The following is a 48531-nucleotide window of genomic DNA, read 5'->3' on the forward strand; positions in this document are numbered from 1 at the left end:
TCGGTGCCCCGGAAGGCGGGGGCGACCAGCGCCCTGCGCACGGCGTGCTCCCGGCCGCTGAGCTGAAGGATCGTTTTGCCCGCGCGGGGGTCCGCCCACCGAGTCGTGCCCGGGGCACGGGGCCGCCGCCCGTCCTCGCTGGGGAGTCTCTGCCGGGGCACGCGAGCCCGGCACGATCCGGAAGAGGTGTATCAGTCCCTGGTGCGCCGGCGGTGGCTGGTGTCGCACCAGGGGTAGCTGCGGCTGCGGCGGCAGGTGCACAGGGCCACACAGAACCGGTCGGACGAGACGGTGGTGCCGTCCTCCAGGACGACCTCGACGGGTCCCTCGACGAGCAGCGGCCCGCCGTCCCGGACACTGATCCGCCGCACTTCGGCTCCCTCACCGGGCATGGGCGCCCACCGCCTCCCCGTGCGCGGTGCGCAGTGCGGTGGTGTGGCCCCGCCAGGCGGTGAGGAAGTGGTGGCCGAGGCGGTCCTCTAGGTGGCAGGTGGTGTCGATGCCGAAGGCGATATCGGCCTCCAGATGGGGTTCGGTCTCCAGCAGGCCGCCGATGACGTCCCGGCGGACGATCTGCTCGTGGACGGCGTCCGCTTCGATGTGCTCGGCGTAGAAGTGCTCGGCGGCCGGGCCGGCCCCGGTGCGGGCCATGGCGCGGGCCAGCCTGCGGGAGGCGGGCGACGAGGTGATCTCGACGGTCGCGAAGTGGCCGACGAGAGCGCCGCGCAGGGAGCGGTGGAGGCCGAAGAGGGACATCTGGTTGACGACGGCCAGCATCGGCGCCCCGGCGACCTCCAGATAGTGGCCGTAGGCGGTGTGGAGGCCGAGGTCCGCCATGAGGTCGGCGAAGAGCCGGGCGTGCACCCGCTCCGCGCGCCCCGCGCCGTACTCGTCGTACTCCACGGCGGCCATCCCCGCCTTGGCGCGGCCCCACAGCCTGGGCAGCACCCAGGCATGCGGGTCGGCCTCCTTGAGGTGGTAGAGCGAGCGCTGGGCGGCGTACTCCCGCAGGTGCCACAGCTCCCCCTCGTTCTGGAGGAAGTGCGAGACACCGGTGCCGTCCACCGGCTCAACGAGGAGCGGGGCGAGCGCGTCGGCGACCGAGGTGTGGCGGGTGGCGTCCGTGCGCAGCGCGCCGAGGAACCTCGCCTCCAGGGCGGCGCGGAACCGCAGCACATCGGGGTCCCACTCCTTGGTGTCGGGGACACCGGCGAAGCCCCGGTAGTGCAGTTCGTAACCGAGGTAGAGCGCGAGCTGGAGATCGTCGCCGTAGGGGTCGGCGGCCTGGGCGGCGGTGCCGCCCGGCAGTGGGGCGTCCTCGGAGAGGGCGGCGACGAGGGCGGCCGACAGGTCACCGCGCGGCGAGGGCAGACGAGGGTTCCGCTGTTCGGTGGCCATGTCTCACCCGTACCCCGAACAGCTCATCGCACCGGGGAGAGTCGCCGATCCGGGGCGGGGGGAGGGGCCGGTGGGTGCCCGGTCCGGCGCGGGCCTGTGCGCCCGGATCACCACGATCTCCTCCCGGTCCTGCCCCGGCCGGAGCAGACCGCGGCCGGTGAGCCAGCGGTTGCGGGACCGCAGCACGGGTCCGAAGGCGATCCGGCGGCGGCCGGCCACGGAGGCTTCGAGCCCCGCGTCCTCCAGTTGCGCGCGGGTGGCACGCTCCGAGCTGAGCGCGGAGTGGACGAGGAGCAGGACACCACCGGGGGTGAGCAGGGCGGGGGCGTCGTGGCAGATCCGGTCGAGGACGAGCCTGCCGTCCCGGCCGGCGTCCCAGGCGCGGGCCGCGCGGTGCCGGGGCGCGGTGTCACCGGGGGCGGGGACATAGGGCGGGTTGGCCAGGATCAGATCGAAGGTGCGGCCGGTCACCGGGGTGAGGAGATCGCCGTGGAGGACCTGGAGCGGAAGGCGGGCGAGCCGGGCGTTGAGCCGGGCGGTGGCCACCGCCCGGCGGGAGCTGTCGACCGCCGTCACCCGGGCGCCCCGCCCGGCCGCGAGAAGGGCGAGTGCGCCGGTCCCGGTGCAGATGTCGAGGACCGCGGCCTCGGGTGGCAGGTGCTCCTCGTGGAGTGCGCCCGCCAGCAGGGCCGTGTCGTCTTGCGGGGCGTACACGCCCGGCAGCGCGATGAGTGTCACAGGGGCCTCGTGTCCGAATCTACCCCGGTGAGCGGATTTCCTCTCACCGGGGAGGTCCGGCCCGGTCCGGTCATGGGCGGCGGGGGTCGGTGGGGGTGTCGGGGTGCTGCCAGGAGTCGGAGCGGGGCTGGGGGCCCTGCGGCGGTTTCGGTTTGCGGGCGGCGCGGCGGCTGCCGACCCAGAAGGCGGCGAGGAGGCCGCCGGCGATGATGACGCCGACGATGACCAGGAGGAGGGAGGAGGAGCCCGGGGCGGCGAGGGGGAGGGAGGCGGTGGGATCGTGTGGGGTCATGTGCGGCGTCTACCTCGTGCGGAGCGATCCACACCCGCCCCCGGCCCGCGATCCGCTGTGCCCGGGGCACGGCGGCGGGCGCCCGTGGTGCGGGGTCCGTCCTCAGGCGCCGGGCGGGCCGGGTGGGTCAACCGCACCGGAGACGCGGGCGAACCCGGTCCGGCCGGCGAGGGGGGCGCGGGGGGGGCGAACGGGGTCGCGCCGGGCGGCGGAACCGTCACGCGGGGGGACATGTGAGGGGTGGGGTGAGTGGGGCGGGTGTTTCGGCATCGCGCGTGCGGGGGATGCCTTGCATCAGGGGGACTCTCCGTCATCGGAGGCACCATGATCATCCTCGGAGTCATTCTGCTGATCATCGGCCTGCTGGCCGGTATCGGCGTCCTCTGGACCATCGGCATCATCCTGGTCGCGATCGGCATCGTGCTGTGGGTCCTGGGAGCCCTGGGTCACGCCGTGGGCGGCCGGCGGCATTACTGGTGACGGCACACCCGTAGCCGGCGCTCGCCCCCCGGCACCCCTCACCCCGGCAGGGAGTCGAGCCACCCGGTCAGCAGCCGGTTGACCTCATCGGGCCGCTCCTGCTGGGTCCAGTGGCCGCAGCCTTCGAGGAGATGGGCCGCGCTCAGCCCGGGCAGAGTGGCGGGGAAGGCCGCGATCGCGTCGGCCAGCCACGTCGTGGAGGCGTCCAGCGCACCACCGATGAACAGGGACGGCTGACCGATGGCGGCCCCCGTGAATCCCGCGGCGGCGAGGTCGGCCCAGTCCCGGTCCATGTTGCGGTAGCGGTTGAGCGCCCCGGTCATACCGGTGCGCTCGAACTCCCCGGCGAAGACGTCGAGGTCCTCCTCGCTGAGCCAGCCCGGCAGGCGCCCGGCGGGAAAGCGCTCCCTGAGCGTTCCGGTGCGGCTCGCGAAGTGCGGGGCCGGGGCGGAGGGCCCGGGCATGGTGTCACCGGAGAAGGCCGCGTAGAAGCCGGCGAGCCAGCCCCGGACATCGGGCTCCACCTCGGCCTCGGCCCGGCCGGGCTCCTGGAACCGGGAGATGTAGAACTCGTCGTCCCCGCCCATCCGCGCGAACACATCGGAGGGGCGCGGCCCGCCCGGCGCCTCGTAGGGGACGCTCAGCATGCCCACGGCGCTGAAGACGTCCGGCCGGATGAGGGCGGACCTCGCGGCGATGGTGGAACCCCAGTCGTGCCCGACGATCACGGCCGTCCGCTCACCGAGCGCCCGCACCACGGCGACGCTGTCCTCGACGAGGTCGAGCATCCGGTAGGCGTCCGTGGCGACGGGCCTGGAGGAGCGCCCGTAACCGCGCACGTCGACGGCGGCGGCACGGTATCCGGCCGCCGCCAGCGCCGGCAGCTGGTGGCGCCAGGAGTACCAGGACTCCGGGAAGCCGTGGACGAGCAGGACCAGGGGTCCCGTGCCCTGCTCCACGAGATGCACACGGCCGGCGGGGGCGGGGACCAGGCGGTGGATGGGGTGCGGCATGGGTCCTCCTGTGGGGCTCCGGGGGGGGCGGGCTCGGGCTGCGCCCCAGGGCTGATCATGCGGGAGGATGCCCGGGGCGGCGAGGTTGCTTGCCGGTTCGGCAAGGGGGCGGGGGCGGGCTCGCCGTGGGGGCTGGGCCGGGGGTCCGGGCTCCCGGGCTGGACGGAAGCGTCGGTTTCCGGCCCGGCTGGGGTGCCTCCCGGAGGCAGCTCCGTGAGGTTCGGGGACGAACCCCGCACGGTACGGGCTCCCAGCCCGTCCGGCGCCAGAGGACGGACCCTGGCCCACAGGCACCCGCACCCCGCGACCTCCCAGCCCGTCCGGCGCTTGAGGACGGACCCTGGCCCACAGGCACCCGCACCCCGCGGGCCACGGTCGGGGGCCGGTCCCCGAACCCCCGCGCCTCAAACGCCGGCGAGGCCGGGTTCGCTCCCGCACCGCGGAAGCACGCGGCCGGGCGACGCGGGCCGGTGTGCGCCCGGACGGAGCAGTACGGGGATGTCGTGGCGCGGCTGCGCGAAAGGGGCCGGGCGCTGAAGTACCGTACCGGCCGGGTGGCGGGCCGGGCATGGCCGAGGGTGCCGCGGGTGCGCCGCCGGTCAGAAGCGGCCGCGCCGGGGCACCGCCTTCGGGAGGTGGCGTGGTGGAGCGGCCGAACCCGCCCGCGCGGGGCGCCGTACCCGCGTCCGGGCCCACCGGCCGGAGGCCCCTCTCCAGCAGTGCGACCATCGGAGCCTTTGCCGTGAGTTACTTCCTTGCCCCAGGCGCCGCCCGCTCGGCGGCCCGGGCACTGGCGCTCTCCTACCCGCACATCCGGCTCTCCGAGGAGCCCCTCTTCCTGCGGACGGCCGCCCGCGCCCCCGGGCGCGAGGTCTGTCTCGTGGCCGGCGGCGGCTCCGGGCACGAGCCGCTCGACACCGGGCTGCTCGGCCCGGGCGGCCTGGACGCCGTCGTCCCCGGGGAGATCTCCGCCGCCCCGACCGCGCGCCAGATCGCCTCGGCCTCCCGGGCCGCCGCCTCCGCCTCCGCCTCACGGGCGGTGCTGCACATCGTCAAGAACTACACCGGCGACCGGCTCGCCTTCGCCGGCGCGGGGGAGCTGCTGCGCGCCGAGGGCTACCGGGTGGCCCAGGTCGTGGTCGACGACGACGTGGCCACCGGCGCCTCCCGGGTCGGGCGGCGGGGCACCGCGGCCACCGTGGTGGTCGAGAAGATCCTCGGCGCGGCGGCGGACCGGGGCACGGGGCTGGAGCGGCTGGCCGCCCTGGGCTCCCGGGTGGCGGCCGGCTCCCGCACCATCGGCGTCGCCGCCCGCGCGCACACGGTGCCCGGCACCGGCCGCCCGGCCTTCGACCTGCCGGACGGCCGGTACGAGTACGGGATCGGCATCCACGGCGAGCGCGGCGCCGCCACCGTCTCCGCCCGGAGCTGCGCCGAGCTGGTCCACCGCATGGTCGACGATCTGCTGGCGGAGACGGGGAGCGCCGACGGCCGGGAGGTGCTGCTGCTCGTCAACGGTCTCGGCGGCACCGGGGAGTTGGAGCTGCGCTCCATCGGCGAGCTGGCCCGGGCGCGGCTGGCCGGCCGGGGCGTCGCCGTCGCCGCGCTCGCCGCCGGCACCTATGTCTCCGCCCTGGACACCTCCGGATTCAGTCTCACCCTCACCGCGCTGGCGCCCGGCTGGCTCGATCTGTGGTGCGCCCCGACGCGGACACCGCTCCGGCTGCCGGGAGCGTCGGCGCCGGAGGCCGTCGCCGATCCGGTGCCGCCGGGCGCGGAGGCTCCGGCCCTGGTGCGGGGCAGCCGGGTGGTCGTGGAGCGGCTCGCCGAGGTCTGCGCGCTGCTGCATCCGGAGCTGACCCGGCTGGACACCCTGAGCGGTGACGGGGACTTCGGCGACAACTTCACCGGTGGTGTCGCCCGGGCCCTGGAGCGGGCGAGGGCCGACGGCACGGCCGGCACCACCGCTCTCGCCCATGAGTTCCTGGACGGGGTGGGCGGTACGAGCGGGCCGCTCTTCGGGCTGCTGTTCCAGCGGGTGGCGCCCGTCCTCGTGAACGAGGAGAAGTGCGATCTGCCGGCCTTCACGGAGGCGGTGGCCGCCGCCCGCGACGCCATCTGCCGGGCGGGAGGCGCCGCCGTCGGCGACCGCACGCTGGTCGACGCGCTCTCGCCCGCCGTGGACACCCTCGCCGGCGCCGGAGCCGACACGGTCGCGGCCCCTCTCACCGAGGCCGCCCTCGCCGCCGTCGACGGGGCCCGCCGGACGGCCGGGCTCCGGGGCCGGCTGGGGCGCTCCAGCTATGTGGGGGCCCACAGCGACGGGGTCCTCGACCCCGGTGCCGTCGCGGTCGCCGTCGTCTTCACCACCCTCGCCGCCGTGTACGAGCCCGCCCACGCGCACCGGCTGCCCTCGCCCGGCGGGATCGTCGATCCGGTGCGCCCGCGCGTGCCGTGACCGGGCGCGGGCCCGGGCGGAGCCGCCGGCCCGGACAGGGGCAGGGGCAGGGCGGGCGGCTCAGCCGCCGGTGTTCCCGTTCTCCTTGCCCTGGCGGCGCAGCCGGAAGGGGAGCACGTACCAGCACAGGGCGAACCAGAGCATCACCACCGCGGCGATGGCGGTGGCGAGCGGCCCGGTGAGGACGACATTGAGGATCAGGAGCAGGGTGCACCCGATGGTGAGGGCGAGCAGGACCATCCCGCAGACCACCAGCCGGCCGGCCGTGCGCACGACCTCGTCCTTCATCTGCTGCCCGGAGAGGAAGCGGTGGATCGAGACGGGCGCGATGAGGGAGGCGGTGGCGGACGCGCCGAGTGCCACGGTGAGCACGTAGAGGGCGCGGCCGGGGGTCTCCAGCTCACGGAAGCTGGCGGTGAAGGCGATGCTCAGCAGGAATCCGAAGAGGATCTGGACGCCCGTCTGGGCGACGCGGGTCTCCTGGAGTATCTCGTTCCAGCGGCGGTTCACCCGTTCCTGGGGGCTCTCCTCGCCGTCGTCGGCCCCAGCGCTGTCCGGGCCGCGGTGGCTCCCGTGGCCGCACCGGTGGTCGCCGGCGGCCGGGGCCGGTCTGTCCGTCAAGGTCATCGATGTCCCTCCCTGTTCCAGCGGCCCGGCTACCCGCTCCGGGCGTGTACATGCCGCGCCGAGGGTCCGGGGAGGGAATCGGGCGGCGGGTCAGGCCAGGGAGAGGAAGAGCTTCTCCAGCTGCTCCTCGTTGAGCTTGGGCTCCTCGCCGTCCTCGCGGGTGGTCATGCACTCACGCATCCGGGTGGCGATGATCTTGAATCCGGCGCGGTCCAGCGCGCGGCTGACGGCGGCGAGCTGGGTGACGACATCCCGGCAGTCGCGCCCCTCCTCGACCATGGTGATGACCGCCGAGAGCTGCCCCTGCGCGCGGCGCAGCCGGTTGAGCACGGCGCGGGCGGCGGCTTCCTCGTCGGCGGTCATGGCCGGGGGCGCGGTCGTGGCCGGGGTCCCGGTCGAGGCCGGGGCGGGTTCCTGCGCGGGCGCGTTCATCCGTCGGGCTCCTTGGTGAGGGCGGTGGGAGGGCTGTCCGGTCTGCGGCGAATCACCCCCCACTATACCCCCGGGGGTAATCTGTTACGGTCGAATCAATACCCCGGGGGGTACCTACTGAGGATGTGAGCGGGACGTGTTCTTCGTCGACACCATCGAGATCGAGGGCCTGGGCAACCGGCACTATCTGGCCGGAGGCGCCCGGGCGGCCGTGGCGGTGGACCCGCCGCGCGACATCGACCGGGTGATCGGGGCGGCCGCCCGCCGCGGGGTGCGCATCACCCATGTCGTGGAGACACACATCCACAACGACTACGTGACCGGCGGTCTGGAGCTGGCCCGGGTGACCGGCGCCACCTATCTGGTGCCGGCCGCGGCCCAGGTCTCCTTCGCCCGCGTCCCGGTCCACGACGGCGATGTGGCCGAGATCGACGAGGGCCTCTCCGTGCGGGCCCTGGCCACCCCCGGCCACACCCCGCACCACACGGCGTACGTCCTGGAGGAGCACGGCACCCCGGTGGCGGCGTTCACCGGCGGCTCCCTGCTCATCGGCACCGTGGGCCGCCCCGATCTGGTCGAGCCCCGGCTCACCGACCGGCTCGCCCGGGCCCAGCACGCCTCCGCGCACCGGCTCGCCGCCGAGCTGCCGGAGTCCACCTCCGTCCTCCCCACCCACGGGTTCGGCAGCTTCTGCTCGTCCGGGCGGGCGGCGGGCGACACCAGCACCATCGGCCGGGAGAAGACGGTCAACGCCGCCCTGCTCCAGGACGTGGACGCCTTCGTCGCCGGGCTGCTGGCGGAGCTGGAGGACGTACCCGCGTACTACGCCCATATGGGCCCGGCGAACGCGGCGGGGCCCGAGCCGGTCGATCTGACCGCTCCGGCACCCGCGGACGCCGAGTCCATAGCCGCCCGGCTCGCGGCGGGCGAGTGGGTCGTCGACCTGCGCAACCGGGTCGCGTTCGCCGCCGGACACGTCACGGGATCGTTCAACTTCGAGGCCGACGGCAAGCTCGCCACCTATCTCGCGTGGATGATCCCGTGGGGCAGGCCCGTGACGCTGCTCGCCGAGTCGCCCGGGCAGCTGGCCGACGCGCAGCGCGAGCTGGTACGGGTGGGCATCGACCGGCCAGCCGCGGCGGCCACCGGCGGCCCCGCCGACTGGCTGCGGCCCGGTGAGGCCCCGGCGTCGTTCCGCCGGGCGGTCTTCGCCGAGCTCGCCGGGGAGATCCGCGGGGGCGCGGAGCCGGTGGTGCTGGACGTCCGGCGGGACTCCGAGCGCGCGGGCGGATACATCGAGGGGTCGGTCCACCTCCCCGTGCACACCGTGCACCGGCGGATCGACGAGGTGCCCGCCGGGACGGTCTGGGTGCACTGCGCCGGGGGGATGCGGGCCGGGATCGCGGCCTCGCTGCTCGCGGCGGCGGGGCGGGACGTGGTCGCCGTCGATGACGGCTTCGACCGGGCCGCCGAGGCGGGCCTGGCCATCCGTACCAGCGGCTGAGCCGCACCCACCCCTCCCTCTTCCCGGCACCGGAAGGAGCCCCGCCGTGCCCCGCTGCCCCCATGACGCCGCACGCGCCCCCGCGGTCCTCGCGACCCACGACACTGCCGACACCCGGGATACCTCCGACACCCGGGATACCTCCGACGCTTCCGGCGGCCCCGGCGCGCGGGCCGGGCACTCCCCCGGCACCCCGCGCCCGGCGCCGGGCCGGACCCCGGGCGCGCTCATATGAGTGTGCTCGTCGTGGCCCTGGTGGCCGGAGCGGTGGTCGGCCTGGCGCTGGGCGGGCTCGGTGGCGGCGGGAGCGTACTGGCCGTCCCCGCGCTGATCTACGCGCTCGGCTTCAGCCCCGCCGCCGCCGCCACCGCGGCCCTGATCATCGTCACGGTGACCTCGCTCACCGCCCTGGTCGGACACGCCCGGGACGGCCATGTCCGCTGGCGGGCCGGGCTGCTGTTCGCCGCGGCGGGCATCGGCCCCGCCATGCTCGGCGGCCTCGCGGCGAGCCGGCTCCCCGGCCCGGTCCTGACCGCCGCGTTCTCGGTGATCGCGGCGCTGGCGGCCCTGCGGATGCTCCGCCCCGCCCCGCCGGCCGAGGAGCGGCCCGTGCGGCCGGCCCGTGCGGTGGGCGCCGGTGCCGGGCTGGGCGCGCTCACCGGCACCCTGGGCGTGGGCGGGGGGTTTCTCGCCGTGCCCGCCCTGACAGGGGTGCTCGGCCTGCGGATGCGGGCCGCCGTCGGCACCGGACTGCTGGTCGTCGCGGTGAACTCGATCGCCGCGCTCACCACCCGCGCCGGGACCGCCGGCGGTCTCGACTGGGCCGTCGTCGCCCCTTTCACCGGAGCGGCGATCCTCGGCGCCTGGGACGGCAGACGGCTCGCGGCGAAGGTCCCGGGACCGCGTCTCCAGCGGGTCTTCGCCCAGGTCCTGCTGGCGGTGGCCGCCCTCATGTTCCTCGACAGCGTCGTCTGACCGGCCCCGCCGGCCCCGACCCCCTCCCGTACCCGTACCGACCCCGACCCGTACCGACCCCGACCCGTACCGAGCCGAGAAGGAACCGCGCCATGGACACCACCCTCACCGCCGACCTCGCCCGCGAGCGTCTGCACACCCTCACCGTCATCGATGTACGCACCCCCGGCGAGTACGCCGGCGGACACATACCCACCGCCCTCAACATCCCCCTCGACTCCCTCGACCGGGCCCTGCCCGCCCTGCGCGAGGCAGCGGGCCGGGGCGGGCTCCTCCTGGTCTGCGCCTCCGGGGCGCGCTCGCGGAACGCCTGCGCGCTGCTGGCCCGGGAGGGCGTCACGGCGGCGACTCTGGAAGGCGGCACGGCGGCCTGGTCCGCCACCGGCGGCGAACTGCACCGCCCCGCCCAGGCGCGGGCCGGCTGGGCGATGGACCGCCAGGTCCGCCTCACCGCCGGTTCCCTCGTCCTGCTGGGCCTGCTGCTCGGACTCCTGGTCCACCCCGCCTTCCAGCTGTTCTCCGCGGGAATCGCCGCCGGGCTCGTCTACTCCGCCCTCTCCAACACCTGTGCCCTGGCCGCCCTCCTCGGGAAGCTCCCCTGGAACCGGCCGGACCGCACCGGCCTGGAGACCACCCTCGCGGCCCTGCGGACCCCGGCGTCCCCCTGAACGGACGGCCCGGGGCCGCACCTTGCTCCCCAACCTCCCCGGGCACCCCGGTTGAAACCAATCAGCTAAGCGGATTAGCCTTACGGTGCCTTCGAACAGTCGGCCACCCGGCAGGGTGGCCGCGGAGGTTCATCGCCGCATCCGTGCCCCCGGGGGCGGAGCCGGGGCAGCAGGGTGCTCCTCGTTGGCGGCCGAGGAAGAAGGAGCGCGCCCCCGTGGCCTCCCACCGTCGTCACCGCCGTCCCAAGCAGGCCGGCTCCGCGTACACCGCCGCTCTCACGGCGACGGCCGCCGCGGCCGTCGCGATGTCGACCCAGTCGGCCTCGGCCGACCCGCTCCCGGACCCCCGGAAGAAGGGCGTCCAGGCGCAGATCGACCGGCTGTACGAGGAGGCCACCCAGGCCACCGAGAAGTACAACGGGGCCAAGGAGGCGGCGGGCAAGCTGGAGAAGCAGGTCAAGACCCTCCAGGAGACCGCCGCCCGCAAGCAGGACGACCTCAACGGGCTGCGCGACCGGCTCGGTTCGATCGCCGGCGCCCAGTACCGCAGTGGCGGAATCGACCCCTCCATGGAGCTGCTGCTCTCCTCCGACCCCGATCGGTATCTGGAGAAGGCGTCCGCCCTCGACCGGCTCGGCGACCGGCAGGCGATCGAGCTGGAGCAGTTCCAGACGCAGCAGCGCGATCTCCAGCAGCAGCGCCGGCAGGCGTCCGAGAAGCTGGCGGACCTGGGCGACACCCGTACGGAGCTGCGGGAGAAGAAGAACGAGATCCAGGGGAAGCTCGCCGAGGCGCAGCGGCTCCTCAACACCCTCTCCGCCAAGGAGCGGGCCAGGATCGCCGAGAAGGAGGAGCGGGCCGACCGGGCCAGCGAGCGGACGGAACTGGGCAACGAGGCCAGTGGGTCCCAGCGCGCGGCATCGGCCTTCGACGCGGCCAAGAGCAGGGTCGGCATGCCCTATGTGTGGGGGGCGACCGGGCCGGGCTCCTTCGACTGCAGCGGGCTGACGTCCTGGGCGTTCAAGCAGACGAATGTGTCGATTCCCCGCACCTCGCAGGCGCAGGCCCAGATCGGCACCCGGATCAACTCCCTCTCCGACCTCAAGCCCGGCGACCTCATCATCATGCGCACCGACCTCAGCCATGTGGGGTTCTACGCCGGCAACGGCCAGATCCTCCACTCCCCCAAGCCCGGGGCGAACGTGCGCTACGAGTCCATCGCGCGCAGCGGTATGCCGTTCATGTGGGGTGTGCGGGTCTGACCGGTTGACCGGGGGTCCGGCCGTCCGCGCGGCGCGCCGGCGTCAGCGGCCGTCCCCGCGCGGGGCGGCCGGCGCCCTCTCGGAAGCCGGAGCCGGAGCCGGAGCAGCCGGAACGGCGGGCGCAGCGGCGGCCGGTACCGGGCAGGCGTCCGCGGTGCGCAGACGCCGTACGAGGGCATGGCCGAGGAGCGCGAGCGAGGCGACGGCCAGCACCGGCTGCGCGGGGGCCCAGTAGGACATCGCCCCGCTCATCCCGAGCGCGAGCACCACGAGTTTGTTGCAGACGGGGCAGCCGACCGCGAGGGCCGAGAGCGCCGCCGCCGCCAGCGCGCGCCCGCCGTGGGGCCTCTCGCCGGCCCGGGGCCGCGCCCCACCGGCGTAGGTGCCCGCGAGCAGGCCCGTGAGGACGGAGCCGGCCGCCCAGACCGGGTAGTTCCACCAGAGGACGGGGGTCATCCGCCCGAAGAGTCCGGTGGGGACGACACCGGTCGGTACTCCGATCGCCACCGCCGCGAGGGCGGCCACCACGATCGCCACTCCCCACTGTCGCGGCATCCAGGTGCGCATGCCCGTTCCGCCCTTCGTTGTGGATGCCAAGGAGCTTAGTGGACGCGGCCACGGGGGTGCCGGGCACCTCGGCCGGGGCCGGCGCACCGGACAGCGTGATGTCATTCGATTACCCAGTGATACCTGTCACCAGAGCGTGCGCCGCACGGTCCCATCACCCTTGATTCTGTGCCCCTTTGTCGCGCCATCGACCACTGGAACTCCCCATTCCGGTCACTTTCCGTGAACACATCGAAAGACGGGGCAGAACCAACTCCGTTTACCAGTGATCACCATGTGCCTAAGGTCGGTGCCGACCATGGGGGAGGCCCTCGGGCAGCTCCGCAGTCCAGCAGGGAAAAGGAGATCCGTGATGACACCATTCACCCGCACAGCTGTGGTGGGCGCGGCCATGGCCCTGGCGTTCGCCGGCACCGCTTCGACGGCCCAGGCCACCGAGGCCGGGCCCCTCGTCAGCAACAAGGTGATTTCGCTCCCGGGCGGCCAGGGCAAGATGACCTTCATCGACAACGGTGACATGTTCGAGGTCTGTGACACCAAGGCGGACGGCCACGGCGTTTCCGGCCGCCTGATCGACAACAACTACAATGAGAAGCTTTACATCGAGGACGGTGGCGACGCCGGCTGTGGAAAGAAGGGCTACAACGTCGGCCAGCTCGGCTCCTACCAGATGCAGCTCTCGTGGAACGGTGGCGGTCCGGACGTGAAGTCCGAGTGGTTCAACGAATAAGCCTGAATTCAGCGGGATTCCCGCCCGCGTCGCGCGAATGAGAAGCACCGTGACCGCCTCCGGGTGAGCCGGTCGCGCGTCTCGCGCCGCGTTTCTCGCACATGCGCACACGCGCCCATGGCCGCGACCTCGTGAGGTGAGGCCGGCGGCACCGGGGGCGGGGCCGCCACCAGCCCGACGGCGGTGGGGACCCCGCCCCGCGGATTCGCGAGCCCCCTGCCGCGCCGGCGCACCGGCCGTCCCGGACAGGGTCGTGGAGACACGGCCGGCCATCCGCGAGCCCTGTCCTCTCCCGTGGAGGTACCGCCATGACACAGGAACAGCCCGCCCGGAGGACGGTCGCGGACACCGCACCGGGGGCAGGGGCGTCCGGTGGCGCCGAGCGGAACCCCCGTCCACGCCGGCGCCGAGGGGTCCGGGCCACCGCGGTGGCCGGCGCCGTCGCGGTGGCCGTCGCCCTGGGCATCGTGGTGTCGCAGACCATCAGCGGTGGCAGCGGCAACGGCGGCGACCGCGGGCACGGGCGGGCGCCGGGCGGACTCCCGGCCACGGATGTGCTGGCGCACCCGGACCAATCGCCCCCGCGTGACCTCATCGCCGCGGGCAGGACCGCCGTCTCGGCGTACTTCACCGGGAGGACCGTGCGGCGCGCGAACGGGGACGGCGCCGTCACCTACGCGTGGAGTCTCCTCGACACGACCAGCGGCCGGTACAGGCCGACCGCGTGGGCCTGGCTCGACGTGGCCCCCGGGATGCGGACCGCCGCCGTGCTGGAGCGCGGTCTGCCCGTCAACCGCATCGGACTGCTGAACCTGGCCACACACGAGGTGGAGCGCTGGATCACGGTGGACCGGGGCGTCGGCGGGGTGCGGTTCTCGCCCGACGGGACGCGCCTGGTGGCCACCGCGTACCGCCTCGACCCGGACGGTCTGTTCAAGGACGCGTCGCGCCGGGTGAACGACAGGACGGTGCCGGGGCCCAGGCCGAGCCGCACCGGCTTCCATGTCATCGATGTCGCCTCCGGGCGGGCGGACTTCACCGAGCGCCCGCCCCGGAGCCAGGGCCGCGGGTTCGCCGGTGGCGGCGGGCGCCAGGATCTCCACTGGAGCCGTGACGGCGCCCTGCTGTGGGAACCCTGGGACAGCGCGGCGGGCAAGGTGTTCTACACCGTGGACGGCACGGAGGTGCCCGCCCCGGAGCGGCAGGCGGCCCTGCGCCGTCCGGGCGCGGCCCTCTCCCCCGACGGCAAGCACGTCACGGGGAAGTTCGCGGGCGACGGCGGCAGGATCGTGTCCGAGGTGCTGGACGCGGGCAGCGGCGAGCGTGCCGCGCTCGTGCCCGGTCAGCAGCTGCTCGCCTGGGCCGACGACGACGCGCTCATCGCCTGGAGCTGCGACCCCGAGCGGTGCGACCCCGGCAGGGGCGAGTTCCGCAACCGGCTGGTCCTGGCGGGCATGGACGGAGGCAGCCCCACGCCGCTGTCCGGCTTCCGCGAGGGCGACCTCCGTCACAGCGGTCGCTGGACCCCGGTTTTCTCCCGGCGCTGACATCCCGCCCCGGGCACCGGGACCGCTCCGCCGGGCCGTGGGCGCCGGTGCCGCCGCTCGCCGGTCCCGCGCCCGCCGGCCGCACCGCCCGCCGTCGCCGGTCCCCTCGGTCCGAGGCCGCGCGCTTCTCCCGGGCGCGCAGAACCGCCCAGAGGGCGAACTCGGCGGGGAGGGCGGCCCACACCAGGACCAGGGCGGGGTCCCACCAGCCGGACGCCGGTCCGAGGAGAGCCTCGGTCGCGGCGGCGAGCATCGCCAGGGCGAGTCCGGCGCACAGGGCGCGGCCGGCCCTGGTCGCGGAAGTTTCGGGGAGTGTGCGGGGTGGGTGCATGCCGTGCCGTGGTCCTTCATCGGTGGGGCAGGGGGCCGTTCCCGGCCTGATCCGTTGTCCTCGATGGTGGTGTGGCGGCCGGGTGCGCACGAGCCGTAACCGGCCGCGGGCAAAAGCCGTGTACCCCCGGGAAGCACCTGGCATACGGCGCTTATCCGGCCGTTCTCATGGTCTACACCTGTCTGGATCTCATGCCCATCACCGCGGATACCGTGGTCATCACGGTGATCCCGCGCTGATCACCCGTCGATACCCCCGGCCGTGGGTACCCGCGCCGGGGCCGGTGTTCGCACGGGACGGACCGGATGCTCAGGACCCGGCGCCGGCGGCCCCGCGCCCGGAAGCCGGGGTGGTGGCTGCGGCGGTGGCTGTAGCTGTGGCGGTGTCCGGGTGGCAGACGAAGACACGGTCCAGACCGATGATGCTCAGGACGCGGCGCATATTGGCGGGCACGGCGGCCAGCGCGATGCCGGCCCCGGCCACCGTCGCGGTGTGGCGGGCGGCCAGCAGTACGGTGATGCCGCTGGAGTCGCAGAAGTCCAGCCCGCCCAGGTCCAGGACCAGCAGCCGCCCGGGGGCGAGTGCGAGCCGTTCCACGGACCCGCGCAGCAGATCGGCGCTCTCGTGGTCGAGGTCGCCGGTGATCTCCAGGACGGGACCGGTGGCGGCGTCTCGGGCGGTGATCGTCAGCGGTTTCATCTCAGTTCGTCACCCGGGGGCTGGTCGGGACGGGGGCGGGGACACCGAGCGCCAGGAGCGCGGTGTCGTCGTCGAGGCCGTCGCCGAAGCCGGCGAGCAGTCCGGTCAGCGCGGCGGTCATCCCGTGCGGACCGGTCGCCTCCAGCCGCGCGGTGAAGGCGCGCAGGGCGTCCTCGCCGAAGAGGGCGCGGTCCGGTCCGGTCCGCGCCTCGGTCAGGCCGTCGGTGTAGAGCAGCAGGGTGTCGCCCGGGTGGAGCACCGTGTGGGCGGGGGTGAACTCCGCCCGGGGCAGCACACCGATCAGCATCCCGCCGGGGGTGGGGAGATACGCCGCGGTGCCGTCGGCCCGGCGGATGAGCGCCGAGGGGTGGCCGCCGGAGGCCAGCCGCACGGCGCAGCCGCCGGGACCGGGTTCGAGAATCCCGAACACCGCGGTGCAGTAGCGGGGGTCGCCGCCGGTGTAGCGGTCGTGGAGGACGGTGTTGAGCGTGGTCAGGGCGTGGACCGGGTCGGGAGAGTGCAGGGCCGCGGCGCGCAGCGTGTAGCGCGCCAGAGAGGTCACGGCGGCGGCCTGCGGGCCCTTGCCGCACACATCGCCGAGGAAGAAGGCCCAGCGCTTCCCGTCCAGCGCGAACAGGTCGTAGAAGTCGCCGCCGAGGAGGTCCGGGGAGGCGGTGTGGTAGTAGGAGGCGACTTCGAGGCCCGGGACCTCGGGCAGGGCGGAGGGGAGCAGGCTGCGCTGGAGGACCGCGAGGGCCTCCTGGAGCCGCGCGCGGTCGGCCTCGGCCCGGGCGCGGGCCCGCTCGGCGGCCTGCTGGGCCTCCCGGGCCACCTCCCGGCCCCGCAGCAGCTCGGTCTCGTAGGCGCGGCGGTCCCGGGCGTCGAAGACCGTGGTGCGGATCAGCAGCGGCTCGCCGTCGTCGCTGGTCTTCACCCTGGAGGTGACCAGCACGGGCAGCCGGTCGCCGCCGGATGTCCTGATCTCCAGGGCGATTCCGCTGATCTCGCCGTTCATCCGCAGCAGCGGCGCGAAGTGCGTCTCGTGGTAGAGCTTGCCGCCCACGGTGAGCAGATCGGCGAACCGCGACCTGCCGACCACCTGCTCCCGGGGCAGGCCCAGCCACTCCAGCAGAGTGGTGTTGATCTTCGCGATGGTGCCGTCCATCAGCGTCGAGAGATAGCCGCAGGGCGCCGACTCGTACAGGTCCTCCGCGCTGTCCTCCAGCAGCGCGCTGAACCGTGCGTCCATCGCGTCCTGGTCCTCCTCGCCCGGCTCGGGCACCTGGCCCGTGACGCTCATCACGAGGCCGACGCCGCGAAGGCGGCTATCGCCCCGGCGGTGGCCTCGGGGGCGCTCAGCTGCGGGCAGTGCCCGGTCGCCTCCAGGGTGATCAGCCGGCTCCCGGGGACGGCGGCGTGGACATAGGCGCCGACCTCCCTGGGCGCGATCACGTCCTGGGCGCACTCCAGCACGAGGGTGGGCACCTTCACCGACCCCAGTTCGGCGCGGCTGTCGGAGAGGAAGGTGGTGCGCGCGAAGACGCGGGCGATGTCCGGGTCGGTGGCGCAGAACGCCGCGGTCAGCTCGTCGCCCAGTTCCGGGCGGTCGGGGTTGCCCATGATCACCGGCGCCATGGCGCCCGACCAGCCCAGGTAGTTGGAGTCCAGTGACTCCAGCAGCTCGTCGATGTCCGCCGCGCTGAACCCGCCCCGGTAGCCGTCGTCGTCGATGTAGCGGGGCGAGGGGCCGACCATGACGAGGGAGGCGATCCGGTCCGGGAGGCGCTCGGCGGCCCTGACGCCGACCATCGCGCTCACCGAGTGCCCGACGAGGACGACGTCCCGCAGGTCCAGCTCCGTACAGAGATCCACCACGTCCTGGGCGTAGCCGTCCAGCGAGGAGTACCGCTGCTCGCTCCACGCCGACAGGTCCGAGCGGCCCGAGCCCACATAGTCGAACAGCACCAGCCGGAACCTCTCGGCGAGCGCGGGAACCACCAGCCGCCACATGTTCTGGTCACAGCCGAAGCCGTGGGCCAGCATCACGACCCGACCGTCCTCGGGGCCGGTGACCACCACATTGTTCCTCGCGACGACATCCATGACGGGCATCCTCCCACCCGCCGCTCCGCCCACCGCACGAGAGCCCCCGGGAAGGCGCTTCCGGCCCGCTCGCCCCGCCGGAGCCCCCGCCCGCACCGCCTCCGGTGCGCTTGTGTGCCGGGCGGTGTGGCGTACAGTGGAACTAGCTGGACAAACGTCCAGCTAGTTTTGAGGAGCGGAGAGACCGATGGTGACCTGGCTGATCCTGATGGGGGCGATCGCGGCGGAGGTGACGGCGACGGTCTCGCTGCGGATGTCGGACGGGTTCTCCAAGCTCGTGCCGACCGTGCTGGTCGTGGCCGGCTATGTGACCGCGTTCACGCTGCTGGCCGTGGTGCTCAAGCGGGGCATGGCCATGGGCACCGCGTACGGCATCTGGGCGGCCGCGGGGGTGGCGCTGGTGGCCCTGATCGGTGCGGTGTTCCTCGGGGAGAGCCTCACCTGGGTGCAGATCGGCGGGCTCGCCCTGGTGGTCGGGGGCGTTGTCGCACTGGAGGCCGGCGGTGCCCACTGAACCCGAGGCCGACGGCCGCCGGCGCCGCGGTGAACAGCGCAGAAGGCAACTGCTGGACGCCACCGTGCGGGTGGTGCACCGGGGCGGGCCCGGCGCGGTCACCCACCGGGCGGTGGCCGCCGAGGCCCAGGTGCCCAAGTCGGTGGCGACCTACCACTTCCCCTCGGTCGACGACCTGCTGACCGCGGCCCTGACCGACAGCGCCGACGCCTACGCCGCCGAGCTGGCCCGCACCCTGCCGGCGGACAGCACACCGGCCGAGCTCTGCGCGCATCTGGCCGACCACCTCAACCGGCGCCGCGAGCGCACGCTCGCCGAGTACGAGCTGTATCTCCAGGCCGCCCGCCGCCCCGCCCTGCGCCCCGCGGCCGAACTCTGGATCGCGCTGGCCACCCGGCTCGCCCACCGCTACACCGACGACCCCGCCACCGCCGCAGCGTTCGTCGCGGCGCTGGACGGAGCGACGCTCCACGCGGTCATGCGCGACGAGCCGCTGGACGCCGGCCGGCTGACCGCCGTGCTCACCGCCGTCCTCGCACCCGGCCGGTGAGACGGCCGGTGAGACGGCCGTGCCGGGCGGGGTCCGCCCCACCCGGCCGGTCCCGTCCGTGGCACACGCCCGGGGACGGCCGGGTCCCGTACGCCGCGCTCCGCGCGACAGCGGCCCCGCTCCCCCGCGCCACCGTCACCGGCCGGGCGGAACCGTTCCGCGTTCCCGGCGGCGCGACCCCGCGAGCCCTCGCCGGGGGACCGGCGGCACCCAGGTGGCCGGTGGCCCCGGCTCGCCGAGGTGCCCGGCGGCCGTCCGCCAGGCCGCCGTCACCGCCGCGTGGGCGCGTTCGGTACGGTCCGACGGCTCCCCCGCGAGCAGCACCGGGGCTCCCACATGGACATGCAGACCCGGCCGGCGCAGGGGTGCGGTGAGCGCTCCCGCGAGCTGCTTCGCCCGGCTTCCCGAGGTGATGCGCCGGGCCCCCGCCTGCCCCAGGGGGATGACGGGGGCGCCGGTGCGATCGGCGAGCCGGGACAGTCCGCTGCGGAAGGGCTCCGGGGCCGCCTCGGCGGCGTCCGGGCGGCGCGGCAGCCGTCCCTCGCCGTAGATCAGGACCAGCCGCCCGCGGGCGAGAGCGGCGGCGGCCTCGTCCAGGGCCCCGGCGGCCCTCCGGTCCCCCCGGTGCACGGGGATGTGCCCCTCGCGCGTGAGGGCGCGGCCGAGCAGCGGAACGCGCCACAGCCCGGCGGTGGCCATCACCACCGGCTCGACACCGAGCCGGCGCAGCGCGGCCAGCACCACCGCCGGATCGGCGAGCGAGGTGTGGTTGGCCGCGATGATGCTGCCCGGGGCGAAGTCGGCGCCCGCACCGGTGGTGACCGTCAGACGTCCGACGGCGGGCACCAGGGCATCGGCGAGGCGGCTGAGCATGGGGTGGGTCCTCCTGGTCTCGATGTGATCATCATCGTGGTCCAGAAGCGCCGCGCGGACGTGAGTACGGATACTCACTCCGCGTTCCGTGATGTCGAGGGGGCGCGGCCGGGTCGGCCCTGCCGCGCCCCCTCGACATCACGGGGCCCGGCCGGGCCGGCAGGCCCGGAACCGCCGGGGCCCGGCCGGGTGTCCGGCCCGCCGGGGAGCCGGGGCGAGCGCGTGGTGACCGGGGTCCGGGCGGGCGGTCCGCACGGCCGGCCGGGCCCCGGCGGGCGGGTCGTGCGTCCGTGGTCCGCGCGGCCCGGTCCGGCACCCGACCCGCTCCGGGGCCACCGCCGGGCCGGGAGCGGGTACGCCGCCGGGCCGGCGGGGCCGGGATTCAGGGCGCGTGCCCCGGCCGGTCGTCCTCGCGCCCGTGCTCCTCGGGGCTCTGGCGGCAGAGGAATTCGAGCCGGTTCCCATGGCTGTCGTCGACGAAGAAGCGCCGGTGGCCGGGGAAGCCGTCGTCCCATGTCACCGCCGTGCCCGCGGCGGTCAGCCGCTCGGCCAGGGCGTCGAGGTCGGCGACGAGGATGCCCGGGTGCCCCTTGCGGGACGGGCGGAAGCCCTCCTCGACGCCGAGATGGAGCTCCAGGGCGTCCGCGCGCACCCACAGACCACCGCGCGCGGCCAGCGCCGGGGGTTTCCCGGATCTCGGTCATGCCGAGGACGTCCACGGAGAAACGACGGCAGTCCTCCTCCCTGCCCGGCGGCAGGGTGAGTTGCACATGGTGCAGCCCGAGCCCGAAGGCCGAGGCGGCCTCCGTGCTCTCGTAGGGCAGTGTCCGCCCGCGTCCGCTCATGACCGACCGTCCTCGCTCACGGGTGGCGTGCCGTCGCCGGCCGACGCCACCGCCCGGTGCTCCCGCCGCCGGCCCGTGGGGTCCCGCCCGGTGGGGGCGGGGCCGATGGCCCCCGCGCGCCTCGGCGGAGAGCGTGACCCGCGACATTCTGCCCGCCCCGGAGGCCATCACGGGCCATCACATCGGGGCACGGCTCGGAGCGGCGCGGTGCTCCGCCGGGCCGTCGGTCCAGGTGTCGTCGTCCCCGCCGGAGGCGGAGGGTCCGGTCGCGTCCACGAGTGCCTCCCGCAGCCGCTCGTACCCCGGGGCGAGCCCGCGCAGACGGCCCGTCAGAACACGGTCGTCACCGGTGGTCAGCGGCTCCTGGAGCGAGCCGACCCGGACGGCTAGCTCCGCCGCGGCCGCCGCGGCGCCGGGGAGTTCCAGGAGGGAGAGGCAGACGGACGCGTCGGCGAGCCGGCGCGCGCCCACCCGGATCGCGAAGCCGCTCTGCACGTCCCGGGTGCCCTGCTCCAGCCCCCGCTCCACCAGACCGGCGAAGGCCTCGATCCCCTCGGCGCCACCGAGCGTCCCGGGCGGTACGGGGAGGTCGGTACGGCCGGACAGCCAGGCGACCGCCCCCGGCAGCGACCGCCGCAGGGCCTCGGCCGGGGTCACCTTCCGCTCCCGTACGAAGTCCGACCGCATCACATACGGTGTGTCGCTGTAGGTGACCGTCTCCGCCCGCCAGGCGTCGAGGAAGGCCGGCGCGGAGAGTGTCGCGTACGGATGGCCCTCCGGGTCGTGCAGCAGTACGGCTCCGTCGTCGGCGGCGAGCACCGCCACGTAGTGGTCCCCGAAACCCGGCTCGGGGGTGCCCGGCCGGTAGAGCAGCAGCCCCAGATCCACCGGTCCGGCCAGCACCGGGCCCCGGGAACAGGCGTCCCGCAGCCGGGCGTACGCCTGCGCCGGTGTGCCTCCGGAGGTGTGCGCGCAGCTCAGGCCCAGGAGGTCGATGGCCTGGTCGAGGCCGTACCCCGGGTCCCAGCTGTAGGGGTCGAACAGCGGCAGGGTGCCGCCGATGAGCTGGAACCCGAAGGGCGAGCCGGTCAGTGTCTCGATCACGGCCGGCGGGGGAAGCTCGTCCGCCCCCGCGGCCATCCTGAGCGAGTGGGTGTAGCAGTAGGGGCCGGAGCCGTGGTACGGGATCATGTGGAGCCCTCCGTCGAGGTGGCCGGGACGAGCGACCAGTCCAGAGGTTCACACAGGGGGAGGGTCAAGCGGCTTCCGGGCCCGGGGCGAAGTCGGTGGTTCCGGTCCACCAGGTGCCCGGGGCCTCCGGGTCACGGCTCGCCCAGAACTCGACGATGGCTCCGGTGAACTCCTCCTGGGACAGCCGGCCGTCGCCGTCCCGGTCGAGACGGCGGAACGCCTCGGCCGCGTCCTGGCGCGCCAGTCCGGGGAAGTGTCCGTGCTGGAAGGCGAAGAACTCCTCTCCGTCCACCGCTCCGTCGCCGTCGGTGTCGGCGACCGCGAGAAACGCCTCGGCGAGGGCGCCGAGTGTCGCCCGGGCCGCCGCCGGGTCGTCGGCCAGCCTCCGGGTGGACGCGATGAACTCGGCGCGGCTCACCGACTCGGCTCCCGGGGGCAGATGCGGCAGGTGCAGTTCGCGCCAGATCGTCAGATAGGCCGCGACGACCCGCAGTTCGGCCTCCGACCCCTCGGCGTGCCCCAGGGAGGCGGCGACCGACCGTCCCATCAGCACGTGGTCGTGTTCGGTCAGCCGGCCGTCGCCGTCCCGGTCGAGGTGGTCGAAGCCGTGGCCGATCTTCCGGATGAGCAACTCGTCGGACATGGGGGGCCTTTCGGTCGGTGCGGGTACGGGTCTCCTTGGTAGCAGGCCCCCGTGGTGGCCGTCCGCCCCATCGGGAAAGTCCCGGACTCCGCCGCGCGGCCCGCCCTTCGGGAGCCTCGGTGCCGCGGGGTGACGGCCGCGCCCACCGGCCGGGCGGGCGGGGCCGGTGAGCCGGGCGGGCCGGGCCCTCGGGGCCTCCCCCGGGCCGGAGGGGGGTTGCCCCGGCGGGCGGTCCGGGGCGTACCGTCGGTCCGGGGCGGCGGTACCGCCCGGAGCCGATGGAGGAGGACGGGTGGCGATCAGCGCGGAACAGCTCGGGCGGGCCGTGGACGAGTTGGGGCTCGGCGGGCTGCCGGTCCTGGTCCACGCGGCCCTGCGGTCGTTCGGGGAGCCGCTCGACGGCGGCGCGGACGCCGTGGCCGACGCCCTCGTCGGGCGTGGCTGCACCGTGCTCGTACCGGCCTTCACCGAGCCGCACTTCGGGGTGGCGCCCCCGGCGGAGCCGTCGATGCGCCCGGCGCGCAACGGCCTGGACTACGCCCGGCCGTGGCCGCGCGAGCCCCTGGCCGCGCCCGATGTCTACTCACCCGGCTGCGGACTGGTCAACCCCCGGCTCGGCGCCTTCCCGGCCGCGCTGCTCGCCCGCCCCGGTGTCCGGCGCGGCGGGCACCCGCTGAACTCGTTCGCCGCCCTCGGCCCGGACGCGCCGGCGCTCGTCCGCGACCAGAGCGCGGAGGATGTGTACGCGCCGCTGCGGGCGCTGGCCGAAGGGAACGGGTGGAGCCTGCTCATCGGTGTGGGGCTGAACCGGATGACCGTGCTCCATCTCGCCGAGCAGCAGTCCGGGCGGCGGCTGTTCCGGCGCTGGGCCAGGGCCGAGGACGGCCGTACCGTCCAGGTGGAGGTGGGTTCCTGCTCGGAGGGGTTCCCCCGGCTGGAACCCCTGCTCGCCCCCCGTGCCCGTACGACGACCGTGGGCGCCGCCCGCTGGGCCGCCCATCCGGTGCGCGAGACCCTGGCGTCGGTGGTGCCCGCGCTGGCCGCCGACCAGGAGCGCACCCGCTGTTCGGCCCGGTGCCCGGCGTGCCGGGACTCCATCGCCGGCGGGCCGCTGGGCTGATCCGCCCCGGTGGCCTCAGGGGAGGGTCCCGTCGATCCGCACCCGGTCGCTCGCGTGGTCGGAGAGGAACAGCGCCAGCGCCCCGCCCTCCTCCGCGACGCCGGCCCGCTCGGCCCGGGAGAGACGGCGCAGCGGGGTGACGGTGACGGTGCCCTCCGCGACATCCCAGGTGGCGGAGGTCCGGCCGTCGACCAGGACGAGACGGGCGCCGGTGACCGACAGCCCCCGGTGGGCGTCGTCGATGATCCGGCCGCGCTCCTGGTAGCCGAGGACCGCGTTGTCGAACGCGGGCAGGAACCGTACCGGTGCGGGGGTGTCGGGGTCGGGGCGCGGGGCGTCGGGGAGGTCGAGCAGCTCCCGGCCGTTCTCGTCGCGGAAGGCGACCAGTTCCCCGCGGATCGCGCGGACCGCGGCCGGCAGCCCGGCGAGTCCGGACCAGGCGCGCAGATCGGCGGTGGCGGCGGGGCCGAACGCGGCCAGATACCGCCGTACCAGCGCCTGGCCCACCGGGTCGGCGGGGTCGGGGTCCAGGGGGGCGATCTCGCGGCCCAGCCAGGACGAGAGCAGGGCGTTGCGCACTCCGCCCCGGGCGCGCCAGAGGCCGCGTGGCGGCAGTTGCGCCACCGGGAGCAGCGCGGCCATCAGCATCTCCCCCAGCGCCCGTGTCCCCGCCTCCGGCCAGCGGTCGGTGAGCGCCCGCGCGAGATCGCCCATCGAGCGCGGCTCGCCGTCGGCCATGACCGCCCGGCCGGCCGCCGCGAGTTCGCCGAGGTCGATCCCGTCCAGTTCGTTCCGGTAGACCCCGAGCACCCGCTGGCGCAGCATGGTGTCGTGGCGGGCCCGCCAGGCCAGCGCGTCCTCGGCGGTGACCAGGTGGATGGTGCGGCGCATCAGATGCATCCGCACCACCTCGCGGTCCGTCAGCAGATCCGAGAGCGCGTCCGGCGTGAAGCCGCGCAGCCGCGACCAGAGCCCGGTGAACGGCTCCTGGGGCTCCTGGGCCTGCATGCCGCCGAGGTGGGCCACGGCGTCGACGGCCGGGATGCCGGAGCGGTCGAGCAGCAGTTGCCGGGCGAGCGCGGAGCGGTTGAGCTGCCGGGTGCCGAGCACGGTGGTGCCACGGCCCGCCCGTGGACGCGGCGGCGGCTCTGAGGTGGGGGCCGTCACGGTGATCGGGTCCTTCCGGTCGTCGTACGCGCTCTCGGGCACTCCCCAGCGTGACAGAGGAAGAGGACAGGTTCTGTCCGCTTCAGCGGGGTGGAGCCGAACCGGGGGCGGGCGGGGGCCCCGGAGCGGCCGGGGGCTCGGGGCGCCGGCTGAGTGTGCCGGGCCACCAGGCGAGGCGTCCTATGTCCCGCACCAGCGCGGGGACCAGCAGCGACCGCACCACCACGGTGTCGAGCAGGACCCCGAAGGCGACGATGAACGCGATCTGGACGAGGAAGGCGAGCGGGATGACGCCGAGCGCGGCGAAGGTCGCGGCCAGGACCACACCCGCCGAGGTGATCACCCCGCCGGTGGCGACCAGCCCTCTGAGCACCCCCTCGCGCACTCCGTGGCGCAGCGACTCCTCACGGACCCGGGACATCAGGAAGATGTTGTAGTCCACCCCGAGGGCCACGAGGAACACGAAGCCGTACAGCGGGACCGAGGGATCGGTGCCGCTGAAGCCGAGCAGATCCTCGAAGACCAGGGCGGAGACCCCGAGGGTGGCGAGGAAGTTCAGCGCCACGGTGGCGACCAGCAGCAGCGGCATCACCAGCGAGCGGAGCAGGCCGATCAGGATGACCAGGATGATGGCGAGCACCACCGGGACGATCAGGGTGCGGTCCCGTTCCGCCGTGACCCGGGTGTCGTACTGCTGCGCCGTGTAGCCGCCGACCAGGGCGTCCGCTCCGGGCAAGGCGTGCAGGGCGGTACGGAGCCGGGCCACGGTCTCCTTGGCGGCGTCGCTGTCGGGCGCGTCCTTCAGCGTCACATCGATCCGCACCCGCCCGTCGACGACACGCGGCGCGCCGCGGCCGGGGCCGCCCCGGTCGGTGACGGGCGCCGCGCCGGCCACACCGTCGGTTCCCCGAGCCGCGGCCGTCACCCGCCCGGCCCGGTCGGCGTCGGCGATGACCACGGCGGGGCTTCCCGAGCCGCCGGGATAGTGCTGGGCCAGCACCCGCTGGGCGGAGACGGAGGGCGCGTCCTGGACGAAGATCTCGTCCAGTGGCACGCCCCGGGAGGTGAGCGCGGGCGCGAAGGCCGCGCAGACCAGCAGCCCGGCGAGAGTGGCGGCCCAGACCCGGCGGGGTGCCCGGTCGATCAGCCCGGCCACCCGGTGCCACAGCCCGCCGTCGGCGTCGGGGGTCACGTTCCTGGCCGAAGGGGGCTTCGCGGGCCAGTGGGCGGCCGGGCCCAGCAGCAGCAGAACGGCGGGGAGGAAGGTGAGGGTGCTCAGGACGGCGCAGACGATACCGATGGCGCCGACCGGACCCAGCGCCCGGTTGTTGGTGAGATCGCTGAGGAGCAGCGCCAGCAGTCCGAGCGCGACGGTGGCCGCGCTGGCGACGATGGCCCCCGTGGAGTGCCGCAGCGCGGCCCGTACGGCGGCGAACCGGTCCGCCCGCACCGGCAGCTCCTCCCGGTAGCGGGCCGTCAGCAGCAGCGCGTAGTCGGTGGCGGCGCCGATGACCAGGATCGACAGGATGCCCTGGACCTGGCCGTCGACCCGCACCACACCCCGGTCGGCGAGCGCGTAGACGACGGCGCAGGCCAGCGCGAGCGCGAGGACCGCCCCGACGATGATGACGAGCGGCAGCAGCACGCTGCGGTGGACGAGCAGCAGAATCACCAGCACGGCGGCGAGGGCGACCCCGAGCAGCAGGCCGTCGATCCCGGCGAAGGCGTCGGAGAGGTCCGCCCGGCTCGCGGCGGGTCCGGCGAGGTCGGCGGTGGTGCCGGGGACGCTCCCGGCGGTCTGCCGAATCCGGTCGAGCGCGGGCCGCAGTTCGTCGCCGAGGTCCGGGCCGAGCTGGACCACCGCCTGAAGGGCGCGGCCGTCCGCCGACGGCAGCACGGGTGAGACCTTCCCCACCACTCCGGGTATCGCGGCCAGGGGGCCCCGGGCCGCTTCGGCCGCGCCGCGCGCGCCCTCGGGCAGGGGGCCGCCGCCGTCGGCGGTCCAGACGACGATCACCGGGGCGGTCTCGTTCTGCTGGAACGCCCGCTGGGCCTCGATGACCTCGGTGGACTCCGCGCTCGTCGGCAGAAAGGCGGCCTGGTCGTTGGTGGCGACCTCGCCGAGCTTTCCGGCGTAGGGGCCGAGCGCGCCACCGATGCCGAGCCAGACGAGGAGCAGGAGGACGGGGACCAGCCAGCGGGCCCGGCGGGGGGTGAGGGACATCGTTCTCCAGAGTTTCCCGGTTGCGCGGTTCTGCGGTTCTGCGGTTCTGCGGTTCTGCGGTTCTGCGGTTGGACGGTGTCGCGGGGCGGGGCGGGGCGGGGCGGTCACCGGCACGGTCCCGGCGGGGCGGGGCACGCACTCCCCCACGGCCGCGTCAGGACGGGTCCATGACCGGGACGGCCCGCCCGGTATCCCTCCTTCTGGCCGGATCGGCCGCATGGATGCGCCCGGCGCGGCTGAAATTCGACCGGAATGCGGAGGACCGCATCCGCCGGCCGGGCCCAGGGGCCCCGGGCCGGCGGATTCAGCGGCCCAGATCGCGCAGGACCTCGCGGGCCGCGCGCGCTCCGGACGCCAGCGCGCCCTGGACCGAGCCGGTGGCCCGGTGGTCGCCGCAGACATAGCGCCCCGGGCCCACCCGGGTGGTCCGGCTCAGCGGCTGCGGCGGCGCCATGGCGGGCAGGGCGTCCAGCACCGTGCGCACGGTCAGCGGCTCCCAGCCCTCCGTACCGGTGGCGTACGCCTCCGCCAGCGCCTCGCGCACCCGGCTCTCGCGCCCCGGTGTGTCCGTGCCGAGGACCGAGGTCGCGATCAGACTCCGGCCCGCCGGGGCGTACCCGGGCACCACATCACTGAGAACGCAGGTGTTGAGGAAGCGGCGGCGGCCGTCGGTGAGCAGGGTCGGTTCGCCCAGCGGTGAGGCGCCGGCCGCGTGGTAGTAGGTGGTGACGACACGGTACGGCGGCACCTCCACGCCGGGCAGCAGCGCGGCCACCCCCGCCGGGCCCGTCGCGACCACCACGGCGCGCGCCCCGATCTCGGTGCCGGAGCCGAGCAGCGCGCCTCCGTCGGTGAGCTGTTCGACCGGGGTCTCCGTGTGGAGCGCGCCCGGGGGCAGCGCGTCGGCGAGCAGCGCGGGCACGGCACCGATCCCGGCGGTGGGCAGACAGAGCGTGCCGCGCAGCATGCTCCGCCACACGAGGTGGAAGACCCGGCTGGAGGTCTCCAGTTCGTCCTCCAGGAAGACCCCCGAGAGGAAGGGGCGGAAGAAGTTCTCGACGAAGCCGTCGGAGAAGCCGGCCGCGGCGAGCGCGGTCCAGGTGGTGCGCTCCCCGGCCCTCTTCAGCACCCGCGCGGGAGCGAGCGCGTCACGCGCCGACAGCACCCCCAGGGCCAGCAGGTCCCGGACGGTGACCTCGCGCGCGGGCAGCGCGGAGAGCCGCCGGGGTCCCCGGGTCGGGTCGCCGAAGCGGAGCCGGCCGTGGTCGGTGTGGACCAGCACACCGGGGGTGAAGGGGCGCAGCCTCAGTTCGCGCAGGGCCAGGCGGCGGCGCACCTGGGGGTAGGAGGTGTTGAAGACCTGGAAGCCCCGGTCGACGACGAACCCCTCGTACCGGTCGGAGCGCATCCGGCCCCCGACGCCGTCCGACGCCTCCACGATCCGTGCGTCGATCCCGGCGGAGCGGAGATCGCGGGCACAGGCGAGACCCGCGAGCCCCGCGCCGATCACCAGGACATCCGGCGGCGGACCGGCGTTGAGCGAGGGCATGGCGACCGTCCTTCTCCCGGCGGGTCCGGCCGGCGGTTCACCGGAGCCGGAGCCCTCACCGCGTTGTTACGCCGCACCGTACAACCATTTCGGGAAAGGAGGCGGCAGACCCCTCAGGGAGAAAGGGAAACGGCATTGTCCGGAGAGCGTCCTGGGGTGGTCGAGGAGTAATCCTTCAGCACAGACGGGTTCCTGATGGGAATGACAGGATTCCCGGCGAGCGCCACGACGGCCGCCCCTGCTCCCGCCGTGCTTCTCGCCGCCCCCGTGGCCCCGGCCGTCGCGCCGGAGCCCGCGCCGGCGGCCGGTGTGGTCAAGGGCCCGCCGGGCTCGGTGCCCGTTCCGGTGCGGACGGAGGGGGTGTTCTGAGCAGTTCCGTCAGGACGGAGATGCTGTGCTCGCGGTGGCCCTCGGCGACCGCGCGCCGCAGCAGCGCGGCGATCGGGGCGAGCCAGGAGAAGTCGATGTCCGCCTCCTCGCCCATCGCCGGGTCCTCGGCCATCGCCTCGATCCCGTCGTGGAAGATGCCCACGGAGGAGGCGGGTTCCGCGTAGTCCCCCGAGTCGATCTCCGCGGCCAGGGCCGGCAGGATCGTGCCGATCTTCTCCAGCCACTTCACGCTGTACGGGACCAGTGAGCCGGCCGGCAGTCCGCGTGCCGTGATGAGGACGGCTCCCTGGAAGAAGCCGAGCAGCGTCGGCAGCAGCGCCCCGGCCAGCGCCGAGTCGTACAGGGACGCGAGGTCCACCTCCGCGCCGAGGTGGACGGTGTCGCCGCCGAGCGCGGCGAGCGCGCCCGCGTGCTCGTCGAAGACGGCGCGGTCACCGCTGTAGTGGAGAAGAGTGTCGGGCCGGCCCACCGCGTCGGGCACGCTCATGACCGATCCGTCGAGGAAGCGGGCGCCGTGTCCGGCCGCCCAGGCGGCCATCGCGCGGGCGGCGGGCGGGGTCCCGCTGTTGAGGGTGACCAGGGTGCGTCCGGCCAGCTGTCCGGCGGCGGGCTCCAGGGTTTCGCGCGTGGCCTCGTAGGTGGTGAGGCAGGCGACGACCAGGGGGCTCGCGGCGACGGCCCGCGCCGCCTCCGGCTGGTGGACCGCGCCCAGGGCGACCAGTGGCGCGGCCTTCGCTGGGCTGCGGTTCCAGACGGTCGTGGGGTGCCCGGCGCCGAGGAACGCCCCGGCGAGGGCCGTTCCCATGAGGCCCAGACCCAGGACGGTCACGGGTGGTTTTCTTCCTTCGGCCATGATGCGCTCCAGTCCACAGGGCGGCTCTTCGGGGCGGTTCCGGTATCCGGGAAATGGGCGCGCCGGACCGGGGACGGCGGGGCGCGAGGTCACCTCATGCTGCTCCTCGCTCCGCTCTTCCGACAAGAGCGCGGTATTCGGCCGATGGGGTGGAATGCGGTGGCCGGGGCAGGGGTCGGGACAGGGGAACGGACCGGGATTGCCGGGTAATTCCCGTGCGGTTACCGGTCATTCGGAGCGGGAGAGAGGGCGGTTATTCCTCCTCTGATAGGTCTTTGCCTCGTCCGGCCGTCCACCCAGCAGGGAGCCCCCATGAACGCGAACACCGACGAGCACACGGGCCAGGAGGCCGTCCCGCCCGCGGCGGGTGTCGGCGGACTGTACGACCGGAACACCGATCTGGTGGACGGGGCCGCCGACGGGAACATCCACTTCGGCTACTGGGAGAACGACTCCGACGGCAGTTCGTTCCTGGAGGCGACGGACCGGCTGACCGATCTGGTCGCGGAGCGGGTGGCCGCCGGGCCGGGGCGGCGGCTGCTGGATGTGGGCTGTGGCACCGGGAGGCCCGCTCTGCGGCTGGCCGCCGAGTCCGGGGCGCGGGTCACCGGGGTCTCCATCAGCCACCGGGAGATCGGGCTCGCCCGGGCCAGGGCGGAGCGCTCGGGCCTCGGCGACCGGGTCGCCTTCCGGTTCGCGGACGCCATGGCCCTGCCGTTCGACGACGAGTCCTTCGACACCGCCTGGGCGATCGAGTCGCTCACCCATATGTCCGACCGCGCGGAGGCGCTCATCGAGATCGGCCGGACCCTGCGCCCGGGTGGCCGGGTCGTGATCTCGGACTTCATGCTGCGCCGGCCCGTGACCGGGGCGGCCGGGGAACTGGTCGACGGCATGTGCGAGGTGTTCCAGGCACCCTCGCTCGCGAGTCCCGACGAGCACTGGGGTTCGGTGCGGCGGGCCGGTCTCGACGTGGTCGAGTTCCTCGACATCGGGGAGCGGGTGCGCCGTTCCTACCGTGAGATCCCCGAGTTCCTGGGCCGGGCGGGGGCCACGGCCGAGGAGAGCGCGGACATCGAGTTCCTGGCGTCGGCGGACTCCTTCACCCGGGCCGGGGAGCTGCCGGAGGTGGGGTACGTCCTGATGGTGGCGGAACGCCCGAGAGGGTGAGGGGCCGGGGGGTGGTCCCGGCCGGGGGCAGCGCCCGGGGGTGGCACCCGGCGGTGGCACCCGGCTCGGCGCCGTGACAGCCCGGCCGGGAGCGGCGGCAGCCGGCACCGTGACGACCGGCCCCGGGCGGTGCGACCCGCCCGGGACAGGGACCGGGACGGCGACAGCACGGCCGGGGGGCAGCAGCCGGCACCGTGACGACCGGCCCGGGACAGGAGTCGGGGTGTGCGACCCGCGCGGCGACAGGGGCGAGCACAGCGGCAGCCCATCCGGCGGACGCAGCCGGCACCGTGACAACCCGGCCCGGGACAGGGGCCGGGGTGGTGCGACCCGCACGGCGACAGCACCCGCCACCGTGACAGTCCACCCCGGGACAGGGGCCGGGACAGCCCAGCCCACCCGGGGGCGGGAGGGGAGCGCGGCCCCCATGTCCCCCGGGCCACCCGGGCCCCCCGGCGGGCGCGTCAGTGCCAGCCGCTCCAGCGCCAGGCGCCCGGGCCGCGACGGCCGGGCTGGTGGCGAATCCAGTGGGCGCGCCCGCCCCCGCGCCGCGGGTCCGCCGAGCCGGGGGCGGCCTCGCTCCACCGGGCGCGCAGGGCGCTCGCGGCGCTGAGCGCCCGCAGCGCCACCAGCACGGCGGCGAGTTCCTCATCGGTCGGCGCGCCGCGCAGAATCCGGACGCGCGGCTCGCGGTCCCGGCTCACAGCGGAATGTTCCCGTGCTTGCGCGGGGGGCGGGTGACGCGTTTGTCGCTCAGCGCCCGCAGGGCCACCGCCGTCTGCCGCCGGGTCTCGTGGGGCATGATGACCATGTCGACGTAGCCGCGCTCCGCCGCCATGTACGGATTGCAGAGCGCCCGGTCGTACGCGGCGCGCAGCCGCTCCCGTTCGGCCGCCGGATCGGCCGCCTGCTCCAGCGCCCGCCGGTGCAGTACGCCCACGGCGCTCTCACCGCCCATCACCGCGATCTCGGCCGTCGGCCAGGCGAGGTTCACATCGACCCCTTGGTGCTTGGAGCCCATCACGCCGTACCCGCCGCCGTAGGCCTTTCTGGTGACGACGGTGATCATGGGAACGGTCGCCTCCGCGTAGGCGTAGAAGAGTTTGGCGCCCCGGCGGATGATCCCGGCCCGCTCCTGGTCGAGCGAGGGGATGAATCCCGGTACGTCGACGAAGGTCAGCACGGGCACGTGGAAGGCGTCGCAGGTTCTGATGAAGCGCGCCGCCTTCTCACTGGCGTCGATGTCGAGCGCCCCCGCCATGAAGGCCGGCTGGTTGGCGACGACCCCCACGCTCCGGCCCTCGACCCGGCCGAACCCGCAGATCATATTGCGGGCGAACAGGAGCTGCACCTCCAGCAGTTCGCCGTCGTCCAGGACGGTGTGCACCACGTCGAGCATGTCGTAGGGATGGCCGCGGTCATCGGGGATCAGCCGGTCCAGGGCGAGATCCGCCGCGCCGAACTCCTCCGGCACGCCGGGGGCGGGACGGACGGGCGGGTCCTCCATGTTGTTGGAGGGCAGATAGCCCAGGAGCTGCCGCACATAGGCGAAGGCCTCCTTCTCGTCGGCGGCCAGCCAGTGGGCGTCACCGGAGACGGTGTTGTGGCTGCGGGCCCCGCCCAGGGTCTCCCGGTCGACGACCTGACCGGTGACGGTGCGCAGCACCTCGGGCCCGGTGACGAACATGTGGGAGATGCCGTCGACCATGACGACGAAGTCCGTGAGCGCGGGGGCGTAGACGGCGCCGCCCGCGCAGGGGCCGGTCATCAGGGAGATCTGCGGCACCACTCCCGACGCGTCCACATGCCGCTTGCCCAGTGCGGAGTAGAGGGCGAGGGAGACCACGCCTTCCTGGATGCGCGCGCCGCCGGAGTCGTTGATGCCGATGACCGGGGTGCCGGTGCGGATGGCGAAGTCCATCACCTTCACGATCTTCTCGCCGAAGACCTCCCCCAGGGCGCCGCCGAAGACGGTGAAGTCCTGGGCGAAGAGACAGACCCGGCGGCCGTCGATGGTGCCGTGGCCGGTGATCACACCGTCGCCGAAGGGCCGTTCCCGCTCCCCGCCGAGATGGTGGCCGCGGTGCCGGGCGAGCGCGTCCAGTTCGACGAAGGAACCCGGGTCGAGCAGGGCGTCGACCCGTTCGCGCGCGGTCAGCTTGCCCTTGGCGTGCTGCCGCTCGACGGCGCGCGGGTCGTACGGACCGGCGAGCAGGCTCCTGCGCCGGGCGAGTTCGGCGATGCGCTCCCGTGTCGTACCGCCGCCGCTCTCCCCGGAGTCCCGGGGCTCCGGCGGCGGACCGGGGTCCGGCGGCGTCACCGTGACACCCGTACGGAATCGGCGGCCGGGCCGGACGGGGGCACGGCGGCGGAGCGCAGCGCGCCGTCGGCGTACCGCCGGACACACTCCCGGCGCCGCACCTTGCCGCTGGAGGTGCGCGCCAGGGTGCCGCGCCGGACGATCAGGATGTCGTCCGGCACCAGCCGGTGGTCCGCGCGGATCGCGTCGTGGACCCGTTCGCGGAGCAGCCGCTCCCCCGGTTCTCTCAGCACCCTGCCGTCCGCCTCGACGACCACCACGAGCCGCTCCCCGGTGCCGTCGTCGACGGAGAAGGCGGCGGCGCAGTTGGGGCGGAGCCCGGCCACGGCGGTCTCCGCGGAGAGTTCGATGTCCTGCGGGTAGTGGTTGCGCCCCCGCCGGATGATGACGTCCTTGAGGCGGCCGGTGACATACAGCTCGCCGTCCCGGAGGAAGCCGAGGTCCCCGGTGCGCAGATGGGTGCCCGGCGCGTCCGTGGACGAGGGGTGCGGTGCGGTGCTCCCGCGCAGCCGGGCGCGGAACGTGGCCTCGCTCAGCTCGGGTCTGCCCAGGTAGCCGGCGGCGACGCACGGCCCGCTGATCCAGATCTCGCCGACGGTGTCCGCCGGGGCGGGCTCCCGGGTGACCGGGTCGACGATGCGCACCTCGGTGCCGAGGACGGGTACACCGCTGCTGACCACAGGCGTCGCACCCTTTTCGGCCCCGGACACCGGCAGGACCCGGTTCCCGCCCAGGGCGCTCGCGGAGAGGAAGAGCACGGTGGGCTCGCGGTGCTGGGGCGTACCGGTGGCCTTGAGGGTGTTCTCGGCGAGCCCGTACCCGGGGGCCATGGCGCGCGGGTCGAAGCCGTGGGAGGCGAAGGTCTCGGCGAAGGAGCGGAGGGTGCGCCAGCGGATGGGCTCGGCGCCGTTGCCGGCGACCCGCCAGGCGGAGAGGTCGCGCACCTGGGAGGTGCGCCCTTCCCGGGCGGCGCGCACACAGAGTTCGTACGCGAAGCTGGGGGCCGCCGCGTGAGTGCCCCGGAACCGGGAGATGGCCTCCAGCCAGCGGGCGGGCCTGCGGATGAACGCGTCGGGGGCCATGAGATAGGACGGCGCGCCCGTCCAGAGGGGGAGCAGCACGCCGAAGAGCATCCCCATGTCGTGGAAGAGGGGCAGCCAGGAGACGAAGGTGCCGTCCCGGCCGCAGGGCCAGAGCTCCTCGGTCTCCACCACATTGCCGTGGAAGTTGGCGTGGGTGACCATGACGCCCTTGGGGTCGCCGGTGGAGCCGGAGGTGTACTGGAGCAGGGCGATGGAGTCGGGGCGCGGTTCGCGGGCGCTCCTCGGGGGGCGCTCGCCGGGCGGCGCCGAGAGGGCCAGTGACTCGGTGTCGACCAGGGTCAGTCCGGCGAGCGCGGGCAGCCCGTCGAACCGCTCCCTGAGGTCCTTCGCCACCTCGGCGGTGGTGAGCACGGTGGTCGTCCCGGCGTCATCGGCGATGCGGCGCACGGTCTCGACGGCCTGCCGGCTGCGGGGAACCTGGACGGGGGCGCCGGCCACCTCCGCGTACATGCAGCCGAGGAGGGTGCGGATGAACTCCGGCCCGGAGGGGTGGAGCAGAACCGCGGTGCGGCCGGCCAGACCGGTCCGCTCGAAGGCGGCGGCCCGGGCGCGCGCCGCGTCGTCGAGCTGCCGGTAGGTGAGCCGCTCCCCGGGCTCCTCGCCGTCGCGGAGGAAGACATAGGCGGTCCGGTCGGGCTGCCGCTCGCTGCGCGCCCGCAGAGCGCCGGGGATGGTGTCCATGCCCGGCTCCGGGGGCCCGATGGCCTGGCGCGGTGTCATGAGATCCGCTCACCGGCCCGGGGAGGTGCCATCGGCGGGGCCTCGGCGGTGGAGGGGGACAGGGCGAGCACGGCGCGGAGGATTTCCGTGGTGCCGGGCATCGGAGGGAGGGGGACGGGGCCGGCGGGGACCGGGGTCGCCGGCACGGCATCGGCTATGTGTTCCATGGGCGCGCCTCTTCCGCGGAGCATTCGCGACAGTGGTGACGGACACCGGACACTGAACATGAGATTCGGCGGTTTCCGGGGCGACCCTACCCGGGAAACACCGCCGTATATTCAGAGCGCAGTCATGGGGTGGTAACCCGGGACGCCGCAGGAGCGAATCCTTTCGGCAGCCGTGAGCCGCGAAACCCCGGACCCGCGTCCCCGGAACTTCCCACGGATGTCCCGGCGGATGACGGACAGCCGCCGGGACGGATTCCGGACGGATTCCGGACGGATTCGGAAATACTTTCCGGGGTTTTCCGAGGAGGCCGGGAAATCCCGGTGCCGGCCGCTCACCCGGCGTCCACGCTGCGGTAACGCCGCCTTCTTCCAGGCTGCCGCGGTACGGGAGTCGGGCGGTGGGAGCCCTGGTGTCCTCTGGTGCCCATGGTGCGTCTGGGCAGGGACGACCGCGACGGGGAGACACGGCAGTGTCAAGAAATGGCTTGTTGTCCCAGAGCAATTGATTTCCTCAAAATTTATACTTATCCTGAAGTCGGCCGCGCCTTCGGAATGGCCGAATGAGTGTTCGGTATGTGTGGCGACGGGAGAGCCTGTTCGGGAATGTTGATTTCGAACTGACATACCCATACCCCACGGCGCCCCCATCCCCTTCTTCCGCCCCCGCATCCAGCATCCGGAATCCCCTGGGTCCGGCCATTCATATCGAGTGATGTGCACATTCTCAGTGCTCTAGGGAGTGACCGTGCAATTTCAGATCCTGGGGCCCATGGAAGTTTTCAGCGGCGGTCAATCGCTGCCACTCGGCGGCACGAAACAGAAGGCCACCCTCGGCTATCTGCTCCTCCAGGCCAACCGGGCCGTGGCCACCAGCCATCTGCTCCACGCCTTATGGCCGGTGGGCGAGGCCCCGGTCTCCGCCCGGAAGGTGCTGCAGAACGCGGTCTGGGGTCTGCGGCGGGTGCTCACCGGGCCGGTCCCCCGAGCGGCGCCGGACCGGGGCCCGGATGCCCGGGGCCCGGACCAGGGCACCGCCCTGGTCACCCAGGCCCCCGGGTACAGGCTCCGGGTCGACCCCGGCGATGTCGACTTCTTCCGCTTCCAGAGCCGGGTGGAGGCGGGCCGGGCGAAGCTCGCGGCGGGCGAACCCGAGCAGGCCGCGCGGACGTTGCGCGAGGCCCTCGCGCTGTGGCGCGGACCCCTGCTGGCCGATCTCGTCGAGGCCGGTATCGGCTGGCCCGAGCTGTCCACCGCGCAGAACGCCCAGTGGGACGCGATGGAGGACTGCTTCGAGGCGGAGCTGGCCTGCGGGCGCCATCTGGCCGTCCTCGGCGACCTGGAGGCCATGGTCGAGGGCATGGCCCTGCGCGAGCGCTCGGCCGGGCAGCTGATGCTGGCCCTCTACCGCGGCGGGCGCCAGGCGGACGCGCTCCATGTCTACAGCAGGGTGCGCACCGCGCTGGTGGAGGGCCTCGGGCTCGAACCCGGCCGGGACCTCCGGACACTCCAGCAGGCGATCCTCGCGCACGACCCCGCGCTGACCCTGCTGGGCACGCCCCCCGGCCGGAAGGAGGGCACGGGGGTGGAGCGCGTCGTGGTGGAGCGAGCGGGGGCGGTGTCCACGGAGGCGGAGCAGCCCCGCACGGGCACCAGCACAGGAACCAGCACCAGCACAGGAACCAGCACCGGCACCGGAACCAGCACCGGACTCGCGGAGGCCACCGTGCCCCGGCCGTCCGTGCCGACGGGCGATGAGGGAGTCCCGCGAGCGGGCACGGCGCCGCTCGACAGCGGCCAGTGGGCCGTCCACGGCATCCCCGAGCCCCGGTCGGAGTCCGGCGGACGCGAGTACGTGAGCACGCTGGTGGTGCAGTCGCGGTTCGCCCCGGAGGCGGCCCGCGCCGGGGCACCGGGCGCGGAGGAGCTGCTGAAGGACATCACCGCGCGCGTCAGGGAGAGCGCCGAGCGCTTCGGCGGCGCGGTCAGTGCCACGCTCGGCTCCGTCACCGTGCTGCTGTTCGGGAAGACGGGCGAGCAGCGGGACACGGCCGAGCGGGCGGTCCTCGCCGGGCTGGCCGTCGCCGAGGAACTCCACTCCGGTGCCGCGCCGCTGCCCCCGGAGGTGACCGTCCGCGCCTCGGTGGCCACCGGGGAGGTGCAGGTGTGCAGCCGGCTCGCCAACGGAGCCCCGCTGACCTTCTCCGGCCTGCTGCTCGGCCGGGCGCACGCGCTGATGTTCAGCGCGGACGACGGGGAGATCCGGGTCTGTGACGAGACACGGCGGGCCACCGGGCCGCGGATCAGCTACCGCCGTCACGACCCCAGCGGCGAGTGGATCGTCCGGGGAAGCCACCGGGACATCGTCGGGCAGGACTTTCTGCCCACCGTCGAGCGGGAGTTCGAGCTGGGGCTCGTACGGCATCTGGTGGAGCACGCCCGGCACCGCTCCGCCTCGCATCTGGTCACCGTGCTCGGCGAGGCCGGGACGGGAAAGTCTCGGTTCCTCGCGGAGTTCGGGCGGGAGATGTCCCAGCGCTACTGTCTGGCCCACTTCCGGGTGCCGGAGCGGGCCGCCGGTCCCGACCCGCGCGCTCCCGCGCCGCCCGACAGCGATCCGAGCGCCGTGCACACCCTGGAGTGCGCGATGGTCAACGCCCTCTTCGGCATTCTGCCCGGCGACTCCCCCCAGCTCGCCATGGACAAACTCCTCAGCGCCTTCCGGCGCCTCGGCGAGGGGGAGACCGAGGCCCACATGGGCTGGCTCAAGGAGTGCCTGGTTCCGTTCGTCGATCCCGGAGCCGGACCCATCCCGCCGAAGGACACGGCGGTGGAGATCGCCGAATGGCGGAGATTCCTGGAGCGGGCGGAGCTGGGGCACCCTCTCGTCCTCGTCATCGACGATCTCCACCGGGCCCATGACGATCTGCTGGACTTCGTCGACGGGCTGGCCGGTCTGGGGTGGGTGCCGCTCGTCGTGGTCGTGTCGGCCCGACCGCAGCTGCTGCGGCGCCGGCCCGGCTGGGGCGGCGGGAAGCGGCACACCGCGACGATCACCCTGGAGGCGCTCTCGGACGCGGCGGTGGACGAGCTGGCCGACTTCCTGCTGCTGCCGGCGCCGGGCGGACAGCGGGGGCCCGCCCGCTGGTTCCAGGACCAACTGGGCGCCGGCGGCGACGGGCCGGAGGAGCGCCGCCGCCATGTCCGCGCCCTCCTCAGCATGGGCACCCCCCGGCGTTTCCTCCGGAGCGCCCCGGGCGGCGGCAGAACGGCGCCCGGGCCGCTGGCCCCCTCCGGCAGCAGATAGCGGCGGACCGGCCCCCCGTACCGGGGCCGCCACCCCGCCCCGGGCGCCGCTTCCCTCGGGCGAGCGCCCGGGGCGGGCGTCAGTCACCGGCGAACGCCTGTCCGTCCTGGTCCCCCAGAACGCGGCACAGGGCCCGCAGCGCCTGGTCGAGCCGGTCGATCTCGGCGTCGGTCAGCAGCAGCGACGGCTCGAAGCGGAGGGTGTTGACGGCGCTCGCGGTGGGGAAGGTCCGGATGCGGTGCGCCGTGAGGAGATAGCCGGAGACGGCATAGCCGAAGACACCGGCGAGGGCCGCCGCCCGAATCCGGTGCGCCGTCGCCCCCGACTGGTCGTGGAACTCCAGACCGAGCATCAGCCCGGTGCCCCGGACCTCCTTCACCACCCCGGGGAACTCCTCCCGCAGCGCGGTGAAGACCGCCCTCAGCCGCTCGCCCCGCTCCCGCGCCAGCCGGTACGCGCGGCCGCCGTCGGCCTCCAGCAGTTCGAGCACCCGCAGCGCGAGGGTGGAGGAGAAGGTGTCCTTCGCGAAGGTCGAGGTGTGCACCAGCTCGAACTCCGGGCGGTACCGCTTCCCCCGGATCAGGGTCACCGCCGTCTTGGCGATGCCCCCGCCGAGGCTCTTCGCCAGGGTGTAGTAGTCCGCCCGCAGCCCGATGCGCGAGGCCGCGAAGAAGGCGCCCGTGCGCCCCATGCCGCTCTGGATCTCGTCGACCACGATCGGGCACCCGGCGTCCGCGCAGGCGCGCTGAATCTCCCGCGCGGTCTCCGGGCTCATCTCCCGGATGCCGCCCTCGCCCTGGATCACCTCGCAGACGAACGCGCCGAAGACCGGGAAGGGCCGTTCGACGACGGCGATCCCGCCCCCTTCGACCACCACATCGAGGACGGTGCGCCGCTCCCGCGCGAGGACCTCGCCGAGGGCCTCGGGCCGGTCGGAGGCGATGAAGCGGGCCGGTGGCGCCATCGCCGCGAACGGCAGCCGGTACGCGGCGTTGTGCGTCAGCTGGACGCTGCCGACCAGCTTGCCGTGGAAGGAGCCCTCCAGGGTGAGGAAGACCGGCGGGCGGGCGGTGCGCCGGGCGTTCTCGGCGCGCACGGCCCCGGCCAGCCGGTCGAAGCCGGCGGGACCCGCCTCGCGGTCCTCCGCACCGATGTCCAGGGCGTCGAACGCCGGGGCCGTGACCTTCGCGCCGCCGTCCAGGACCGCCGCGCGCGCGGCGTCCAGATGGGCACCGATCTCCTCCTCCAGAGCGCGCAGTTCGAGCACCCGGTCGAACTCGGCGTGCTTGAGGGCGACTTCGACCGACTCCGCGCCGCTGTTGGAGAAGACCGAGAAATAGGGCTCGCTCTCCCCGAATTCACGCTGGACAATGGAGTTCAGAAGCCGCGCGACCTTGCTCGCGGCGGGCTGGCGGGAACCCTGGGCCAGCACCGGGCTGCCCGAATCCAGAAAATCCCGCGCGGCGGCGACCACTTCGGGATGGTTGTGGCCGAGGATGAGCGACCCATAGCCGCCCGCGAAATCGATGACGGGAATCTCCTCACCCGATCCGGTACGGAGGATGAGCGTGTTTCCCGCGCCGCGCACATACTCGACACCGAATCCGAGGGAGGAGAGCCACTGGAGCATCATCGGATCGGCGAGTTCGGTTTCCGTCCCGGATTGGGGAATGGACGTGGTCCGGTCTGAGGCCATGGGCCGACCATAACCGGGGAATCCGGGCGGCCCCACAGCTGCCGGTCACGGCCCGGTAAGATCCCCGCCCGCTCCCCTCGCGATGAGCGGCCGGTGCCCCCGCCGTGAGCGAGCGGTCCGGGCTCAGGGGAGCGGCGGCGCTCCGCCGAAGGGGTTGTCCACGGCGAACCGCCACGAGCCGTCCGCGCCCCGGCGCAGCACGTCCACGCCGGTGCCGTTCATGTGCTCCGGCCCGTCGGGGCCGGCGATCTCGATGGACCAGTCCACGATCAGCAGCGCCGTGTCGCCGGCGGTGAACGACTCCCGCAGCGCGGCGGTCATCCGGGGTCCGAGTGCGAGGAATTCCCGCAGGGCCTCCTTGCGGGCCGGGCCGGAAAGCGGGTTGCCCGGCTCCCACACGGCGATCGCGTCCGCCGTGTACACATGGTCGAGTGCGTCGAGATCGCCCGCGTTGAAGGCGGTCAGAAAGAGCCTTGCGTGTTCTTCCGGACTGCCGGCGGACGGGAAGGGGGGTGTACCGGGCATGTCGAGGGCGCTCCCACTCTCATCGGTAGGGACTTCGGGTGTCCGGGCACGTCGCCGCGGCGACGGCCACGCGGGAAACGGCCCGGGGCGATGGCTCGCGGGCAATGGCCCGAAGATAGCCGACGGCGCTTCGGATTCGGCTCACGGCCGGGCAATGGACGGATCAACGGCCGTTCGCGCGGGGGCGGTTACCGGCTCCTTACCGGGAGCTGGACCGGCCGGAGTAAAACTGGGGCCGCATTCCCGAACGTCTACCGGACGCCGCTGGCGGCCATGAGGGGAATCGCTCCACCATGAAGAAGATCGCCGTTGTCGGAGTGTCCTGCCGCCTGCCCGGAGCCGGTGACCCCCGGGCCTTCTGGAAGCTGCTGAGCGCGGGGGAGAGCGGTGTCTCGGACGGGCCGGACGGCCGGCGCGGCGGGTTCCTCGCCGCCACCGAGGCGTTCGACCCCGGCTTCTTCGGTGTGTCACCGCGCGAGGCCGCCGCCATGGACCCGCAGCAGCGGCTCGTACTCGAACTCGTCCAGGAGGTCCTGGAGGACGCCGGGACCGTGCCCTCCGCACTGCGCGGCACCGGTACGGGGGTCTTCGTCGGCACCTCGCGCGACGACTACGCCCACCGGCTCTACCAGCACGGCGGTGCGGCGATCACCCGGCACACCATGACCGGTCTCAGCCGAGGGGTGGTCGCGGGCCGGGTCTCGTACCATCTCGATCTGCGCGGACCGAGCCTCACCGTCGACACCGCGCAGTCGTCCTCCCTCGTCGCGGTGCATCTCGCCTGCGAGAGCCTGCGGTCGGGCGAGACGGACACGGCGATCGTCGCCGGGGTGAATCTGGGCTTCCTGCCCGAGCACTCCGTGACCGAGGAGCGCTTCGGGGGGCTCTCCCCCGACGGCGCGTGCCATGCCTTCGACGCCCGGGCGAACGGTTTCGTGCCCGGCGAGGGCGGCGGCGCCGTGCTCCTCAGACCGCTGGAGCGGGCGCTGGCCGCCGGGGACCGGATCTACGGCGTCGTCCACGGCAGCGCGGTGAACAGCGACGGAGCGACCCCGGGGCTGACCGTGCCGAGCCGCGCCGCCCAGGAGAGCGTGCTCCGGCTGGCGTACACCCGCGCCGGGATCGATCCGCGCCAGGCACAGTACGTCGAGGCGCACGGCACGGGCACTCCGGTCGGCGACCCGGTCGAGGCGGCGGCGCTCGGCGCGGCCCTCGGCCGGGGGCGGCCGGACGGGGACCGGCTGCTGATCGGGTCGGCCAAGACCAACGTCGGTCATCTGGAGGGCGCGGCGGGCATCGTCGGCCTGCTCAAGACGCTCCTCGGTCTCCACCACCGGGAGCTGCCGCCGAACCACGACCACCGCGACGACCATCCGGCGATCCCGTTCGGGGAACTCGGTCTGGCCGTGCAGCGCTCCCGGACGGGATGGCCGCACCCGGACCGGCCGCTGGTGGCCGGGGTCAGCTCCTTCGGCATGGGCGGCACCAACTGCCATGTGGTGCTGGGCGCCGGCCCACCGCCCGCCCCCCGCGCCGAGGACACCGTGCTCCCCGCCGTCCTGCCCTGGGTGGTGTCCGGGCGCGGCGGTGACGCGCTGCGCGCCCAGGCCCGGCGGCTGGCGGACGCCGTGCGCACGGGCGGCTGCGGCCCGGACCCGGTGGACATCGGCTGGTCGCTCGCCACCACCCGGGAGACCTTCGACCACCGCGCGGTCGTCCTCGCCGACGCCGGGGACGGGGACGGGGACGGGGACGGAGGCAGTGGAGACGGAGGCAGTGGAGACGGAGGGGCCACGGGCGGCGGGGTTCCCCCGGGGGAGCACCGCGCGGCCGTCCGGGACCGGCTGCTGCGCGGTGTCGACGCGGTGGCCGAGGGGCGGTCCGTGCCGGAGGTGTTCACCGGCGTCGCCCTGCCCGGTCGCCTCGCGGTCGTCTTCACCGGCCAGGGCAGCCAGCGAGCGGCCATGGGACGGGGGCTGTACACGGCGTATCCGGTGTACGCGGAGGAGTTCGACCGGGTTCTCTCGCATCTCGACCCGCTGCTGGGGCGCTCGCTCGGGTCCGTCGTCGACTCCGGCGAGGGGCTCGACAACACGGCGTTCACCCAGCCCGCCCTGTTCGCCGTCGAGGTCGCGCTGTACCGCCTGGTGGAGTCCTGGGGCGTACGGCCCGCTCTGCTCGCCGGGCACTCCGTCGGCGAGATCGCCGCCGCCCATGTCGCCGGGGTGCTCTCCCTCGCGGACGCCGCCGCGCTCGTCGCGGCCCGGGGCCGGCTGATGGGGGCGCTCCCCGCGGGCGGCACCATGCTGGCGGTCACGGCGGCCGAGGAGGAGGTGCTGCCGCTGCTCACGGGGTACGAGGACCGGGTGGCCGTCGCCGCGGTCAACGGTCCGGCGGCGGTGGTGCTGTCCGGGGAGAGCGCGGCCGTCGCCGCCGTCGCGGCCCGGCTGGCCGCCGCCGGGCGGCGGACCAAGCGGCTCGCGGTCTCCCACGCCTTCCACTCACCGCTCATGGAGCCGGTGCTCGACGGCTTCCGGGCCGTCGTGGAGTCGCTGCGGTTCCGGCCGGGGACCGTGGACCTCGTCTCCACCGTCACCGGCCGCCCGGTGCGCGACGGCGCGATGTCGTCCCCCGCGTACTGGACCGACCAGGTGCGCCGCCCGGTGCGGTTCCTGGACGCGGTCCGGGCGCTGGAGGAGGAGGGCGTCACCACCTGTCTCGAACTGGGCCCCGACGGGGTGTGCTCGCCGATGGTGGCCGACGCGGTACGCGACCCCGGGGCGCGGCGGGTCGTGCCGGTCGCGGCCCTGCGGGCGGGCCGGCCCGAGGCGCCCTCGCTGCTGGCCGCCCTCGCGACGGTGTTCGTGCGCGGCGGGGCGGTGGACTGGGCCGCCGTGCAGCAGGGCGCGGGGGGCCGCCGCACTCCCCTGCCCACCTACGCCTTCCAGCGCGAACGGCACTGGTTCGACACCTCCGGGGGCGGCGCTCCCGCCCCCGGGCCGGCCGCGCCTCCGGAGGCCGCCGCCCCCGGGCCCGTACCCGAGCGGCCACCGGAGGAGCAGCCCCCTCCCGGCGCCCTACCCGACGGACCGCCGGAGAACGACACCACCGATCCCGCGCACCGCACATCACCCCAGGACGACACCACCCGCCCCGCGCCCCACCCGTCACCCCAGGACGGCACCACCCGCCCCGCGCACCGCGCATCACCGCGTGCGCGGGAGGTGGGCGATCTGGTGACGACCCGGGTCGCGGAGGCGCTCGGTCACCGGGACCACCGGCGCGTCGAGCACCACCGCACCTTCGGTGAGCTGGGGTTCGACTCCCTGACGGCGGTGGAGCTGCGGTCGGCGCTGGCGGAGGCCACGGGGCTGCGGCTGCCCACCGGACTGCTGTACGACCACCCGACCCCGGCCGCCCTCATCGCCCACCTCGCGGACCGCCTCGCCGGACGACCGGTGGCGGCCGGGCCGGTGGAGACGGGGAGCCGCGCGGAGCGGGCGCCCGGCCCGGCCGACGACGGTGACGCCATCGCCATCATCGGCATGGCCTGCCGCTACCCCGGCGGGGTCACCTCCCCCGAGGAGCTGTGGCGGCTGGTCGACGACGGAGTGGACGCCGTCTCGGCCTTCCCCGCCGACCGGGGCTGGACCCTGGACTCATCCGCCACTCCCGGCCCGGCCCCCGGAAGCGGGCTGCCCGACCGGGGTGGATTCCTCCATGACGCCGGCGACTTCGACGCCGCCTTCTTCGGTGTCTCGCCGCGCGAGGCCCTCGCCATGGACCCGCAGCAGCGGCTGCTCCTCGAAACCGCCTGGGAGGCGGTGGAGCGGGCGGGCATCGACCCGCGCACCCTCGCCGGCACCCGTACCTCCGTCTTCGTCGGAGCCACCGCGCTCGACTACGGCCCCCGGATGCACGAGGGGGACGGCGGCGCCGAGGGCCATGTGCTCACCGGTACCGCCCCGAGCGTCGCCTCCGGCCGGGCGGCCTTCTCGCTCGGTCTGCTCGGCCCCGCCGTCACCGTCGACACGGCCTGCTCGTCCTCGCTGGTGGCGCTGCATCTGGCGGTGCGCTCCCTGCGCTCGGGCGAGTCCGCGATGGCGCTCGCGGGCGGGGTCGCCGTCATGTCGACGCCCGGCATGTTCGTGGAGTTCGCCAGGCAGGGCGGGCTCGCCCCCGACGGCCGCAGCAAGTCCTTCTCGGCGGACGCGGACGGCACCTCCTGGGCCGAGGGCGCGGGTCTCCTCCTGCTGGAGCGGCTCGGTGACGCACGGCGCGGCGGTCACCGTGTGCTGGCCGTCATCCGGGGCAGCGCCATCAACCAGGACGGCGCCTCCAACGGGCTCACCGCGCCCAACGGCCCCTCCCAGGAACGTGTCATCCGCCAGGCCCTCGCCGACGCCCGGCTGCGCCCCGCCGACATCGACGCGGTCGAGGCCCATGGCACCGGCACCCGTATCGGCGACCCCATCGAGGCCGAGGCGGTCCTCGCCACCTACGGCAGCGACCGGGCGGGGGGCGAACCCGTCCGTATCGGGTCCCTGAAGTCGAACATCGGCCACGCCCAGGCGGCAGCGGGCGTCGGCGGTGTCATCAAGATGGTCCAGGCCCTGCGCGCCGGGGTGCTCCCGCGCACCCTGCACATCGGTGAACCCACGCCGCACGTCGACTGGAGCGGCGGCGCGGCGGAGCTGCTGCGGGAGCGGCGGCCCTGGCCGAGGACGCCGGGCCGCCCGCGCCGGGCCGCCGTCTCCTCCTTCGGCATCAGCGGGACCAACGCCCATCTCGTCCTCGAAGAGGCCCCGCCGGAGAGCGGCATCCCGGAGACCACGGACGGCGCCGCCACCTCGGGGACCCCACGCGCCACCGCCCCGGTGCCTCCCGGGCCCGCCCCGGTGAGCCCCGCGCCCATGCCCGCCCCGGTGAGCCCCGCGCCCGTCCCCGTGCCGTGGGCGCTCTCCGGCCGCACCGACGGGGCGCTGCGCGCCCAGGCCCGCCGGCTGCGCGAACTGCTGCGCCGCCGGCCGGAGCTGAGTCCGGCCGATGTCGGGCACTCGCTGGCCACCACCCGTACCGCCTTCGAGCGGCGCGCCGTGGTCACGGGCGGCGGGAGCGCCGATCTGCTCCTCGGCCTGGAGGCGCTGATACGGGGGGAGGACTCCCCCCACCTCGTGCGCGGCACCGCCGCCGACCACACCCGTACCGCCTTCCTCTTCACCGGCCAGGGCTCGCAGAGGCCGGGGATGGGCAGGGAGCTGTATGCGGCCTTCCCCGTCTTCGCGGACGCCTTCGACGCCGTGTGCGCGGCGCTCGACCCCCATTGCGGCCGTCCGGCGCGCACCGTGCTGGATGTCCCGCCGGTACCGGAGCCGGGCCGCGCGGACGGCACGGGCGGCGGCGAGGGCGGCGCACGGATGCACCCGGTCCATACGACGGCCTTCGCCCAGCCCGCGCTCTTCGCCGTCGAGGTGGCGCTCGCCCGGCTCCTGGAACACCACGGCCTCACGCCCGACTTCGTCGCGGGCCACTCCATCGGCGAGCTGGCCGCCGCGCACATCGCGGGTGTGTGGTCGCTCCAGGACGCGGCCCGGCTGGTCGCCGCCCGGGGCCGGCTGATGCAGTCGGCGCCCTCCGGCGGTGCCATGATCGCCGTCCAGGCTTCGGAGGCGGAGGCGCGCGCGGCGCTGGAGGACCGCCGGGGGACGGTCGCGGTGGCCGCCGTCAACGGCCCCGACGCCGTGGTGATCTCCGGCGACGCCGACGGCACCGCCGCCGTCGCTGCGGCCTTCGCCGCGCGCGGACGCCGCGTCCGCGCCCTGCGGGTGAGCCATGCCTTCCACTCACCGCACATGGACGGGGTGCTGGAGGCGTTCCGGTCGGAGGCCGGGGACGTCGACCACCGGCCGCCCCGGATTCCGCTGATCTCCACCGTCACCGGCGAGCCGGCCGATCCCGCCGAGCTGGCCTCCCCCGACTACTGGGCCCGGCAGATCCGCGAGCCCGTCCGCTTCCTCGACGCCGTACGGACGCTGGAGGCCCGGGGGGCCCGCGTGCTGCTGGAGGTGGGCCCCGATGCCGCGCTCACCGCCATGGCGGATCGCTCCCTCACCGGGGCGGCGGACCCCGTGACCGTCATTCCGCTCCAGCGCGGGGGCCACCCGGAGGCCGGTGCCTTCGTCGCCGCGCTCGGCCGCGCCCATGTGGCGGGCGCCGCGCCGGACCTGACGCCCCTCTTCCCCGGCGCGGGGCGGGTGGACCTGCCGACCTACGCCTTCCAGCGGCAGCGCTACTGGCTGCTCCCCGGGGCGCGCGGCGACGCGCGCGGCCTCGGGCTCGATCCGTCACGCCACCCGCTGATCTCCACGGCCGTCGAACTCGCCGGCCGCGACGAGACGGTGCTGACGAGCCGGCTCTCGCTCGCCGGCCAGCCCTGGCTCGGCGACCATGTGATCCGGGGTTCGGTCCTCGTGCCCGCCACGGCCTTCCTCGAACTGGCCGTGGCCGCCGGGGACCGCGCGGGTGCCCGGCGGGTCGCGGAACTCACCCTGGAGACACCGCTGGTGCTGTCCGGGCGACAGGCCGTGCGGGTCCAGATCGCGGTCGCGGCGCCGGACGCCCGGGGCAGCCGCCCCTTCACCGTGCACGCCGCGCCCGACGGCGGCGAGGACGAGCCCCGGATCTGGACCCGGCACGCCTCCGGTCTGCTCGACGCCCCCGCTCCGGACGCCCCCACGCCGCCGTCCCCGGCACCGGAGCCGTGGCCTCCGGCGGGCGCGGTGGCGGAGCCGGTCGACGGTGCCTATCGGCGTCTGGATGAACTCGGCTACGGCTACGGCCCGGCGTTCCAGGGGCTGCGCGCCCTCTGGCGGGTCGGCGACGACCTCTGTGCCGAGGTACGGCTGCCCGGTGACGAGGGCGTGTCCCCGGGCGGGTACGCCGTCCACCCGGCGCTGCTGGACGCCGTGCTGCACCCGCTGCTGCCGGGGGGAACCGACCCGGAGGCCCCGCCGGGGCTGCCGTTCGCCTGGAGCGGTGTCACGGTGCACGCCGGCGGCGCCACCGAGCTGCGCGCGCGGATCTCACCGGCGGGCCCCGGCGCGTACCGCATCGTCCTGCTGGACGGCGGCGGACTGCCCGTGGCCACGGTGGAGTCGCTGACCCTGCGCCCCATGGACAGCTCGGCGCCGCCGCTCGGCGCGGCCTCCGGTGCGGCGGACGCGGCGCTGTTCACGGTGGAGTGGCGGCGGATCAGCACCCCCGGCGGCGGCACGGCGCGGTGGACGGAGGTGCCGGACACCGGGGAGCTGCCCCCACCGGGGGACGGCGATCCGGTGGTGAGGGTCGCCGGTGGCGCGGTCGCCGACGCGGCGGCGGTGACGGCCCGCGCGCTGACGCTGCTCCAGCGCTTTCTCGCCGATGAGCGGTACGCCGGGTCCCGGCTGGTCTTCGTCACCACCCGCGCCATCGCCGCACTCCCCGGCGAGGACGTACCCGGACTCGCCCAGTCCGCCCTCTGGGGACTCATCCGCACCGCACAGACCGAACACCCCGGCCGCTTCGCCCTCATCGACCTCGACCACCCCACCACCCCCATCCCCCACACACCCCACACCCCCCAACTCGCCGTACGCGACGGCAAGCACTACACCCCACAACTCACCCGCACCACACCCCCCACCAACCCACGACCCCCCACCCTCGACCCGAACGGAACCGTACTCATCACCGGAGGCACCGGCACACTCGGCGCCCTCCTCGCCCACCACCTCGTCACCCACCA

38 protein-coding genes and 1 pseudogene are annotated in these 48531 nt (G+C 74.7%); 14 read left to right on the forward strand and 25 right to left on the reverse strand.

Going from position 1 to position 48531, the window contains the following annotated elements:
* Positions 1–191: 191 nt before the first annotated feature.
* From ACWCRA_RS32955 to ACWCRA_RS32970, 4 genes are all read right to left on the reverse strand, one after another.
* Positions 192–392 carry a CDGSH iron-sulfur domain-containing protein gene (locus tag ACWCRA_RS32955; RefSeq protein ID WP_351558856.1) on the reverse strand — a complete coding sequence of 67 codons (201 nt, stop codon included), beginning with the start codon at positions 390–392 and terminating at the stop codon, positions 192–194.
* Positions 382–1398, reverse strand: a complete 1017-nt coding sequence (locus ACWCRA_RS32960) for an iron-containing redox enzyme family protein (RefSeq protein ID WP_451069290.1) — start codon at positions 1396–1398, stop codon at positions 382–384. Before ACWCRA_RS32960 ends, ACWCRA_RS32955 begins: the two co-directional genes overlap by 11 nt.
* 3 nt (positions 1399–1401) lie before the next feature.
* A complete protein-coding gene (locus ACWCRA_RS32965) occupies positions 1402–2136 on the reverse strand; it encodes a HemK2/MTQ2 family protein methyltransferase (protein WP_351558852.1) in 735 nt (244 codons plus the stop codon).
* A 70-nt stretch (positions 2137–2206) separates the two neighbouring features.
* Positions 2207–2428 (reverse strand): DUF6479 family protein, encoded by a 222-nt coding sequence (locus ACWCRA_RS32970; protein ID WP_351558850.1) that lies wholly within the window; start codon positions 2426–2428, stop codon positions 2207–2209.
* Positions 2429–2752: 324 nt separating this feature from the next.
* On the opposite strand from ACWCRA_RS32970, the gene ACWCRA_RS32975 reads away from it, so the two are divergent.
* A complete protein-coding gene (locus ACWCRA_RS32975) occupies positions 2753–2908 on the forward strand; it encodes a DUF6131 family protein (protein WP_351558848.1) in 156 nt (51 codons plus the stop codon).
* 38 nt (positions 2909–2946) lie between these two features.
* Here ACWCRA_RS32975 and ACWCRA_RS32980 read toward each other — a convergent pair whose 3' ends face one another.
* The gene (locus tag ACWCRA_RS32980) at positions 2947–3921 is read right to left on the reverse strand and encodes an alpha/beta hydrolase (protein ID WP_351558846.1); all 975 of its coding nucleotides are present in this window, start codon (positions 3919–3921) and stop codon (positions 2947–2949) included.
* A gap of 742 nt (positions 3922–4663) precedes the next feature.
* On the opposite strand from ACWCRA_RS32980, the gene ACWCRA_RS32985 reads away from it, so the two are divergent.
* Positions 4664–6379 (forward strand): dihydroxyacetone kinase subunit DhaK, encoded by a 1716-nt coding sequence (locus ACWCRA_RS32985; RefSeq protein ID WP_351558844.1) that lies wholly within the window; start codon positions 4664–4666, stop codon positions 6377–6379.
* Positions 6380–6439: 60 nt separating this feature from the next.
* Here ACWCRA_RS32985 and ACWCRA_RS32990 read toward each other — a convergent pair whose 3' ends face one another.
* The gene (locus tag ACWCRA_RS32990) at positions 6440–7006 is read right to left on the reverse strand and encodes a DUF6328 family protein (RefSeq protein ID WP_351558842.1); all 567 of its coding nucleotides are present in this window, start codon (positions 7004–7006) and stop codon (positions 6440–6442) included.
* Positions 7007–7096: 90 nt separating this feature from the next.
* The gene (locus tag ACWCRA_RS32995; RefSeq protein WP_451069307.1) at positions 7097–7369 is read right to left on the reverse strand and encodes a metal-sensitive transcriptional regulator; all 273 of its coding nucleotides are present in this window, start codon (positions 7367–7369) and stop codon (positions 7097–7099) included.
* Between the two features lie 205 nt (positions 7370–7574).
* Here ACWCRA_RS32995 and ACWCRA_RS33000 point away from each other — a divergent pair, with 205 nt between their 5' ends.
* The 4 genes from ACWCRA_RS33000 (at position 7575) to ACWCRA_RS33015 (ending at position 11847) form a co-directional block, all read left to right on the forward strand.
* Complete coding sequence (locus tag ACWCRA_RS33000) at positions 7575–8942, forward strand: rhodanese-like domain-containing protein (RefSeq protein ID WP_451069291.1); 1368 nt, start codon at positions 7575–7577, stop codon at positions 8940–8942.
* 231 nt (positions 8943–9173) lie between these two features.
* Positions 9174–9917 carry a sulfite exporter TauE/SafE family protein gene (locus ACWCRA_RS33005; protein WP_451069292.1) on the forward strand — a complete coding sequence of 248 codons (744 nt, stop codon included), beginning with the start codon at positions 9174–9176 and terminating at the stop codon, positions 9915–9917.
* Between the two features lie 92 nt (positions 9918–10009).
* Positions 10010–10585: a rhodanese-like domain-containing protein gene (locus ACWCRA_RS33010; RefSeq protein WP_451069293.1), complete on the forward strand. Its 576-nt coding sequence runs from the start codon at positions 10010–10012 to the stop codon at positions 10583–10585.
* Between the two features lie 215 nt (positions 10586–10800).
* Positions 10801–11847, forward strand: a complete 1047-nt coding sequence (locus tag ACWCRA_RS33015; RefSeq protein WP_451069294.1) for an NlpC/P60 family protein — start codon at positions 10801–10803, stop codon at positions 11845–11847.
* 42 nt (positions 11848–11889) lie between these two features.
* Here the strand turns inward: ACWCRA_RS33015 and ACWCRA_RS33020 are convergent, their stop codons facing one another.
* Positions 11890–12444, reverse strand: a complete 555-nt coding sequence (locus ACWCRA_RS33020; protein WP_451069295.1) for a hypothetical protein — start codon at positions 12442–12444, stop codon at positions 11890–11892.
* A gap of 322 nt (positions 12445–12766) precedes the next feature.
* Here ACWCRA_RS33020 and ACWCRA_RS33025 point away from each other — a divergent pair, with 322 nt between their 5' ends.
* Both ACWCRA_RS33025 and ACWCRA_RS33030 read left to right on the forward strand, forming a co-directional pair.
* Positions 12767–13144: a hypothetical protein gene (locus tag ACWCRA_RS33025; RefSeq protein ID WP_351558831.1), complete on the forward strand. Its 378-nt coding sequence runs from the start codon at positions 12767–12769 to the stop codon at positions 13142–13144.
* A 308-nt stretch (positions 13145–13452) separates the two neighbouring features.
* On the forward strand, positions 13453–14691 hold the full coding sequence (locus ACWCRA_RS33030) for a WD40 repeat domain-containing protein (RefSeq protein WP_351558829.1): 1239 nt from the start codon (positions 13453–13455) through the stop codon (positions 14689–14691).
* A gap of 640 nt (positions 14692–15331) precedes the next feature.
* Here the strand turns inward: ACWCRA_RS33030 and ACWCRA_RS33035 are convergent.
* From ACWCRA_RS33035 to ACWCRA_RS33045, 3 genes are read right to left on the reverse strand one after another with little or no spacing between them, the layout of a single operon-like run.
* Positions 15332–15721 (reverse strand): STAS domain-containing protein, encoded by a 390-nt coding sequence (locus ACWCRA_RS33035; protein ID WP_351558827.1) that lies wholly within the window; start codon positions 15719–15721, stop codon positions 15332–15334.
* A gap of 1 nt (position 15722) precedes the next feature.
* Positions 15723–17021 (reverse strand): PP2C family protein-serine/threonine phosphatase, encoded by a 1299-nt coding sequence (locus ACWCRA_RS33040; protein ID WP_351558825.1) that lies wholly within the window; start codon positions 17019–17021, stop codon positions 15723–15725.
* Entirely contained in the window at positions 17021–17824 is an 804-nt protein-coding gene (locus ACWCRA_RS33045) for an alpha/beta fold hydrolase (protein ID WP_451069296.1), read from the reverse strand. The genes ACWCRA_RS33040 and ACWCRA_RS33045 overlap by 1 nt, the downstream gene beginning before the upstream one ends.
* 187 nt (positions 17825–18011) lie before the next feature.
* Between ACWCRA_RS33045 and ACWCRA_RS33050 the strand changes: the two genes are divergently transcribed.
* Both ACWCRA_RS33050 and ACWCRA_RS33055 read left to right on the forward strand, forming a co-directional pair.
* Positions 18012–18338 carry a DMT family transporter gene (locus ACWCRA_RS33050; protein ID WP_451069297.1) on the forward strand — a complete coding sequence of 109 codons (327 nt, stop codon included), beginning with the start codon at positions 18012–18014 and terminating at the stop codon, positions 18336–18338.
* Positions 18328–18888 (forward strand): TetR/AcrR family transcriptional regulator, encoded by a 561-nt coding sequence (locus tag ACWCRA_RS33055; RefSeq protein WP_451069298.1) that lies wholly within the window; start codon positions 18328–18330, stop codon positions 18886–18888. Before ACWCRA_RS33050 ends, ACWCRA_RS33055 begins: the two co-directional genes overlap by 11 nt.
* Positions 18889–19023: 135 nt before the next feature.
* Here ACWCRA_RS33055 and ACWCRA_RS33060 read toward each other — a convergent pair whose 3' ends face one another.
* From ACWCRA_RS33060 to ACWCRA_RS33075, 4 genes and pseudogenes are all read right to left on the reverse strand, one after another.
* Positions 19024–19761, reverse strand: a complete 738-nt coding sequence (locus ACWCRA_RS33060; RefSeq protein ID WP_451069308.1) for a lysophospholipid acyltransferase family protein — start codon at positions 19759–19761, stop codon at positions 19024–19026.
* Between the two features lie 382 nt (positions 19762–20143).
* Positions 20144–20606: pseudogene (locus ACWCRA_RS33065) on the reverse strand (VOC family protein).
* Between the two features lie 177 nt (positions 20607–20783).
* Positions 20784–21797 (reverse strand): hypothetical protein, encoded by a 1014-nt coding sequence (locus ACWCRA_RS33070; protein WP_451069299.1) that lies wholly within the window; start codon positions 21795–21797, stop codon positions 20784–20786.
* Positions 21798–21861: 64 nt separating this feature from the next.
* A complete protein-coding gene (locus ACWCRA_RS33075) occupies positions 21862–22440 on the reverse strand; it encodes an EF-hand domain-containing protein (protein ID WP_351558234.1) in 579 nt (192 codons plus the stop codon).
* 292 nt (positions 22441–22732) lie between these two features.
* Here ACWCRA_RS33075 and ACWCRA_RS33080 point away from each other — a divergent pair, with 292 nt between their 5' ends.
* Complete coding sequence (locus ACWCRA_RS33080; protein ID WP_351558236.1) at positions 22733–23560, forward strand: AAC(3) family N-acetyltransferase; 828 nt, start codon at positions 22733–22735, stop codon at positions 23558–23560.
* A 15-nt stretch (positions 23561–23575) separates the two neighbouring features.
* Here the strand turns inward: ACWCRA_RS33080 and ACWCRA_RS33085 are convergent, their stop codons facing one another.
* The 4 genes from ACWCRA_RS33085 to ACWCRA_RS33100 form a co-directional block, all read right to left on the reverse strand.
* Positions 23576–24670: a winged helix DNA-binding domain-containing protein gene (locus ACWCRA_RS33085; RefSeq protein ID WP_351558259.1), complete on the reverse strand. Its 1095-nt coding sequence runs from the start codon at positions 24668–24670 to the stop codon at positions 23576–23578.
* Positions 24671–24809: 139 nt separating this feature from the next.
* Positions 24810–26951 carry an MMPL family transporter gene (locus ACWCRA_RS33090; protein ID WP_451069300.1) on the reverse strand — a complete coding sequence of 714 codons (2142 nt, stop codon included), beginning with the start codon at positions 26949–26951 and terminating at the stop codon, positions 24810–24812.
* A 304-nt stretch (positions 26952–27255) separates the two neighbouring features.
* A complete protein-coding gene (locus tag ACWCRA_RS33095; RefSeq protein WP_451069301.1) occupies positions 27256–28500 on the reverse strand; it encodes an NAD(P)/FAD-dependent oxidoreductase in 1245 nt (414 codons plus the stop codon).
* Positions 28501–28813: 313 nt separating this feature from the next.
* Positions 28814–29743 (reverse strand): NAD(P)-dependent oxidoreductase, encoded by a 930-nt coding sequence (locus ACWCRA_RS33100; protein ID WP_451069302.1) that lies wholly within the window; start codon positions 29741–29743, stop codon positions 28814–28816.
* 312 nt (positions 29744–30055) lie between these two features.
* Here ACWCRA_RS33100 and ACWCRA_RS33105 point away from each other — a divergent pair, with 312 nt between their 5' ends.
* Positions 30056–30913 (forward strand): SAM-dependent methyltransferase, encoded by an 858-nt coding sequence (locus tag ACWCRA_RS33105; protein WP_451069303.1) that lies wholly within the window; start codon positions 30056–30058, stop codon positions 30911–30913.
* 464 nt (positions 30914–31377) lie between these two features.
* Here ACWCRA_RS33105 and ACWCRA_RS33110 read toward each other — a convergent pair whose 3' ends face one another.
* From ACWCRA_RS33110 to ACWCRA_RS33125, 4 genes are read right to left on the reverse strand one after another with little or no spacing between them, the layout of a single operon-like run.
* Positions 31378–31617, reverse strand: a complete 240-nt coding sequence (locus ACWCRA_RS33110) for an acyl-CoA carboxylase subunit epsilon (protein WP_351558246.1) — start codon at positions 31615–31617, stop codon at positions 31378–31380.
* Positions 31614–33233 carry an acyl-CoA carboxylase subunit beta gene (locus tag ACWCRA_RS33115; protein WP_451069304.1) on the reverse strand — a complete coding sequence of 540 codons (1620 nt, stop codon included), beginning with the start codon at positions 33231–33233 and terminating at the stop codon, positions 31614–31616. Before ACWCRA_RS33115 ends, ACWCRA_RS33110 begins: the two co-directional genes overlap by 4 nt.
* A complete protein-coding gene (locus ACWCRA_RS33120; RefSeq protein ID WP_351558248.1) occupies positions 33230–35056 on the reverse strand; it encodes a fatty acyl-AMP ligase in 1827 nt (608 codons plus the stop codon). The genes ACWCRA_RS33115 and ACWCRA_RS33120 overlap by 4 nt, the downstream gene beginning before the upstream one ends.
* Entirely contained in the window at positions 35053–35223 is a 171-nt protein-coding gene (locus ACWCRA_RS33125) for a hypothetical protein (protein WP_351558250.1), read from the reverse strand. Before ACWCRA_RS33125 ends, ACWCRA_RS33120 begins: the two co-directional genes overlap by 4 nt.
* Before the next feature lie 769 nt (positions 35224–35992).
* Between ACWCRA_RS33125 and ACWCRA_RS33130 the strand changes: the two genes are divergently transcribed.
* Positions 35993–38527, forward strand: coding sequence for a BTAD domain-containing putative transcriptional regulator (locus tag ACWCRA_RS33130; protein WP_451069305.1), 2535 nt, complete (start codon positions 35993–35995; stop codon positions 38525–38527).
* Between the two features lie 79 nt (positions 38528–38606).
* Here ACWCRA_RS33130 and ACWCRA_RS33135 read toward each other — a convergent pair whose 3' ends face one another.
* Complete coding sequence (locus ACWCRA_RS33135) at positions 38607–40223, reverse strand: aspartate aminotransferase family protein (RefSeq protein ID WP_351558254.1); 1617 nt, start codon at positions 40221–40223, stop codon at positions 38607–38609.
* Positions 40224–40346: 123 nt separating this feature from the next.
* Entirely contained in the window at positions 40347–40748 is a 402-nt protein-coding gene (locus tag ACWCRA_RS33140; protein ID WP_351558256.1) for a YybH family protein, read from the reverse strand.
* A gap of 293 nt (positions 40749–41041) precedes the next feature.
* On the opposite strand from ACWCRA_RS33140, the gene ACWCRA_RS33145 reads away from it, so the two are divergent.
* Positions 41042–48531: type I polyketide synthase (locus tag ACWCRA_RS33145; RefSeq protein WP_451069306.1), on the forward strand; the 7490-nt coding region annotated here is incomplete at its 3' end.

The organism is Streptomyces sp. NPDC001889 (assembly GCF_053594535.1).

Bases quoted from the DNA above. Each gene is read 5' to 3' on its own strand.
- ACWCRA_RS32955 (WP_351558856.1), bottom strand. From the start codon at position 392: ATGCCCGGTGAGGGAGCCGAAGTGCGGCGGATCAGTGTCCGGGACGGC.
- ACWCRA_RS32960 (WP_451069290.1), bottom strand. From the start codon at position 1,398: ATGGCCACCGAACAGCGGAACCCTCGTCTGCCCTCGCCGCGCGGTGAC.
- ACWCRA_RS32970 (WP_351558850.1), bottom strand. From the start codon at position 2,428: ATGACCCCACACGATCCCACCGCCTCCCTCCCCCTCGCCGCCCCGGGC.
- ACWCRA_RS32975 (WP_351558848.1), top strand. From the start codon at position 2,753: ATGATCATCCTCGGAGTCATTCTGCTGATCATCGGCCTGCTGGCCGGT.
- ACWCRA_RS32980 (WP_351558846.1), bottom strand. From the start codon at position 3,921: ATGCCGCACCCCATCCACCGCCTGGTCCCCGCCCCCGCCGGCCGTGTG.
- ACWCRA_RS32990 (WP_351558842.1), bottom strand. From the start codon at position 7,006: ATGACCTTGACGGACAGACCGGCCCCGGCCGCCGGCGACCACCGGTGC.
- ACWCRA_RS32995 (WP_451069307.1), bottom strand. From the start codon at position 7,369: ATGACCGCCGACGAGGAAGCCGCCGCCCGCGCCGTGCTCAACCGGCTG.
- ACWCRA_RS33005 (WP_451069292.1), top strand. From the start codon at position 9,174: ATGAGTGTGCTCGTCGTGGCCCTGGTGGCCGGAGCGGTGGTCGGCCTG.
- ACWCRA_RS33010 (WP_451069293.1), top strand. From the start codon at position 10,010: ATGGACACCACCCTCACCGCCGACCTCGCCCGCGAGCGTCTGCACACC.
- ACWCRA_RS33025 (WP_351558831.1), top strand. From the start codon at position 12,767: ATGACACCATTCACCCGCACAGCTGTGGTGGGCGCGGCCATGGCCCTG.
- ACWCRA_RS33030 (WP_351558829.1), top strand. From the start codon at position 13,453: ATGACACAGGAACAGCCCGCCCGGAGGACGGTCGCGGACACCGCACCG.
- ACWCRA_RS33035 (WP_351558827.1), bottom strand. From the start codon at position 15,721: ATGAAACCGCTGACGATCACCGCCCGAGACGCCGCCACCGGTCCCGTC.
- ACWCRA_RS33040 (WP_351558825.1), bottom strand. From the start codon at position 17,021: ATGAGCGTCACGGGCCAGGTGCCCGAGCCGGGCGAGGAGGACCAGGAC.
- ACWCRA_RS33045 (WP_451069296.1), bottom strand. From the start codon at position 17,824: ATGGATGTCGTCGCGAGGAACAATGTGGTGGTCACCGGCCCCGAGGAC.
- ACWCRA_RS33050 (WP_451069297.1), top strand. From the start codon at position 18,012: ATGGTGACCTGGCTGATCCTGATGGGGGCGATCGCGGCGGAGGTGACG.
- ACWCRA_RS33060 (WP_451069308.1), bottom strand. From the start codon at position 19,761: ATGCTCAGCCGCCTCGCCGATGCCCTGGTGCCCGCCGTCGGACGTCTG.
- ACWCRA_RS33070 (WP_451069299.1), bottom strand. From the start codon at position 21,797: ATGATCCCGTACCACGGCTCCGGCCCCTACTGCTACACCCACTCGCTC.
- ACWCRA_RS33075 (WP_351558234.1), bottom strand. From the start codon at position 22,440: ATGTCCGACGAGTTGCTCATCCGGAAGATCGGCCACGGCTTCGACCAC.
- ACWCRA_RS33090 (WP_451069300.1), bottom strand. From the start codon at position 26,951: ATGTCCCTCACCCCCCGCCGGGCCCGCTGGCTGGTCCCCGTCCTCCTG.
- ACWCRA_RS33095 (WP_451069301.1), bottom strand. From the start codon at position 28,500: ATGCCCTCGCTCAACGCCGGTCCGCCGCCGGATGTCCTGGTGATCGGC.
- ACWCRA_RS33100 (WP_451069302.1), bottom strand. From the start codon at position 29,743: ATGGCCGAAGGAAGAAAACCACCCGTGACCGTCCTGGGTCTGGGCCTC.
- ACWCRA_RS33105 (WP_451069303.1), top strand. From the start codon at position 30,056: ATGAACGCGAACACCGACGAGCACACGGGCCAGGAGGCCGTCCCGCCC.
- ACWCRA_RS33120 (WP_351558248.1), bottom strand. From the start codon at position 35,056: ATGACACCGCGCCAGGCCATCGGGCCCCCGGAGCCGGGCATGGACACC.
- ACWCRA_RS33125 (WP_351558250.1), bottom strand. From the start codon at position 35,223: ATGGAACACATAGCCGATGCCGTGCCGGCGACCCCGGTCCCCGCCGGC.
- ACWCRA_RS33130 (WP_451069305.1), top strand. From the start codon at position 35,993: ATGGAAGTTTTCAGCGGCGGTCAATCGCTGCCACTCGGCGGCACGAAA.
- ACWCRA_RS33135 (WP_351558254.1), bottom strand. From the start codon at position 40,223: ATGGCCTCAGACCGGACCACGTCCATTCCCCAATCCGGGACGGAAACC.
- ACWCRA_RS33140 (WP_351558256.1), bottom strand. From the start codon at position 40,748: ATGCCCGGTACACCCCCCTTCCCGTCCGCCGGCAGTCCGGAAGAACAC.